Origin of the sequence: Vreelandella nanhaiensis (assembly GCF_003990185.1) — a bacterium.
Taxonomy (GTDB): Bacteria; Pseudomonadota; Gammaproteobacteria; order Pseudomonadales; family Halomonadaceae; genus Vreelandella; species Vreelandella nanhaiensis.
In genome coordinates this window covers 98-57768 of the sequence record NZ_RZHF01000022.1, presented here as the reverse complement: position 1 = coordinate 57768, position 57671 = coordinate 98, and the positions used below count along the sequence as shown (strand labels likewise).

General features: G+C 54.8%; 51 protein-coding genes and 4 tRNA genes (1 of these 55 cut by a window edge). 36 read left to right on the top strand and 19 right to left on the bottom strand.

From position 1 onward, the window contains the following. Positions 1-415 carry the end of an HTH-type transcriptional regulator CysB gene (gene cysB / locus ELY38_RS14495; protein WP_127062958.1) on the top strand. It extends 560 nt beyond the left edge of the window, so the window shows 415 of its 975 coding nt (coding positions 561-975); its start codon lies beyond the left edge, outside the window; its stop codon occupies positions 413-415. A 117-nt stretch (positions 416-532) separates the two neighbouring features. Here the strand turns inward: cysB and ELY38_RS14490 are convergent, their stop codons facing one another. Continuing rightward, complete coding sequence (locus tag ELY38_RS14490; protein ID WP_127062957.1) at positions 533-1153, bottom strand: phosphoadenosine phosphosulfate reductase domain-containing protein; 621 nt, start codon at positions 1151-1153, stop codon at positions 533-535. A gap of 117 nt (positions 1154-1270) precedes the next feature. Then, the gene (gene pabB, locus ELY38_RS14485) at positions 1271-2623 is read right to left on the bottom strand and encodes an aminodeoxychorismate synthase component I (RefSeq protein WP_127062956.1); all 1353 of its coding nucleotides are present in this window, start codon (positions 2621-2623) and stop codon (positions 1271-1273) included. Positions 2624-2856: 233 nt separating this feature from the next. Between pabB and ELY38_RS14480 the strand changes: the two genes are divergently transcribed. The 6 genes from ELY38_RS14480 (at position 2857) to prpD (ending at position 11218) form a co-directional block, all read left to right on the top strand. Then, positions 2857-3597, top strand: a complete 741-nt coding sequence (locus ELY38_RS14480; protein WP_127062955.1) for a GntR family transcriptional regulator — start codon at positions 2857-2859, stop codon at positions 3595-3597. A 35-nt stretch (positions 3598-3632) separates the two neighbouring features. Next, the gene (gene prpB / locus ELY38_RS14475) at positions 3633-4523 is read left to right on the top strand and encodes a methylisocitrate lyase (protein WP_127062954.1); all 891 of its coding nucleotides are present in this window, start codon (positions 3633-3635) and stop codon (positions 4521-4523) included. 62 nt (positions 4524-4585) lie between these two features. Beyond that, on the top strand, positions 4586-5713 hold the full coding sequence (prpC, locus tag ELY38_RS14470; RefSeq protein WP_127062953.1) for a bifunctional 2-methylcitrate synthase/citrate synthase: 1128 nt from the start codon (positions 4586-4588) through the stop codon (positions 5711-5713). A gap of 94 nt (positions 5714-5807) precedes the next feature. Next, entirely contained in the window at positions 5808-8417 is a 2610-nt protein-coding gene (acnD, locus tag ELY38_RS14465; protein ID WP_127062952.1) for a Fe/S-dependent 2-methylisocitrate dehydratase AcnD, read from the top strand. Between the two features lie 27 nt (positions 8418-8444). After that, on the top strand, positions 8445-9671 hold the full coding sequence (prpF, locus tag ELY38_RS14460; RefSeq protein ID WP_127062951.1) for a 2-methylaconitate cis-trans isomerase PrpF: 1227 nt from the start codon (positions 8445-8447) through the stop codon (positions 9669-9671). 50 nt (positions 9672-9721) lie between these two features. Then, positions 9722-11218 carry a 2-methylcitrate dehydratase gene (gene prpD / locus ELY38_RS14455; RefSeq protein ID WP_127062950.1) on the top strand — a complete coding sequence of 499 codons (1497 nt, stop codon included), beginning with the start codon at positions 9722-9724 and terminating at the stop codon, positions 11216-11218. An 88-nt stretch (positions 11219-11306) separates the two neighbouring features. On the opposite strand, the gene ELY38_RS14450 is transcribed toward prpD, so the two are convergent. After that, a complete protein-coding gene (locus ELY38_RS14450) occupies positions 11307-11585 on the bottom strand; it encodes a ComEA family DNA-binding protein (RefSeq protein ID WP_127062949.1) in 279 nt (92 codons plus the stop codon). Positions 11586-11801: 216 nt separating this feature from the next. Here ELY38_RS14450 and pyrF point away from each other — a divergent pair, with 216 nt between their 5' ends. Beyond that, on the top strand, positions 11802-12494 hold the full coding sequence (gene pyrF, locus ELY38_RS14445; RefSeq protein WP_127062948.1) for an orotidine-5'-phosphate decarboxylase: 693 nt from the start codon (positions 11802-11804) through the stop codon (positions 12492-12494). 6 nt (positions 12495-12500) lie between these two features. Here the strand turns inward: pyrF and lapB are convergent, their stop codons facing one another. From lapB to ELY38_RS14430, 3 genes are all read right to left on the bottom strand, one after another. Beyond that, complete coding sequence (lapB, locus tag ELY38_RS14440; protein ID WP_127062947.1) at positions 12501-13700, bottom strand: lipopolysaccharide assembly protein LapB; 1200 nt, start codon at positions 13698-13700, stop codon at positions 12501-12503. Next, positions 13701-14006, bottom strand: a complete 306-nt coding sequence (locus tag ELY38_RS14435) for a lipopolysaccharide assembly protein LapA domain-containing protein (RefSeq protein ID WP_127062946.1) — start codon at positions 14004-14006, stop codon at positions 13701-13703. 111 nt (positions 14007-14117) lie between these two features. Beyond that, positions 14118-14414, bottom strand: coding sequence for an integration host factor subunit beta (locus ELY38_RS14430; RefSeq protein ID WP_106376073.1), 297 nt, complete (start codon positions 14412-14414; stop codon positions 14118-14120). A gap of 204 nt (positions 14415-14618) precedes the next feature. Here ELY38_RS14430 and ELY38_RS14425 point away from each other — a divergent pair, with 204 nt between their 5' ends. Together ELY38_RS14425 and ELY38_RS14420 are read left to right on the top strand one after the other, a co-directional pair. After that, on the top strand, positions 14619-14912 hold the full coding sequence (locus tag ELY38_RS14425; protein WP_127062945.1) for an FAD assembly factor SdhE: 294 nt from the start codon (positions 14619-14621) through the stop codon (positions 14910-14912). Next, the gene (locus ELY38_RS14420) at positions 14872-15270 is read left to right on the top strand and encodes a hypothetical protein (protein ID WP_246009154.1); all 399 of its coding nucleotides are present in this window, start codon (positions 14872-14874) and stop codon (positions 15268-15270) included. Before ELY38_RS14425 ends, ELY38_RS14420 begins: the two co-directional genes overlap by 41 nt. Here the strand turns inward: ELY38_RS14420 and nadB are convergent. The 7 genes from nadB to uvrY form a co-directional block, all read right to left on the bottom strand. Next, a complete protein-coding gene (nadB, locus tag ELY38_RS14415) occupies positions 15247-16845 on the bottom strand; it encodes an L-aspartate oxidase (protein ID WP_127062944.1) in 1599 nt (532 codons plus the stop codon). The genes ELY38_RS14420 and nadB overlap by 24 nt on opposite strands. A gap of 120 nt (positions 16846-16965) precedes the next feature. Further along, a tRNA-Leu gene (locus tag ELY38_RS14410) sits at positions 16966-17052 on the bottom strand. 36 nt (positions 17053-17088) lie between these two features. Next, a tRNA-Cys gene (locus tag ELY38_RS14405) sits at positions 17089-17162 on the bottom strand. A gap of 11 nt (positions 17163-17173) precedes the next feature. Beyond that, positions 17174-17248, bottom strand: a tRNA-Gly gene (locus tag ELY38_RS14400). A gap of 83 nt (positions 17249-17331) precedes the next feature. Then, positions 17332-17880 (bottom strand): CDP-diacylglycerol--glycerol-3-phosphate 3-phosphatidyltransferase, encoded by a 549-nt coding sequence (pgsA, locus tag ELY38_RS14395; protein ID WP_127062943.1) that lies wholly within the window; start codon positions 17878-17880, stop codon positions 17332-17334. 96 nt (positions 17881-17976) lie between these two features. Then, positions 17977-19791, bottom strand: coding sequence for an excinuclease ABC subunit UvrC (gene uvrC / locus ELY38_RS14390; RefSeq protein ID WP_127062942.1), 1815 nt, complete (start codon positions 19789-19791; stop codon positions 17977-17979). 42 nt (positions 19792-19833) lie between these two features. Further along, the gene (gene uvrY / locus ELY38_RS14385) at positions 19834-20484 is read right to left on the bottom strand and encodes a UvrY/SirA/GacA family response regulator transcription factor (RefSeq protein WP_126951965.1); all 651 of its coding nucleotides are present in this window, start codon (positions 20482-20484) and stop codon (positions 19834-19836) included. Positions 20485-20658: 174 nt separating this feature from the next. On the opposite strand from uvrY, the gene ELY38_RS14380 reads away from it, so the two are divergent. After that, positions 20659-20734, top strand: a tRNA-Ala gene (locus tag ELY38_RS14380). A gap of 132 nt (positions 20735-20866) precedes the next feature. On the opposite strand, the gene argF is transcribed toward ELY38_RS14380, so the two are convergent. Beyond that, positions 20867-21790: an ornithine carbamoyltransferase gene (gene argF, locus ELY38_RS14375; RefSeq protein ID WP_127062941.1), complete on the bottom strand. Its 924-nt coding sequence runs from the start codon at positions 21788-21790 to the stop codon at positions 20867-20869. Between the two features lie 209 nt (positions 21791-21999). Between argF and grxD the strand changes: the two genes are divergently transcribed. From grxD to ELY38_RS14335, 8 genes are all read left to right on the top strand, one after another. Further along, on the top strand, positions 22000-22350 hold the full coding sequence (grxD, locus tag ELY38_RS14370) for a Grx4 family monothiol glutaredoxin (RefSeq protein WP_127062940.1): 351 nt from the start codon (positions 22000-22002) through the stop codon (positions 22348-22350). Positions 22351-22488: 138 nt separating this feature from the next. Next, complete coding sequence (gene dnaX, locus ELY38_RS14365) at positions 22489-24540, top strand: DNA polymerase III subunit gamma/tau (protein WP_127062939.1); 2052 nt, start codon at positions 22489-22491, stop codon at positions 24538-24540. A gap of 54 nt (positions 24541-24594) precedes the next feature. After that, positions 24595-24921: a YbaB/EbfC family nucleoid-associated protein gene (locus ELY38_RS14360; protein ID WP_126951969.1), complete on the top strand. Its 327-nt coding sequence runs from the start codon at positions 24595-24597 to the stop codon at positions 24919-24921. Positions 24922-24924: 3 nt separating this feature from the next. Next, on the top strand, positions 24925-25530 hold the full coding sequence (gene recR, locus ELY38_RS14355; RefSeq protein WP_127062938.1) for a recombination mediator RecR: 606 nt from the start codon (positions 24925-24927) through the stop codon (positions 25528-25530). Positions 25531-25583: 53 nt separating this feature from the next. Next, complete coding sequence (gene rnd / locus ELY38_RS14350) at positions 25584-26720, top strand: ribonuclease D (protein WP_127062937.1); 1137 nt, start codon at positions 25584-25586, stop codon at positions 26718-26720. After that, on the top strand, positions 26713-27015 hold the full coding sequence (locus ELY38_RS14345; RefSeq protein ID WP_127062936.1) for a YcgL domain-containing protein: 303 nt from the start codon (positions 26713-26715) through the stop codon (positions 27013-27015). Before rnd ends, ELY38_RS14345 begins: the two co-directional genes overlap by 8 nt. A 9-nt stretch (positions 27016-27024) precedes the next feature. Beyond that, entirely contained in the window at positions 27025-27606 is a 582-nt protein-coding gene (locus ELY38_RS14340; RefSeq protein WP_127062935.1) for an acyl carrier protein phosphodiesterase, read from the top strand. Positions 27607-27626: 20 nt separating this feature from the next. Then, positions 27627-28082, top strand: a complete 456-nt coding sequence (locus ELY38_RS14335; protein ID WP_127063049.1) for a YcgN family cysteine cluster protein — start codon at positions 27627-27629, stop codon at positions 28080-28082. A gap of 69 nt (positions 28083-28151) precedes the next feature. On the opposite strand, the gene ELY38_RS19115 is transcribed toward ELY38_RS14335, so the two are convergent. Together ELY38_RS19115 and ELY38_RS14330 are read right to left on the bottom strand one after the other, a co-directional pair. Continuing rightward, a complete protein-coding gene (locus ELY38_RS19115; protein WP_185858993.1) occupies positions 28152-28307 on the bottom strand; it encodes a hypothetical protein in 156 nt (51 codons plus the stop codon). Positions 28308-28463: 156 nt separating this feature from the next. After that, the gene (locus tag ELY38_RS14330) at positions 28464-30566 is read right to left on the bottom strand and encodes a S9 family peptidase (RefSeq protein WP_127062934.1); all 2103 of its coding nucleotides are present in this window, start codon (positions 30564-30566) and stop codon (positions 28464-28466) included. A 62-nt stretch (positions 30567-30628) separates the two neighbouring features. Between ELY38_RS14330 and ELY38_RS14325 the strand changes: the two genes are divergently transcribed. From ELY38_RS14325 to ELY38_RS14290, 8 genes are all read left to right on the top strand, one after another. After that, on the top strand, positions 30629-31054 hold the full coding sequence (locus ELY38_RS14325; RefSeq protein WP_127062933.1) for a hypothetical protein: 426 nt from the start codon (positions 30629-30631) through the stop codon (positions 31052-31054). A gap of 53 nt (positions 31055-31107) precedes the next feature. Continuing rightward, positions 31108-31887: a class II glutamine amidotransferase gene (locus tag ELY38_RS14320; protein WP_127062932.1), complete on the top strand. Its 780-nt coding sequence runs from the start codon at positions 31108-31110 to the stop codon at positions 31885-31887. 205 nt (positions 31888-32092) lie between these two features. After that, positions 32093-33775: an AMP-binding protein gene (locus ELY38_RS14315; protein WP_127062931.1), complete on the top strand. Its 1683-nt coding sequence runs from the start codon at positions 32093-32095 to the stop codon at positions 33773-33775. Between the two features lie 128 nt (positions 33776-33903). Further along, entirely contained in the window at positions 33904-37908 is a 4005-nt protein-coding gene (hrpA, locus tag ELY38_RS14310) for an ATP-dependent RNA helicase HrpA (protein ID WP_127062930.1), read from the top strand. Positions 37909-38012: 104 nt separating this feature from the next. Then, positions 38013-39137, top strand: coding sequence for a beta-ketoacyl-ACP synthase III (locus tag ELY38_RS14305; RefSeq protein ID WP_127062929.1), 1125 nt, complete (start codon positions 38013-38015; stop codon positions 39135-39137). A 27-nt stretch (positions 39138-39164) separates the two neighbouring features. Next, on the top strand, positions 39165-39962 hold the full coding sequence (locus ELY38_RS14300) for an MlaA family lipoprotein (RefSeq protein WP_127062928.1): 798 nt from the start codon (positions 39165-39167) through the stop codon (positions 39960-39962). Positions 39963-39970: 8 nt separating this feature from the next. Next, on the top strand, positions 39971-41164 hold the full coding sequence (locus ELY38_RS14295; RefSeq protein WP_127062927.1) for a PP2C family protein-serine/threonine phosphatase: 1194 nt from the start codon (positions 39971-39973) through the stop codon (positions 41162-41164). Further along, the gene (locus tag ELY38_RS14290; protein WP_127062926.1) at positions 41154-41681 is read left to right on the top strand and encodes an STAS domain-containing protein; all 528 of its coding nucleotides are present in this window, start codon (positions 41154-41156) and stop codon (positions 41679-41681) included. The genes ELY38_RS14295 and ELY38_RS14290 overlap by 11 nt, the downstream gene beginning before the upstream one ends. 50 nt (positions 41682-41731) lie before the next feature. Here ELY38_RS14290 and tal read toward each other — a convergent pair whose 3' ends face one another. Then, positions 41732-42670 (bottom strand): transaldolase, encoded by a 939-nt coding sequence (gene tal / locus ELY38_RS14285; protein ID WP_127062925.1) that lies wholly within the window; start codon positions 42668-42670, stop codon positions 41732-41734. Positions 42671-42696: 26 nt separating this feature from the next. After that, positions 42697-44355 carry a methyl-accepting chemotaxis protein gene (locus tag ELY38_RS14280; protein WP_127062924.1) on the bottom strand — a complete coding sequence of 553 codons (1659 nt, stop codon included), beginning with the start codon at positions 44353-44355 and terminating at the stop codon, positions 42697-42699. A 166-nt stretch (positions 44356-44521) separates the two neighbouring features. Between ELY38_RS14280 and ELY38_RS14275 the strand changes: the two genes are divergently transcribed. The 5 genes from ELY38_RS14275 (at position 44522) to pstB (ending at position 50709) form a co-directional block, all read left to right on the top strand. Further along, positions 44522-45709: a multidrug effflux MFS transporter gene (locus ELY38_RS14275; RefSeq protein ID WP_127062923.1), complete on the top strand. Its 1188-nt coding sequence runs from the start codon at positions 44522-44524 to the stop codon at positions 45707-45709. Positions 45710-46013: 304 nt separating this feature from the next. Beyond that, a complete protein-coding gene (locus tag ELY38_RS14270; RefSeq protein WP_246009153.1) occupies positions 46014-47024 on the top strand; it encodes a substrate-binding domain-containing protein in 1011 nt (336 codons plus the stop codon). Between the two features lie 103 nt (positions 47025-47127). Beyond that, positions 47128-48507, top strand: coding sequence for a phosphate ABC transporter permease subunit PstC (pstC, locus tag ELY38_RS14265; RefSeq protein WP_127062922.1), 1380 nt, complete (start codon positions 47128-47130; stop codon positions 48505-48507). A 6-nt stretch (positions 48508-48513) separates the two neighbouring features. Continuing rightward, positions 48514-49872, top strand: a complete 1359-nt coding sequence (gene pstA / locus ELY38_RS14260) for a phosphate ABC transporter permease PstA (RefSeq protein WP_127062921.1) — start codon at positions 48514-48516, stop codon at positions 49870-49872. A gap of 21 nt (positions 49873-49893) precedes the next feature. Then, positions 49894-50709 (top strand): phosphate ABC transporter ATP-binding protein PstB, encoded by an 816-nt coding sequence (gene pstB, locus ELY38_RS14255; protein WP_127063047.1) that lies wholly within the window; start codon positions 49894-49896, stop codon positions 50707-50709. A gap of 99 nt (positions 50710-50808) precedes the next feature. Here the strand turns inward: pstB and ELY38_RS14250 are convergent, their stop codons facing one another. Beyond that, the gene (locus ELY38_RS14250; protein ID WP_127062920.1) at positions 50809-51996 is read right to left on the bottom strand and encodes an acetyl-CoA C-acyltransferase; all 1188 of its coding nucleotides are present in this window, start codon (positions 51994-51996) and stop codon (positions 50809-50811) included. 124 nt (positions 51997-52120) lie between these two features. On the opposite strand from ELY38_RS14250, the gene ELY38_RS14245 reads away from it, so the two are divergent. The 4 genes from ELY38_RS14245 to ELY38_RS14230 all read left to right on the top strand — a co-directional run bounded on the left by ELY38_RS14245 (position 52121) and on the right by ELY38_RS14230 (position 57447). After that, positions 52121-52684, top strand: coding sequence for a TetR/AcrR family transcriptional regulator (locus ELY38_RS14245; protein ID WP_127062919.1), 564 nt, complete (start codon positions 52121-52123; stop codon positions 52682-52684). A gap of 276 nt (positions 52685-52960) precedes the next feature. Next, entirely contained in the window at positions 52961-54625 is a 1665-nt protein-coding gene (locus ELY38_RS14240; protein WP_127062918.1) for an AMP-binding protein, read from the top strand. A 20-nt stretch (positions 54626-54645) separates the two neighbouring features. Further along, entirely contained in the window at positions 54646-55413 is a 768-nt protein-coding gene (locus tag ELY38_RS14235) for an SDR family NAD(P)-dependent oxidoreductase (protein WP_127062917.1), read from the top strand. A gap of 231 nt (positions 55414-55644) precedes the next feature. Further along, complete coding sequence (locus ELY38_RS14230) at positions 55645-57447, top strand: acyl-CoA dehydrogenase C-terminal domain-containing protein (protein WP_127062916.1); 1803 nt, start codon at positions 55645-55647, stop codon at positions 57445-57447. The last annotated feature ends 224 nt before the right edge of the window (positions 57448-57671 follow it).

The following is a 57671-nucleotide window of genomic DNA, read 5'->3' as shown; positions in this document are numbered from 1 at the left end:
GCCGGCCCTGGCGGAACATCCGCTGGTGACATACGTGTTCGGTTTTACCGGCCGCTCGCAGCTTGATGATGCATTCAAGGCAGAAGGCCTGACGCCGAATGTGGTTCTGACCGCCGCCGATGCTGACGTGATTAAAACTTACGTACGTCTGGGAATGGGAGTGGGGATCGTTGCCCATATGGCGGTTGATCCAGTGCTGGATGAGGATCTGGTTACTCTGGATGCAAGCCATCTGTTTGAAAGCTCAACGACCAAGATCGGGATCCGGCGGGGCACCTTCATGCGCGGGTACATGTACGACTTCCTGACCCGGTTTGCGCCGCATCTAACGCGCGACCTTGTTGATGAAGCCCTGATCGCTGGCCCGCGCTTTGAGCAAGCTCTTTTTGAAGGTGTAGAACTGCCTAATCATTGATTCAGCCAGCAAGCTGGTGTTGCCCCATCTTATCGCCAGCCGTGTAGGCAGCAAGCTGGCGATAAAACGATCAAGAATAGATTGCCCGGAAATGAAGGTAACGCGAACGAACGATGCCTAGTGCTGCAAATGCAGACCGCATTCACGTTTTTCCTCTACTTTGGTGGGGTCAAAGTAGTCGAAATTATTGGGCAGCCCATGCGCCTGCAGGTACTGGTACATGTCCTTAGCGCTCCAGTGAAGCAGCGGAGCCACCTTCACCAAGCCATCGCTATTACGGCTAACGGGCTGCATTTTAGCGCGTTCGGGGGTATCTTCCGCCCGCAGTGCCGTAAACCAGATGTCGGGGCGCATCTCGCTTAAGGCGCGCTCGAAGGGCTCAATCTTGACCTCTTGGGTAAACGCCGCATGGCGCGGGTCGTCGATACCGGGCATGAGACCTTCCAGCGCTTCACGGTGGGCACGTGTGCGCCGGGGTACAAAGCTTGCAATGTTCAGGTTAAGTTGCTTGATCACTTCATCGGCGAATTGATAGGTCGCCTCGGTGTTGTAGCCGCTATCCATCCACACAATCGGCATATCCGGTTTCACCTGGGTCACCATGTGCAGAATAACCGCTTCAAAGGGCCGGAAGTTAGTGGTGCAAATGGGGCGCTCGCCCTGCGTTAATGCCCACTCGACTAGTGCCTGGGGGTTATTGCCTAGGTCGCGATTGATTTCATCAAGTGATGAGGACATGTTGCCTCCTTGTCATGTTAATAAACCATATGGCTAGGCTATCAAACTGCACCCGCAGTGCCCCAATACCGTTTGGTTTGGCTTTTATATTCCTTTTTGATTTAAGGGTGATCTCGCTTATTCCAGTGCCTTAATAAGATGGCGAATTTTATCCAGTGTCTCGATGTACTCTTCGTCTAGCGTTGAGTCCGCCACCAGCCCGCCACCGCCCCAGACATGCAGCTTGCCAGCACTGGCCGCAAAGGTGCGAATAGTGATGGAGGTATCCATGCTGCCGCGTACATCTACATATCCCATACTTCCGCAATAAACGCTGCGCTGGCAGGGTTCCAGCTCGGCGATGATCTGCATGGCGCGAATTTTAGGTGCGCCGGTGATAGAGCCGCCAGGAAATGCTGCTGCCAATAGTGCCAATGGTGAAGTGTCAGGGGCTAGCTGGCCTTGTACCACGCTCACCAGGTGGTGGACGTTAGGGTAGCTTTCCAGCTGACAGAGCTGGGGAACATTAATCGTTCCGGGCAGGCATACGCGACCCAGATCGTTACGCAGAAGATCAACGATCATTACGTTTTCCGCGCGATCTTTGGTGCTATTAAGGAGCTGGTCGGCCAGGGCACGGTCTTTTTCTGACGTGGCTCCCCTGGGTCTTGTTCCTTTTATCGGGCGTGTTTCCACCGCGCCATTGCGGCTTTGGATAAAACGTTCCGGTGAAACAGACAGTACGGCCTGATCTCCCCAGGCCATGAACCCTGAAAAGGGCGTAGGCGTGGCTTTTCGCAGGCGCAGATAAGCCTGCCATTCATCGCCTTCGTAGGCTGCTGAAAAGCGTTGGGCGAGGTTGATCTGATAGCAATCGCCAGCTTTTATATAGCGCTGAACGGCTGCAAAGCGCTCGGCATAATCGCGGCGCTCAAGCTCTCCTTCAAACGCCTCGGTCAGTTTGAATGCCGTGAGTTTGGTCGGTGTCGCAAGCCACTTCAAAACCTGCTCGCGGCGCTGCTCGGTGGCTACCAGCCATGCCTTGCCAGCCACATGATCAAGGGTGATGCACCAGTCATATAGACCCAGGCGCGCCTGAGGGAGCTGAGTGACATCAGGCTGATGGGTATCTGTTAGGCGTTGGCGGCCGAGATCATAGCCCCAATAGCCGATCAAGCCGCCCATAAAGGGAAGCGTGCTATCCTCAACGTGCTGATGGGGGAGCTGTTCAAGCAGCCACTGTTGCTGGGAAAAGGTGTCGCCTGGCGGCAACGGCGGAAAATCGGGCTGCGTGGAGTTCAGCATGGGCTTGCCATCGGCGTCTACTTCAAGCATGGCCAACGGGTCGCTGCTCATAATATCAAAGCGGCCATTGGCGACAGGGCGGCCGCTATCCAGCAGTACGGCGCCAGGGCGTTGACGAAGCGTAGCAAACAAATCTAGCGGGTCAGAAGAGTAGGGCAGAGTAGAGAACGACAATGCCGTGGTCATGGAGCAAACGCCTAGCCAGTGAAAGGGCCGCTTATCTTAGAGGGCGTTGAGCAGAGGCACCAGTAGCGTAATTGACGCACTTCTCACGTTTCATGAAAGATTGTTGACATTGTTTGTAGAGCTAGACTTTTTGCCTACAACGAAAGATACAGTAAACCGCCGTATAACAGGGTTGACGGTTCAAACTCGCGGGGCTAAAGTTTCACTACTTTTTTAATTGTCGACAATTTGCCATGAGCTTACCCGAATCTTCACCTTATTCCGCTGATTCGCCGCTTGAAAGGGTGGCGCCTGAAGTGCGTACGCTCGCCGAGCGCGTATTTCATCAGCTGCAAAGCGATATTGTACGCGGCGTATTGGCGCCGGGTAGCAAGATTACCGAGCCGGGGCTCTCCAAGACCTACGGTATTTCCCGTGGACCGCTGCGTGAGGCCATGCGCCGGTTGGAGTCTCACCGGCTGATTGAGCGCGTGCCTCATGTGGGCGCTCGGGTGGTCAAGCTTTCGATGAAAGAATTGATAGAGCTGTTTGATGTACGTGAAGCGTTAGAAAGCATGGCGGCCAGGCTTGCCGCCGAGCATATGTCCGCCGAGGAAATTCAGGGCCTGCGAGATGTACTGGCCTTACATGAAGGTCAGGCTGATCTGAAACGCGGAGAGGCTTATTACCAGCGCGAAGGTGATCTCGACTTTCACTACCGGATCGTTCAGGGCAGCCACAACAAGATGCTGATGAGCCTTTTGTGTAATGACCTGTACTACCTGGTGCGCCTTTATCGCACCCAGTTCAGTGCCAGCGGGACGCGCCCACAGCGCGCCTTTGTTGAGCACCATCGCATTGTCGATGCCATTGAAGCGGGTGATGCGGAGTTGGCGGAGCTCTTGATGCGCCGCCATGTCAGTGCTTCCCGGGCCAACGTTGCAGACCGCTACGCGGCCATTCTCACCCAGCAGTCTTCCTCGCAGGTCGAGTAAAACGGCCAGTCATTATCGTTCAGGAGTCAATTACCATGTCATCATTAAGCCCGGGTGCCCGTTTCAGAGCCGCGTTAGAAGCCAACCGCCCGCTGCCCATTCTAGGCACAATCAATGCGTATACCGCACTAATGGCCGAGCGGGTGGGACATCAGGCCATTTATCTATCAGGGGGCGGGGTCGCTAACGCTTCGTTCGGCTTGCCGGATCTGGGTATGACGACGATGAACGATGTTGTTGAAGACGCCCACCGTATCTGCGGCGCGACCGAACTGCCTTTGCTGGTGGATATTGATACCGGCTGGGGCGGCGCCTTCAATATTGCCCGTACGGTGAAAGAGATGCAGCGAGCAGGCGTGGCTGCGGTGCATATGGAAGACCAGGTCGCGCAGAAACGCTGCGGCCATCGCCCCAACAAGGCGATCGTCTCCCAACAGGAAATGGTTGATCGCATCAAGGCGGCAGTGGATGCCAGGATAGATCCCGAGTTCTATTTGATTGCCCGCACCGATGCGTTTCAAAAAGAGGGCCTGGATGCGGCCATTGAGCGAGCCAATGCTTGTGTGGACGCTGGCGCTGACGCTATTTTTGCTGAAGCTGTCCATACATTGGATGATTACCGGGCTTTTTCCGAGCGGGTTAACGCACCGATTCTAGCCAACATCACCGAGTTTGGCGCGACCCCACTGTTTACCCAAGCCGAGCTTGGCGATGTCGGCTGCCGCATGGTGCTGTATCCGCTCTCAGCGTTTCGCGCCATGAATGCCGCAGCGCTTCAGGTTTATCAAAGCATTCTGAATAACGGCCACCAAAAAGATGTGGTGCCGCTAATGCAGACCCGTGATGACCTCTACGACTTTTTGAACTACCACGACTTTGAGCAGAAGCTGGATGCGCTGTTTGCTGAGAAAGGCGACGACCAGTAAGCCAGACGTCCGCTTAATGAATAAAGCTACCTAAAAATAAAAGTAGTGAAAGGAGTAATACCATGGCTGATAAACCCGTTGCAGGTGCAGGACTCCGTGGCCAGAGCGCCGGTTCCACCGCGCTGTGTACGGTAGGTAAAACAGGTTCCGGCCTGACCTACCGTGGCTTTGATATCAAGGAGCTGGCTGAAAAAGCCAAGTTTGAAGAGGTCGCTTACCTGCTGTTAAAGGGCAAGCTGCCTAACCAGGCCGAGTTGGATCACTACATCAGCAAGCTGAAAAGCCTGCGAGGCCTGCCTGATGCGTTGAAAACCGTGCTTGAGCAGATTCCGAAAGATGCGCATCCGATGGATGTAATGCGTACAGGCACCTCGATGCTGGGTAATCTTGAAACCGAGGAGAGTTTTGACCAGCAGCAGGATGTTGCCGATCGTTTGTTGGCTGTTTTGCCTTCAATTATCTGCTATTGGTACCGCTTCTCTCATGATGGCGTGCGTATCGATACCGAAACCGATGATAGCTCGGTAGGTGGTCACTTTCTCAATATGCTGCGCGGCGAGCCGGCATCTGAACTGCATGCGCGGGTAATGAACGTATCGCTGATTCTTTACGCCGAACATGAGTTTAACGCCTCCACCTTTACCGCGCGGGTGTGCGCTTCAACGCTTTCGGATATGCACTCCTGTGTGACCGGAGCGATTGGCTCGTTGCGCGGCCCGCTGCATGGTGGCGCAAATGAAGCCGCCATGGCGATGATCGAGAATTGGAAATCGCCGGAAGAAGCGGAAAGCCAGATCATGGGCATGCTGGAGCGCAAGGATAAGATCATGGGCTTTGGACACGCCATTTATCGCGAGTCTGACCCACGCAACGAGATCATCAAAGAGTGGTCCAAAAAGCTCTCTGAGGATGTCGGCGACAGTGTGCTCTATCCGGTTTCCGAGCGGGTTGAAGAGGTCATGTGGCGTGAGAAGAAGCTGTTCTGCAACGCGGATTTCTTCCACGCAAGCGCGTATCACTTCATGGATATTCCCACCAAGCTGTTCACGCCGATTTTCGTCATGTCGCGGTTAACCGGCTGGGCGGCCCATGTGTTTGAACAGCGTGCCAACAACCGCATCATCCGTCCCAGTGCGGACTACATTGGTCCCGAGAAGAGCGAGTGGGTGCCGATTGAGGCACGCAGCTAATAGAATTTCCCGGCAGCCACGGCTGCCGGTATCCGCTACTTTCCTCCGCTTGGTAATAGCCTTGCAACGCGTTATTACATAGAAGGCGCCTGCTATGAATACCCACTACCGTAAACCACTGCCTGGCACCGAGCTTGAGTTCTTTGATGCTCGCGAAGCGGTGGAGGATATAAAGCCCGGTGCTTATGCACGGCTACCTTATACCTCCCGTGTCCTGGCTGAACAGCTGGTACGCCGCTGCGATCCTGAGCTGCTCACTGCTGCCTTGAAGCAGCTCATTGAACGCAGGAGTGACCTGGATTTTCCCTGGTATCCGGCGCGCGTTGTGTGCCACGACATTTTGGGCCAGACCGCGCTGGTCGATTTGGCTGGGCTGCGTGACGCGATTGCCGAAAAGGGGGGGGACCCTGCAAAGGTCAACCCCGTGGTGCCTACCCAGCTGATTGTTGATCACTCGCTGGCCGTGGAGCACCCAGGCTTTGAAGAGGGGGCCTTTGAGAAAAACCGTGTCATTGAAGATCGACGCAACGATGACCGCTTTCACTTTATCAACTGGACCAAGACGGCATTTGAGAACGTCGATGTGATTCCGCCCGGTAACGGCATCATGCACCAGATCAATCTGGAAAAGATGTCACCGGTGGTACAAAACCGCGACGGCATTGCCTACCCGGATACCTGTGTGGGCACCGATAGCCATACGCCGATGGTGGATGCTCTGGGCGTGATCTCGGTGGGCGTGGGGGGGCTTGAGGCGGAAAGCGTGATGCTGGGTCGCGCTTCCATGATGCGCCTGCCGGATATCGTTGGCGTAGAGCTGACTGGCAAGCTACAGCCGGGCATTACTGGCACGGATATGGTGCTGGCAATTACCGAATTTCTGCGCAAAGAGCGCGTTGTAGGCGCCTATCTGGAGTTTTACGGCGAAGGGGCCGATGCGCTGACTATCGGCGATCGGGCTACCATTTCCAACATGACGCCCGAATACGGCGCTACGGCGGCGATGTTCTATATCGACGGCCAAACCATTGATTACCTGAAACTCACCGGACGTGAGGATGACCAAGTAGCACTGGTCGAAACTTACGCCAAGCACACCGGCTTGTGGGCGGATAGCTTGGCTGAGGCGGACTACGAGCGTGTACTGACCTTTGATCTCTCTTCAGTGACCCGCACTCTTGCCGGGCCTTCCAATCCCCATGCGCACCTGCCTACTTCGGAGCTTGCGGAACGGGGAATCGCCGTTGGCATGGACGGTGCTCGAGCTGAAGAGCAGGCGGGTAAAATGCCCGATGGCGCGGTGATTATTGCTGCCATCACCAGCTGCACCAACACGTCCAACCCGCGCAATATGGTGGCTGCCGGGCTGATTGCACGCAATGCGAACCGCTTGGGGCTTACCCGCAAACCCTGGGTAAAGTCGTCGCTAGCGCCGGGTTCCAAAACCGTCAAGATGTATCTGGAAGAAGCCGGGCTGATGAGCGAGCTTGAACATCTCGGCTTTGGGGTGGTGGCTTACGCCTGCACGACCTGCAACGGGATGTCCGGTGCGCTGGATCCGAAAATTGAGCAGGAAATTCTTGAGCGCGACCTCTACGCTACCGCCGTGCTTTCCGGTAACCGCAATTTCGATGGCCGGATTCATCCTCACGCCCAGCAGGCCTTTTTGGCGTCACCTCCGCTGGTGGTCGCCTATGCAATTGCAGGGACTATTCGATTTGATATTGAGAAAGACATTCTAGGGGTCGACCAAGCGGGTAATCCGGTTACCCTGAAAGACATCTGGCCTGACGATGAAGAGATCGATGCGATTGTCAAAGCGTCGGTAACGCCCGAGCAGTTCCGGCAGACCTATATCCCCATGTTTGATCTGGACAAGAGCGCTCGTACCCAGGTAAGTCCGCTGTATGACTGGCGGCCACAGAGTACCTATATCCGCCGCCCGCCGTACTGGGAGGGCACGATGGCCAAGGAGCGCACCCTCAAGGGCATGCGGCCGCTGGCCATTCTGCCGGACAATATCACAACGGACCATCTGTCACCTTCCAACGCCATTCAGCGCAGCAGCGCAGCGGGCGAGTATCTTGCCAAGATGGGCCTGCCGGAAGAGGACTTCAACTCCTACGCGACGCACCGCGGCGATCACCTCACCGCGCAACGCGCTACGTTTGCCAACCCGAAGCTGTTCAATGAAATGGTCCGCGACGCCGATGGTGTCGTGAAGCAGGGGTCGCTTGCACGGATAGAACCTGAAGGCGAAGTGACTCGTATGTGGGAGGCGATCGAAACCTATATGGCACGCAAACAGCCGCTGATCATTATTGCCGGCGCCGATTACGGCCAGGGTTCGTCTCGGGACTGGGCAGCCAAAGGCGTGGCATTGGCCGGCGTGGAGGCGATTGCCGCTGAAGGCTTCGAGCGTATTCACCGCACTAATTTGATTGGCATGGGCGTGATGCCGTTGGAGTTTGAACCGGGTACTACACGCATGACGTTAGGCCTGGATGGAACCGAAACCTACGATGTTGAAGGCGCCGTTTCGCCTGGGGCAATGCTCACTCTGGTTATTCGCCGCCGAAACGGTGACAGCGAGCGCGTCGTGATGAAGTGCCGCCTGGATACCGCCGAAGAAGTCTCCATTTATACGGCTGGCGGCGTGCTGCAACGCTTCGCTCAAGATTTCCTCGAAACATCGGCAGCCTAGATCACGCAGTCTATTGGAGTAAACCGAATGACCCACACAGCGCAAGCTATCCATGCGCCGCAAATAAAAATCCCGGCGACCTATATGCGCGGCGGTACCAGTAAGGGAGTGTTCTTTAAGCTCAGCGATCTGCCCGAAGCTGCCCAGCAGCCAGGCGCTGTGCGAGACCAGCTGTTGCTGCGAATGATGGGTAGTCCTGACCCTTATGAAAAGCAGATTGATGGTATGGGAGGCGCGACCTCAAGCACCAGCAAGGCGGTGATTCTGTCAAAAAGTGTCTCAGCGGAGCATGACGTGGACTACCTGTTTGGCCAGGTCGCCATCGATAAGCCTTATGTGGACTGGAGTGGTAACTGCGGCAATCTCTCTGCCGCGGTTGGCCCTTTTGCGATTGCCAATGGCCTGGTTGATCCGGCACGCATCCCGAAAAATGGTGTGGTCGAGGTACGTATCTGGCAGGTGAATATTCAAAAAACCATCGTTTCGCAGGTGCCTATCGTCAATGGGCACGTGCAGGAAACCGGGGACTTTGAGCTTGATGGCGTCACCTTTTCTGCAGCCGAGATTCCGGTCGCCTTTATGGACCCAGCCGACGGTGAGGGAGCAATTTTCCCGACCGGTAATCTCATTGACGAGCTTGATGTGCCGGGGGTAGGCAAGCTCAGGGCTACCCTGATCAATGCAGGTATTCCCACAGTGTTCGTCAATGCCGCTGATATTGGCTACATCGGCACTGAGCTTCAGGACGCCATCAATAGCGACATCAAGGCGCTTGCTATGTTTGAGGCCATTCGCGCTCATGGTGCTATGCGGATGGGGCTGGTCAGCCATATTGACGAGGCTGCCAGCCGTCAACATACGCCCAAGGTGGCTTTTGTGGCACCACCGGCTGATTATACGGCGTCTAGCGGTCGTAAGGTGTGTGGCGCGGATATTGATCTACTGGTGCGCGCGCTCTCCATGGGCAAGCTGCATCACGCCATGATGGGAACCGCCGCGGTAGCCATTGCAGCGGCGGCAGCCATTGAAGGGACGCTTGTCAACCTGGCAGCGAGTAGTGAAAAGCCTGGTGATGAAAAACACGGGGGTGAGAAGCGTAGCGCGGTCACATTTGGACACCCTTCCGGCAGCCTGCGAGTGGGCGCGGAAGCCAATCTGGTGGAAGGGCGGTGGCATATTGAAAAGGCGATAATGAGCCGCAGCGCGCGGGTACTGATGCAAGGGGTTGTGTGTGTACCTGGCGATAGTTTCTAGAAAACCCTTTTCTGGCCATACTGAAGAGGCAGATACACAAGGAGAGCATCATGTCAGCTGAAGCGCCTGTCACATCCGACATGAATGAACGCCCAGATTACGACCCCGAGCTCCAGATCATTGCTGACTACGTCTTGAATTACCAGGTGGAGTCTGCAGAAGCGTTAACAACCGCCCGTTACTGCCTGATGGATACGCTCGGCTGCGGACTGCTGGCGCTACGTTTTCCTGAGTGCACCAAGCACCTGGGGCCCTTGGTAGAAGGTACTGTGGTGCCTTTTGGCGCGCGGGTGCCGGGTACTTCGCTGCGCCTTGATCCGGTCAAGGCGGCGTGGGATATCGGCTGTATCATCCGCTGGCTTGATTACAACGATACCTGGCTCGCCGCTGAGTGGGGGCACCCTTCTGATAATCTTGGTGCGATACTTGCCGTGGCCGATCATCTTTCTCAACGGCGGGTTGCGCAAGGGGAAGCGCCGCTTGTCATGCGAGATGTGCTCACTGCTATGGTCATGGCTCATGAGATTCAAGGGGTGCTGGCACTTGAGAACAGTTTTAATCGTGTAGGTCTTGATCACGTGATTCTGGTAAAGGTTGCTTCGACGGCTGTGGTGGCCAGGATGATGGGCGCTAATCGCGAGCAACTGCTTTCTGCACTCTCTCATGTCTGGGTGGATGGCCAGAGCCTGCGCACCTACCGCCATGCTCCCAATGCAGGGTCACGTAAAAGCTGGGCGGCTGGCGATGCCGCGTCACGTGCCGTTCGCTTGGTTGATATTGCCTTGCGCGGTGAAATGGGAATTCCCAGTGCGCTTTCGGCTCCCCAGTGGGGGTTTTACGATGTACTCTTCAGTCATGCCAATCGGGATCTGAGTCTGAAGCCTGATGCCGAACGCCGGCTGAGCTTTCAGCGTGAGCTTGGCTCGTACGTAATGCAGAATATCTTGTTTAAAGTCGCTTTTCCGGCCGAGTTTCATGCGCAAACTGCCTGCGAAGCGGCGGTGCATTTACACCCTCAGGTAAAGGGTCGTCTAGCTGATATCAAGCGTATTGTCATTACCACGCACGACTCGGCCATTCGAATCATTTCCAAAACCGGGCCGCTTAATAACCCGGCTGATCGCGATCACTGCCTTCAATATATGGTCGCGATACCTTTGATGCTGGGTACGTTAACGGCAGAGCATTACGAAGACAGCTTTCATAACGCTAACCCGTTAATTGATCAGCTTCGAGACCGTATGGTAGTGGAAGAAGACAGCCATTATTCAGCAGCGTATTATGACCCGGACAGGCGCGCCATTGCCAATGCCGTACAGGTGTTTTTTGACGACGGTACGGCCACTGACAAGGTGGCGGTGGAGTATCCGCTAGGGCATCGTCGCCGGCGTGAGGAGAGTGTTCCGCTACTGGTCGATAAGTTTAAGCGCCATCTTGCCACTCGTTTTCCGGCTCCTCGCTGCCAGAAAATTGAGCAGCTTTGCAGCGACCAAGGCGTCCTCGAAACAACACCGGTAGATAAATTCATGGCCTTGTGGGTAATCTGACGCATCTAAACAGAGAAAACGGCAATTCAAGACAATTATTGCCCGGCGCGCAGTACACAGCGCACCGGGCAATACGTAAGAGTGGCGCTTAATCTTCAACCACTACCTGGTCACGCATGCGGTCAACGGTGGCTGCGCCAATGCCGCTGACCCGCGTTAAATCATCAATACTTTCAAACTCACCGTTGCTGTCCCGCTCTTCGATAATGGCCGCTGCCCGGCTTGGGCCAATCCCCGGCAGCTCAGCCAGGAGCTCCTCGTCGGCGGTATTGATGTTGATGGGAGCTACTTCCTGTGCCAGTACGTTACATGAGAGGCTAAGGCTAAGTAACAGGGCGGCAATCAGGCTTTTTAGCGTCATATTCATCAGGTGAACTATTCCTTCTTGTATATTAAAGATAAGTAGCACTACCGAATTATTCTTAACGGCACGCCCAGTTAACTTAACGCGTTCGCCTGCGTATTGTTGTCAGTGATATACGACACAGTTTGTAAGCGTTTAGCTACCAGTGCATGGCAAATCGCTTACAAGCAAGCCGTACGAGACTGTTATAATGCGCTTAAATGAGTATGGAGTAGTGTTGTGTCTGAATCCCCGCTAATTATCGCGCTTGATTATCCGTCCCTTGACGCGGCCCTTTGCATGGCTGACCAGCTTGATCCTGCTCGATGCCGTTTGAAAGTCGGCAAGGAGCTTTACACCCGCAGCGGCCCGGCCGTGCTGGAAGCTTTGCATGGGCGCGGGTTTGAAGTGTTTCTGGATCTTAAATTTCACGACATCCCGAATACGGTGGCGGGCGCCGTTCAGGCGGCCGCTGAGCAGGGTGTGTGGATGGTGAATGTGCACGCGGGTGGTGGCCGCAAGATGATGGAGGCGGCCGCCGAGCGTTTGGAAAAAAACGGGTTGGCCACCCATCTTATTGCGGTAACCGTTTTGACCAGCCTGCAAGAGAGCGACCTGCAGGAAGTAGGCTTGAGCTGTACTCCGGCGGAACAGGTTGAGCGTCTGGCGCGACTGACTCAGCAAAGTGGCCTGCAGGGCGTTGTCTGTTCTGCCCAGGAGGCCGCTCACCTTAAAACTATATGTGGCGACAGTTTCTTAAAGGTAACGCCGGGTATTCGCCCAAGCTTTGCCGCCGTAAACGATCAGCAGCGTATCATGACACCCAGTAAAGCTATACAGGCAGGCAGTACACACCTGGTGATTGGACGTCCGGTTACCCAGGCGGCGGACCCCATGGAAGCACTCACTGCTATAGAGGCTGAACTCGCGTAAGCGGCGTTATTCCCCTTCGACACCCGTAATGGGTTTGATGGTGCCCCAGCGCCGGCAGCTGGGGCACTGCCATGCCAGCGCATCACTGGAAAAACCGCAGCGCCTGCAGCGGTGTCGCGGGCGATCTTTTAACAGGGCTTGCGTGTGATACTTGAGCAGTAATAAGCGCGTATCAGGTGATGTTCTGCCGCTTAACCGCTGGCTTTCAACATACAGGTCAAGAAGGTAGTCCAATCCCCTGAGGCTTGGGGCTTCACGCAGCCACTCGCCCGTTCGCTCGATCGCTGTATCAACACCATCCCGTTGATGCACGAGCTCTCCCAGCATGACGATAACGCTGGTATAGGGCGCCTGATTCAATAGCCGATAGAGATGTTTTTCAAGACCTGCAATGTCATCATTGCGAACATAGGCGCGCTTTAGGGCGGGCAGCATAGTGGGAATGTGAGCGGGATCCTGTGCTGGGATATGGTCAAGACGCTCAATGGCGCGATCATAATGGCCGTTATCCATCTCGAGTTCTGTCAGTAATAGCGTTGCACGAATGCAGCGCTCATCCAGCTGTAGCGCTTTTTTAAGGTGCTTTCTAGCCAAGGCGCGACTGGACTGCTGGATCTCTTCCTGCGCCAGCTCACACAACCAATGGGAAGCAGGGCGACGCATGCCTGGATGCTGTTTGAGAAGCGGTTGAATAACATCAAAGGCGTTCTGCCACTCTTTTTCTCGCTCAAGAATATCCACTAACAGTTGTTTGGCTGCGTAGCGATACTCTTCACCTGATGACTGTTCAAGCAGTGAATGCAAAAGGCGTTGAGCGCGGTCGTGAACGCCCAGCGCCATAAAATCACGCGCGAGTTCCAGTTGAACGTTCTGATTGGTGCTACGCGATAGCGCCGGGCGGGCCAGCAGATTCTGATGGATACTGACCGCCTTGTCCGCTTCACCACGCGCGCGGAAAAGCTTGCCCAGGGCAATATGTGTATCCACCGTATCGCTATTGACATCAAGGGCGTTGATGAAGGTATTGATTGCCTCATCGGGCTGCTCGTTGAGCAGGTAATTCAACCCTATAAAATACTCTTTCGATAGAGAGGAAGAAGAGGCTGTTGGCGCTTGCCGGGATCGTCGGGTGGCATGACGAATACCTAATCCAAAACCAATGGCAATGGCCGCCAACAGCAATCCTAGCAGCATGACATCATGCATTTAGGTTAGTTCCTTAAACTCCTGAGTGCGTAACCGGTCAAGCTCTTTGCGTTGCTGTTTATTGTGGCGCTCGCTGCGTGCAAGGCGTGCCTTTAACCGTGCATACACACCCAGCATGGCCAGCATGCCGAGTATCACGCCAAAAGTCAGCGTGGCCAGAAGCCAGACAGAAAACGAAATGGCGGGCAGCTCGACCCAAATCAGATTCAAGGCAATCGTTTGCTGGTTGTTGACGGCAAACAGAATACCTATAAGTAGAACAACCAGTAAAACAACGGCTAGAATCAGCCCTTTGATCCAACGCATAAGAGTTTCCTAATCAGTTACGGTCGCAGAGTGGCCCTATTGTGTATGAGTCATGGCACGACGTCATCCCACAGACACCGATTACCGTGTTAAGGCAATTCAGGCGCCGCGCTAGTAACCCAGTGCGCGGCTGGCGTCTACCTGTTCGCGTAGCTCCTTGCCCGGCTTGAAGTGGGGCACATACTTGCCATCCAGCTCGACCGGATCACCCGTTTTCGGGTTACGGCCAGTACGGGGTTCGCGAAAGTGAAGCGAGAAGCTGCCAAAGCCACGTATTTCAACGCGCCCGCCGCTGGAAAGCGCTTCGGTCATATCGTCCAGGATAATACGCACCGCCGTTTCCACTTCCTTGGCGGATAGCTCCGGTTGACGCATCGCGATTTGTTCGATTAATTCAGATTTTGTCATCGGTTGGCTCCCTGCAAACTGTGAAGGTCGTAGCTGGCTACTGATCTCGATAATTCGATTCAGCATACTGTGCAAAACGATATTAAACAATGCAGATAAAACAAGGTACTAGACTGAATAACAGCATAGGCGAAGCTTGGCGCTGGCGCGACCCTTTAGCTTAGGTATACTGGCGCTTCATTTTCATGATTAAAGAGGCTGGCCTTGAGCGACGACACATCCCCAGCAGCCATACTGCGTAAACGTCTTTACTGGCACTCGCGGCGCGGTATGTGGGAGCTGGATCTACTGTTGATCCCGTTCCTGGAAAAACGGTTTGATACCCTCGATGAAGAAGATCGGCTTGCTTATGAGCGGCTTATCAAGGAAGAAGATCAGGATTTATTTATCTGGCTGATGCATCGTGAATGGCCTGATGACCCGGCATTGCGGCGTATTGTCAAAATGATCGTTGAACATGCAGAAAACACCGATAATTCTGCCTATCGCACTCTCTAAGTATGCAAGCCTGCTCCAGGCAGGCTTGGCGCTTGGGCTCTGTTTGCTAAGTTTCTGCGTACTAGGGAGCTGGGTAGGTAGTGGCGTAAGCATTGTGGCGGCCCTGCTGCTCTGGCGTAGCATTTACGCCCAGCCTAAAGGCGTGCTTTATCTGACAAATGCTGACAACGCCATGATTGGCCGCTGGCGGCTGCCCTATGGTGAGTTGGGAGATGAGCAGCTTGTTCGCTGTGATTATCTGGGGCCTTGGTTGGTGGGTATATGGGTGGGGCCGCAACGGTTATGGCTATGGCCTGATAGCCTGCCTCGTGATAGCCACCGCTTGCTGCGCCGTTTATGTCTCCGTGCCGGGCGTTAAGTCAGCAAGGCTTAAGCGAGAGGCTGTAGCGTGGGGCTGATGTGCAGGCCAGTCGGTTGAGAAGTGCAGGCCGCGTGACTCATGCCGTCTCATGGCAGCTGTCACGGTTAGCTGGGCCAATCTGAGCATTTGGTGAAGCTGTATTCCTTCAAGCTGATTCTGGCTGCCTTCAAGGCTTTCCAGACGTGCCAATAGCTTGATTAGCTGCTGTTGAGCAATGGTTAACCCGGCGTTGCTGCGTACAATTGAAACATGTTGACTCATTATGCCACGCAGGCGATTACGTAGCTCGGCGAAAACAGCCTGTTGATCAGCCGGCGTTGGGCGGATAGGGCGTTGGGTTAATGAAAACGCCGTTTCTGACCCTTCATGAGCTATTTGTTTGCACAGCGCGCCTGCACAGCTACGCGCATATACCAGACACTCCAATAGCGAATTGCTCGCCATTCGGTTGGCGCCGTGCAAGCCAGTACAGGCGACTTCACCAATCGCATAAAGGCCCGATACGCGAGTAGCTCCCCGCTCATCCGTTGCCACACCGCCGCAGCTGTAGTGTGCGGCCGGTACCACCGGAATGGGCTGTTGCGTGATATCTATCCCTCGGGAGAGACAGTGGGCATGAATGGTTGGAAAGTGATGATGAATGGCGCACTCACCCAGATGGCGAATATCCAGCCACACATGACCCTGGTGTCCCTGCTGTATCTGAAAATCGATAGCCCGGGCAACCACATCGCGGGGAGCAAGTTCAGCCCGAGGGTCAAGTGCGAGCATAAACCGTTCGCCCGCCTCATTAAGTAAGTAACCGCCTTCGCCGCGTACTGCTTCACTGATTAAAAAGGCCGGGCCATCAGGGTCATACAGGCTGGTGGGGTGAAATTGTTGAAACTCCAGGTTCATTAATTGGGCGCCCAGCTCAGCGGCCAGCATCATGCCTTCCCCGTTGTTGGGGGAGGGTGTCGTGGTGTGCCGATAAAGGCCGCTGGCCCCGCCTGTCGCCAATACGGTGTTAAGTGCTGGCAGCGTCTGCCACTGGTGTTGCTCGTCAACCCCATAGGCACCTCGACAGCGCCCCTCGTTGTCTTGCAATAATCCGAGAATGGTAAGGTCGCTGCGCTGGCAAATATTGGGATGCAAGGCCACTTTGCGCATCAGCGTATCCACCACTGCGCGTCCGGTTGCGTCATCGGCATGAATAATACGCCGCGCGTTATGCCCCCCTTCGCGAGTCAGGTGGTAGGGGTAGCGCGCATCGGCAGCAGTATCCGGTGTGAAAGGGACGCCGTTGTCGATTAACCATTGAATAGCGGCGGGGCCGTGGTTCACGGTAAAGCGAACGGCCAGCTCATCGCACAGGCCATCGCCCGCCACCAGGGTATCTTGAACGTGCGCTTCTAGGCTGTCATCCGGGGAGAGTACGGCGGCAATACCGCCCTGGGCCCATATGCTGGCGCCCTTGTCATCTTGCAGAGGACGTACCAGTGTCACCGATAGATGATTGGCTGCTTCAAGAGCAAGGGTCAGCCCTGCGACACCGCCGCCAATAACTAGAATATCGGTTGTTGGCGTGCTCATGCGCGCTCCTTTTTCTTGTTATCAGGCAGTTAGTACTTGGTAATATACAGACGTAAGAAAGACCGCGGCGATCTAAGTGATCTCGCAGATAATAAAAAAAAGAAGAGATAATCTAAACAATGGTGCCCGGAGCCGGACTTGAACCGGCACGGAGTTACCTCCGAGAGATTTTAAGTCTCTTGCGTCTACCAATTTCGCCATCCGGGCAGTGCAGCTTGGAGGAACGTTGCACACTACATAAAATGGAGGCTGGAGTCGGAATCGAACCGGCGTACACGGAGTTGCAGTCCGCTGCATAACCACTCTGCCATCCAGCCTTAAAAGTCGTTGGAGCGGGAAAAGAGATTCGAACTCTCGACCCTCGCCTTGGCAAGGCGATGCTCTACCACTGAGCTATTCCCGCTCGACTCGAGGGCGAATTATACGCATCGTTTCGAGGTTGTCAATCAACAATGTCGTAAACATCACATCCAATTAATCAATTGCTTACATGGAGCGGCTTAGGTGCGGCCAGGCTGCCTTCAAATATTGAATCATTGACCAGAGCGTCAAGGTCGCCGCTACGTAAAGCACCACAACGCCAAGCAGCGCAATTTCGTGAGTCGGTGGCAAGGCTAAGAGAATAAGCAAGGCGATCATTTGAAGCGTGGTTTTAAGCTTGCCTATCCAGGACACCGCAACTAAACCGCGCTTGCCCATTTCGGCCATCCATTCACGCAGAGCGGAAATCACAATTTCGCGACCGATAATAACCAAGGCAGGCAAGGTTAATACCAATGTGTCGTAACGCTCGATGAGCAGGGCCAGCGCAACCGCCACCATTAGCTTGTCAGCCACCGGGTCCAAAAATGCGCCAAAGGGAGTTGACTGATTCCAGCGGCGGGCCAGGTAACCATCCAGCCAGTCGGTTACTGAAGCCAGAGCAAAAAGGGCAGCGGCAAGCGGCATGCTCCAGCTAAACGGCAGGTAAAACAGCACGACAAGCAGAGGAATAAAGGCAACTCTTGCCAGCGTAAGTAGGTTGGGTATATTCATCGCGAGCGGCGATCCTTACCGGAGAGTCATAAGATTCGAAATGTAGTGGGGTTATTCTATCCCCCTTGGCGAGCAGCATCCATGCCCAAAGCGGGTTTATCCGTTAAGGGCCAGGTAAATACTCTCTGCAAGCGCAGCGTTGATGCCTGGCACACGCTCCAGTTCCGCGCGGCTTGCCTTTTGTACCCCCTGCAGGCCGCCAAAAAAGCGTAAGAGTTCACGGCGCCGTTTAGGGCCGATGCCGGGAATTTCCTGTAGGGTGGAAGTGCGTCTGGCTTTATCACGCTGCGCCCGGTGGCCGGCAATGGCAAAGCGGTGTGATTCATCTCGAATGTGTTGAATTAGGTGCAGGGCGGGGGAGGCCGGGTCTAATGGCAGCGGGTTGTCGGAAGTTTCCAGAAATAACGTTTCAAGGCCTGCCTTGCGTGTTGTGCCTTTGGCGACGCCCAGCAGCAGAATGCCGGTAATCGCCAATTCATTAAGTACCTCGCGAGCCATGTTGAGTTGGCCCTTGCCACCGTCAACAATCAAGATGTCGGGCGCAATCGCCTCACCGCTCTTGACGCGTTTTAGCCTTCGCATAAGCGCTTGCTGCATGGCCGCATAATCATCACCCGCAGCCACCCCTTCGATACGAAAATGCCGATAGTCACTTTTTCGAGGACCCTGATGGTCAAACACAACGCATGAAGCGACCGTGGCCTCGCCGTGGCTGTGGCTAATGTCAAAACACTCAAGCCGCTCAGGGATCGTCTCAAGGCCCAACGCTTTTTGAAGCGCTACAAAGCGTTGGTTAAGCTGGGTATGATTGGCCAACTGAGAAGCCAGCTGTTGCTCGGCATTGGTCATGGCAAGCTGCTGCCACTGAGCGCGATAGCCTCGCACCTGGCTGGTAACCCGGATACGCTTGCCCGCCTGTTCAGTCAGAGCGTCGGCAATCAGCTCGCTGTCATCCAGCGTGTGACTGGTGATCACTTCGCTTGGAATGTTATGCGGCTGGCCAAAATAGTATTGGCTGACGACTTCTGTCAGCAGGGCTTCCGGCGTCAAATCCAGACCGTTTTTAGGTGCGTGGTGTCGGGCACCCAGCATGCGGCCATCGCGAACGCTTAATATCGAAACGCCCATGGCGCCGGGGCGCTGGGCCAGGGCGAAAATGTCGGCATCACCACTGTCATTATCCACGAACTGGCGCTGCTGGAGTTGGCGCAACTGCTGTATCTGGTCGCGAAGGCGGGCGGCTTCTTCAAAATCCAGATTCTGGCTTGCCGCTTCCATCGCCTCAGTGAGCGCTTGGGTAACATGCTCGCTCTTGCCTTCCAGGCACATTACCGCATGCTCTACGTCGAGCCGGTAATCCTCCTCGGTAATATAATCCACACAAGGAGCGCTGCAGCGCTGAATCTGGTGCTGCAAGCATGGCCGTGAACGGTGGGAAAACACGCTATCTTCGCAGTTGCGGATACGAAAGATCTTCTGCATGAGCGAGAGGCTTTCGCGCACTGCGCCACTGCTTGGATAAGGCCCCAGGTAGCGGCCGTCATCGCGGCGCTGTCGGGCGCGCTTGTACTCAAGCTTGGGGTAGGGGTGCCGGTCAGTCACGAAGACAAACGGGTAAGACTTGTCGTCTCGTAACAGGATGTTGTAGGGCGGGCGTAATTCCTTGATAAGCGTCTGCTCAAGCAGAAGCGCTTCGGTTTCGCTGCGGGTTACTGTGATCTGTATATCCGCAATCCGCGCTACCATGGCTTGTGTCTTGGTATTCAACTGGCCACGAAAATAGCTGGCAAGGCGTGCTTTCAGGCGCTTCGCTTTGCCCACATAAAGGGTGTTGCTATGTTCATCAAGCATCCGGTAAACACCGGGGGAGGTGCTTACCGTGCTTAAAAACTGCTTTGCATTAAATGTCATTGCACCGTATCAAGCGCCGTGGAGTGGCTAAGGATGTTAGGTTCAACCCTGGCTGCCGTCAAAGCCTTCGACCAGCCCGTGACGCAGCGCCAGATGAGTAAGTTCGACATCGGTCGCTACCTGAAGTTTATCAAACAACCGATAACGATAGGTGTTAACAGTTTTAGGGCTCAAATGCAGGCGGTCAGAAATATCCTGAACGCGTTGGCAGTTGACGATCATCAGGGCAATTTGCAGTTCACGATGAGAAAGATGGCTAAACGGGTTATCTTCATTGGTGAAATGGGCCAGTGCCAGGCGCTGGGCGATTTCCTGGCTAACATAACGTCGGCCGTGGAAAACCTGGCGAATTGCTTCGGTCATTTCAGCTGCATTAGCACCTTTACTCAAAAAGCCTGAGGCACCCGCCTCTAGCATACGTCGCAGCACGCTATCTTCCATGTGCGCAGTTAAAATCAGTACTTTAATATCTACCATGGTGCGGTGAATGCGACGGGTGGCTTCCAACCCGCCAATGCCCGGCATTCGGATGTCCATCAGCACAATATCAGGCTTTAAATGACGGCACTGGGTAACAGCGCTTTCGCCGTCGTCGACCTCGCCGATGATTTTTATATCACTTTCTTCGTTTAGCAGGTGAGCAATACTGGTTCTCACCAGGTGGTGATCATCGGCGATTAGAACGTTGATCAATGGACTGGCTCCTGCGTGAAAACATAATGGGCTCAGGCGATTGCCGTTGGCGCTAACCCATAGAGTGCCACAACTGACAATAAAGGAGAATTAGTAAACACTTATTTGGATAGAACATTGACCACAGGTCAAATTCATAATAGTATTCGCCTCGCTGTCGACAAAGACAGGCAAGGGGCCTTAGCTCAGCTGGGAGAGCGCAACACTGGCAGTGTTGAGGTCAGCGGTTCGATCCCGCTAGGCTCCACCAAGTTTAAACGAAAAGCCTCGCTACAAGTAGCGAGGCTTTTTTGTGCCTGTATCTTTCGGGTTGAATCGTTGAGTTTAGCCGCCAGTCAGGTTTGCCTGGCGGCTAAAAGGTCAACCAAGCCGTATGCGTAGGCTATTTCTCATTGATGCGGCCAAGCAGGAGAAACTCGATCAGCGCCTTTTGAGCGTGCAGGCGGTTGCCAGCTTCCTGCCATACGACGGCGCGCGGGTCGTCGAGCAGGGTATGGCTGATTTCTTCACCGCGGTGGGCAGGCAGGCAGTGCAGGAACAGTACATCGCTTTTTGCCTTATCCAGCATGGCTTCGCTTACCTGGAAGCCTGCAAAGTCCGCTTCGCGCTTAGCCTGCTCCTCTTCTTGGCCCATGGAGGCCCAGACATCCGTTGTAATCAGGTCAACATCCTGCACGGCGGCCTGCGGGTCGTGAAGCAGCGTCACGCGGTCGCCGGCGGCGGCCAGAATATCTTCACGTGGCTCGTATCCTTTGGGGCAGCAGATACGCAAATTAAAATCAAACTGGCGTGCGGCGTTGATCCAGGAGTGACACATGTTATTGCCATCGCCAATCCAGACCGCCGTGCGACCTTTTACGCTACCACGCAGCTCAGTCCATGTCATGACATCGGCTAGCAACTGGCAGGGGTGGTAGTCATCGCTCAAGGCGTTGATCACAGGGACGCTGCTGGCGCTTGCATAGGTCTCGAGCCCGGCGTGCGAAAACGTGCGGATCATGACCGCATCAACCATCTCGGAAAGCACACGTGCGGTGTCTTCGATAGGCTCGCCACGGCCCAGTTGGGTATCTCGCGGAGATAGGAACAGGGCGTGCCCGCCAAATTGAGCCATGCCGGTTTCAAAGGAGACGCGGGTACGTGTGGATGACTTTTCAAAAATCATGGCCAGCGTGCGGTTGGGCAGCGGTGTGTAAACCGGACCCTGAGCTTTCAGGTCCGTTTTGATTTTAATGGCACGCTGAATCAGATAATCCAGTTCATCGGGCGTCAAATCCAGCAGGGTAAGGAAATGGCGTGTCGCCATGGTTGCTTCTCTCCGCACAAAAACACCATCCTAGCGAGGCAGCGGGGGATGCGCAACGCAAGCTGCATGCGTAGAATGGCGTTTAAAGATGAAGGCCGAGTAGCGCACTCAGGTATTGGTGGCGAGATAATCGGCCCGGGTAAGCGGTCGTTCAGATCGGGCGTATACTCTTCTTTATCGTATTAATTCTTTACTCAAGGAGTACTCACATGAGCACAACAGCCGAAAACATTCAGCGTCAAATTGGCGAAAACCCCATTTTGATTTACATGAAAGGCACGCCTCAGCTGCCTCAGTGCGGCTTCTCAGCCCAGACGGTCCAGGCCCTGATGAGCTGTGGTGAGCGTTTTGCCTTCGTCAACGTTCTGGACAATCCTGATATTCGCGCTGAACTGCCCAAAATTGCTAACTGGCCGACCTTCCCACAGCTGTGGGTGGAAGGTGAACTGGTCGGCGGCTGCGATATCGTCATGGAAATGCACCAAAATGGCGAACTTGAGAAGCTGGTTAAAGAAGCCGCTCAGCGTGCCAGTGCAGAACAGGGCGACGATAACGCCTGACAGCAGTGCCCGGGCTTTCGGTCCGGGCGGTTGGCGGGCTGCAGCGTAACCGCTAGAATGGTGTTTTATCATGCATTGCGGGCACTTGGTGTTGAAGTAATGCACTACCACGCAGCCCGCTGAAGGAAACATTGCTCAATGAGCTATCAGGTTCTGGCCCGCAAATGGCGGCCACGTACATTCCACGAGCTCGTGGGCCAGGCCCATGTTCAGCGTGCCCTGGTGAATGCACTTGATCAGGGTCGCCTTCACCACGCTTATCTGTTTACCGGAACTCGTGGGGTAGGTAAAACCACGCTGGCGCGGATACTCGCTAAGTGCTTGAACTGCACGGCTAACGGTCGCGGTGATGAGGGGATTACCTCAACCCCATGCGGCCAGTGCGATAGCTGCCAGGCGATTGATGAAGGGCGTTTTGTTGACTTGATCGAAGTCGACGCGGCCTCTCGCACCAAGGTGGAAGATACCCGCGAGCTGCTGGATAACGTTCAGTATGCGCCCACCCAGGGGCGTTATAAGGTGTACCTGATCGATGAGGTGCACATGTTGTCTACCAGCAGTTTCAACGCGCTGTTGAAAACGCTGGAAGAGCCGCCTCCCCATGTCAAATTCTTGCTTGCCACAACCGACCCGCAAAAGCTGCCAGCAACGGTGCTTTCGCGTTGCCTGCAGTTTACGCTTAAACATATGCCGCCTGAGCGTGTCGTCGAACATCTGACCTACGTATTGGGTGAAGAGGGCGTGGCATTTGATGAAAGTGCACTATGGCTATTAGGCAAGGCCGCTGAAGGCTCAATGCGAGATGCCATGAGCCTGACCGATCAGGCAATTGCCTTTGGGCAGGGCGCGGTACGTCACGCGGATGTGGCCGCCATGCTAGGGACGCTGGATCACCGGCATATTCTGGCCCTGGTGGAAGCCCTGGCCGATGTGGATGTCCAGCGCCTGCTGGCCGAAGTGAGCCAATTGGCCGAACAGGGACCTGACTTTGCTGCCGTGCTGGATGAGCTATCGGCGATTCTACACCGCTTGGCCGTGGCGCAAATGGTGCCAGATGCGGTGGATAACAGCCACGGCGACCGAGAAGCCATTGTGCAATTGGCCAGCCGTTTTACTGCAGAAGATATACAGCTCTACTACCAGATTGGCATTCAAGGGCGGGGCGATATGGTTCACGCGCCTGATTTGCGCAGCGCCTTGGAAATGACCCTGTTACGCATGCTGGCGTTTCGCCCTCAAGGTGTGCCCAAGCCGCCGCGCACGCCGCTACCGCTTCGCGCCGAGCCCTCCGCTCCTAGTAGCGATGAACAGAGCAGTAATGAGCTGCGTAGTGTTGCTCAAGCCAGCACTGCTCAATCAAGCACTGCTCAAGCCGGTGCAGATCAGCCTGCTGTGGCATCAGCAGTGTCTAGTATGCCCCAGGCAGAAGTTGAACATAGCGCCATCCAGGAGCTGGATGCTCAGCCGAGTGTTCACGGGGAGCCCGGGCCAAGTGAGCCTGAAAGCCCCAAGGCTAGCAATCCAGCCTTCGATGCGCCGCGCCATAACGCGCCGGTGGCATCAGCAACAGCCAATGATAGCCAAATGCCGCCGCCCTGGTCGCTTGATGAGATAGCGCAAGCAGCGCCGACAGCAGAATCTCTGCCAGAGCCAGAGCCAGAGCCAGAGCCAGAGCCAGAGCCAGAGCCAGCACGTGTGCCGGATTCAGGTTCAGCGCCAGTACCCAAAGTGCTAGAGGTACCAGCGCCGTCGGCAACGCCGCCACAAACGTTGGCGGGTGCGGTCGATGGATTGCTCGATCATGCTCAATGGCTGCTATGCTTTGACTCTTTAGGCCTTGGTGGTTTGACGCGCAGCCTGGCAGCCAACTGTTTGCTGGAGAGCGACGATGGCAAGATCCTGACGCTACGCCTGGATCCCAGTCAGGCAGCCATGCAGGCTGAAGTGCACCAAACGCGGATTGAGCGAGCATTAAGCGAGCAAGGGCTGCCGCGCCGGGTCGTGTTTGTGGTAGCGGAGCTTTCAACCGAGAGCGAAACGCCTCGCCAACGCGAAGCGCGGCTGAATCAGGAGCGTCACGTACAGGCTGTTGATCTCTTGAATCACGATCCCAATATACAGAAGCTACAGCAGGCCTTTGGCGCGACGCTGATTGAATCTACCGTCAAGCCCGCCACTGCAAAGCGTTAGCATCTATGATGACTGTTTTAACCAGCCAGTTTTAACCCGCTAGGAGAGCACGCCATGTTTAAAGGTGGAATGGGCAACTTGATGAAGCAAGCCCAAGAGATGCAGGAAAAAATGCAGCGCGTTCAGGAAGAGGTCGCTCAGTCTGAAGTCTATGGCGAAGCAGGCGCGGGCATGGTCAAGATCACCATGAACGGTCGCCATGACGTAAGCCAGGTGACTATCGACCCAAGCGTGATGGAAGAAGATAAGGAACTGCTGGAAGATCTGCTGGCAGCGGCTGTTAACGATGCCGTGCGTAAGGTGGAAGCCAATTCCAAGGCCAAGATGGAAGAAGCGACGGCAGGTCTGAACCTACCGCCTGGCTTTAAGATGCCGTTCTAAATAATGAGATTTTCTCCTCTTATTGAGCAGTTGATGGATGCATTTCGCGTGCTACCCGGCGTTGGGCCTAAAACGGCCCAGCGCATGGCCATGCACTTGCTTGAGCGTGAACGGGCGGGCGGTGAGCGGCTCGCCTCTGTTATCCAGAAAGCGATCGACGAAGTGGGTTATTGCCAGCGCTGCCGTACGCTGACGGAAGCCGATATCTGCGCCATATGTGAAACGCCGCGTCGTGATGATGCGCTGCTATGCGTGGTAGAGTCTCCGGCAGATCAGCTGGCCATCGAAGAAGCAGGTGGCTTTCAGGGGCGCTATTTCGTACTGCATGGGCATTTGTCGCCCTTGGATGGCATCGGCCCTGATGCGATTGGTGTTGACCAGTTGGAAGCGCGGGTGGCGGAAGGGCATATTGAAGAAATTGTTCTGGCTACCAACCCGACCGTCGAAGGCGAGGCAACGGCGCACTATATCGCCGCCCAGCTTGCTCGCTACGGGGTCAGGTTTTCGCGCCTGGCCTATGGCGTCCCCATGGGGGGGGAGCTTGAATATGTTGATGGCGGTACATTAAGCCGCGCGTTTAGCGGCCGTCAGCCCTTCTCCAGCGATTAAACACACTCTATATTGCAAGCGCGATCGCGGTTGTAACAACCTGGAAGTATACTTTGTCTTCTCTAGCCTCCCCCGTATATCAATGGATTGACAGCCCGGAAGCGCTTGATGCCGCTTGCGAAAGCGTGGCTGGCGCTGATGTTATCGCGCTGGATACCGAATTTTTTCGTGAAAATACATTCTTCCCGGTGCCAGCGCTGATTCAGTTTGCCGCCGGTGATCTGGCCTATTTAATTGACCCGCTGGCCACGCCCTGCACGTCTGCCTTTCGTCAACTGCTTCAGAGTCGGGCGATCAAGCTGTTGCATGCCTGCAGCGAAGACTTGGAGGTGTTGCAGCACTGGGCTGGAGTGCTGCCTACGCCACTGGTCGATACGCAGGTTGCCCAGGGGCTGCTTGGGGAGACGCCATCCATGGGCTATCAGAAACTGGTCGAGTTCTGGATGGGGGAAACACTGCCAAAAGAGGAGACACGTTCCAACTGGCTGGAGCGACCGTTAACGCCTTCGCAGCGTGATTACGCGGCGCTGGATGTCATCTACCTGTTGAAAGTATGGACTCTGCAGGCAGAGCGATTGTCTGATCTGGGACGCTGTGAATGGCTGATACAAGAGTGTGCTGGCCTGATCGAGCAAGCCGGGCGCAGCGTTGAAGCTGACGGCCAGTGGTTTGCTCGCCAACGCCAATTATGGCGGCTCAATCCTCGCCAGCTAGAGGCGTATAGGCTGATGACGATCTGGCGGGAAGGGGAGACCCGGCGGCGCAATCTGCCGCGCAACTGGTTGATTAGCGATAAGCTGCTGTTTGCCGCCGCTGAAGCCATGCCCAAAAACCGCTATGAGCTATCGGAAGTGGAAGGTTTCAAGCCAGCGCTGATCAAAAAGGAAGGCGATACCCTGCTGGCACTTATCAGGCAGGCGCAGCATGCCGATGAAGGTGAGTTGCCCGTTTGCTGGCCTGATCCGATGCAGCCTGCTTTTAAGCGCCGTTTTAAAGCACTCAAGCACGTGGTAACTGAAAAGGCGGGCGAACTGGGAATTGCGTCCGAGGTATTAATGCGGCGTCGTGATATCGAAGAGCTGGTTATGCAGGACATGGCGGATAAGCCCCTGACGCTGCCCGAAGGATGGCGCGGTGATTGTTTATCCGCTGGGTTCATTCAGGCGCTGGAGGAGTTTCAAAATGAGTGACAAGCTGCTTTGCGAGATATTTAAAAGCTCGCGCAAGGAAGAGATGTACCTGTACGTTGATAAGCGCCAAGGTTTTAAAAGCGTTCCCGAACCTTTGATGGCAACCTTCGGCAAGCCCATTGCGGTGTTGACAATGATCCTTACCGCCGATAAAAAGCTGGCACGGGTTAACGCTGAAGACGTTATCAAAGGTATTGAGGAGCAGGGCTTTTACCTGCAGATGCCGCCTGCCAAAGAAGATTATTTACTTGATGTTCACCGGGCGCAGTTAAACGCGCGCGACGCTGCAGAGTAGCGGCTGGCCATGAACTTTCTGGCCCATGCCTGGCTTGTCTGTGATGGAAGCGACGATTTCCTTTATGGCAACCTGATTGCCGATGGCATTAAGGGAAGTGACTTAAGCGCTTGGCCAGATAGCGTCGCTGCAGGCGTTCGCCATCATCGCAAGGTGGATGCCTGGGTGGATCATCACCCTAGCGTACTGGAAGCGAAAAGCCGCGCGCCTCGTGACAAGCGCCGCTATGCCGGTATCGCGCTAGATATCGTCTGGGATCACTTTCTAGCGCGTGAGAAAGCCGACCATCGGGAACAGCAGCAGTTGGTAGCGCGCTGTTACCGCCTTTTAACGGTGAGGCCTGCGCCTGACCGGCTAGCCACGATGATGCCGCACCTGATCGAGCACGACTGGCTAAGAAACTACGCTGATTTCGATTTCACTTGTCAGGCTGTGGCAGGTATTGGTCGACGGCTGACTGGGCCTAACCGTTTGGCAGAGCTTATCCCCTGGCTGCACAGCGACTATCCGCGATTAGAAGCGGATTTTCAGACCTTATGGCCCGAGCTAAACGCTGCCTTAAGCAGTTCAGGCGTTGAGGCCGCTAAATAGCGATGATAAGAGAGAAAATGATGGATACCGGAATGCGCGAGCGCTTTTGGGAGCGTTACCCACTGGAAGAGCTGACTTCTGAAGAGTGGGAAGCGCTATGCGATGGCTGTGGGCAGTGTTGTCTGCTCAAGTTGCATGATGATGATACCCAAGAGCTTGCGATATTAAACGTAGCCTGTCGGCTATTGGATATTAAAAGCTGCCAGTGCAGCGATTATGCTAATCGGTTTGATAGCGTGCCGGACTGCACCCAGCTGACCCCAGCGCTGGTAAAAGAGTTTACTTGGCTGCCGCCTACATGTGGCTATCGTCGAGTGGCGGAAGGGCGCAAACTGGCGGGCTGGCATCCGCTGCTAAGCAACGACGCTGAACGCGTACACCGTAAGGGCATTAGCGTGCGAAATTTTGCAGTATCTGAAGATGACGTGCCTGAACGGACGTTAGAATCCCACATCATTGCCGTACTGCCCATGTAGGGGCTACTGCTTCTTGTTTGTAGAGCCAATTGCTTACCTTTTAAAAACAGGCCCTCCCTGGCGTAATGGTTAGGCAGCGGGCTTGCGCTTTGCGTTATCCCAAATAGTCAAAAACGCTTCCTTGATTAGAATGGGCTTTTGGGCGCTCGCCTTGGGGACAGGTTTGCTGGCAGATTGTTTAAGCGGCGTATCCCAAATGGTCGGGAAGTGATCCTGATATTTCATAGAATGCTCCATCAAGTGGACGTAAGTTTATGCGACTAACGTCTAGTATGGCGCAAATGAATTTTTGTGAAAAGTATTTTCAAAGAAAATAGGCAGCGCCTGGCGCTGCCTGAAGGAATGCTTGATAGCGTACGAGCCGGAAAGCCCAGACAGTTTTCAACCGGCACTTCCCGATGAGGCAGCCGCCAGACCCAGCGCCCAAAGGATAAAAGCATCCTGACGGGCAGTATCCCGCCAGGCCTTGAATCGTCCAGACGCGCCGCCGTGGCCACTGCTCATGTCGGTATGCAGGAGAACAGGGGCGTCACCTTGCTGGTGCTGGGTAACCTGGGCGTAATATTTAGCTGGCTCCCAGTAACTTACTCGGGTATCAAACCAGCTGCCCTCAATCCACAGTGCCGGGTAGGATTGTGCGGTAATGTTATCCATGGGCGAGTAGCCGCGAATCCGCTCAGCGACCTCGGGCGTTTCAGGGTTGCCCCACTCGCTATATTCAGCGGTTGTAAGCGGCAGGTCGGGGTTCTGCATGGTGCGCAGGACATCTAGAAAGGGTACGTCCAGCAAGGCTGCACAAAAGGCCTCGGGCGCCCGGTTAACACAGGTGCCTACCAGCAACCCGCCTGCGCTGGCCCCGTAAGCGGCAATTCGCTGGGGATGGCTGATACCGCTTTCCACCAAGGCATCACGCGCGGCCAGGAAGTCGTGAAAACTGTTTTCTTTATGAGCCATCTTGCCCTGCAGGTACCAGGGCTCACCGCGCTCGCCGCCACCACGCACATGGGCAACGGCAAAGGCCGCGCCACGCTCTAGTAGCTCCAGGCGGGAAATCGAGAACCAAGGGTCGAGTGCTTCGCCGTAAGCGCCATACCCATACAGCAGCGTCGGCAGAGGCTGGTGAGCCAGGTCGGCACGCATCACGACTGATACCGGCACCTGCTCGCCATCCTGGCTGGTGGCCCATAGGCGACGGCTCACCAGCTGTTCAGGGGTTAAGCTGCCATACACCGGCGCACGCTTGAGCAACGTGCGCTCACCTGTTGCAAGATCAAGCGCAAACCAGCTGGGCGGCTGGGTAAATGACTCTTCGCGTAAACGCAGCACCCGGGTATCAAAATGGGCCGCATCTTCAAGCAACTGCGAGCAAGGCTGTTCGGGCAGTACCAGATATTCATCAAGGGAGCGTTGGTGCTGGTGATTCAGCTCCCAGCGACGCAGTGTTACCTGTGCCTGGGTATGGTCTCTCTCGGCAATCACAAGTCCCCAGGAGAAGGCGTCGATTCCTTCCAGGGTAACGTCTTCACGCGGGGCGATAAGCGGCTGCCACTGGGACTCTGGATTGCCTAGGGCTGCCTCGTCCAGGTAATCCAGCTGGAAATGTGCGCTCGTCTGGTTATGCAGGCGATAGAAAGCTCCCGGACGATGATCGATGCTGTATTCAACGCCTGGCTGGCGAGGCTGAATGCACAGCGTTCTAGCCGCTGGTTGGTGTGCTGGCAGTACGTGAATTTCGCTGGTGTCTTTAGATCCGCTTTCAATCAGCAACCACTCACGCGAGCGTGTTTTACCAATCCCAAGCCAGAATTCAGGGTCTTCTTCACGAAATACCAGAGTAGGTGCAGCGTGCTGATCGGGCGCTTCAAAAGGTAGCGATACGCGCCACAAGCTGTCGGGGCGCTGAGTATCATCAAATCGAGTGAAAAACAGCGTGGCAGAGGCCGCGGTTTGATCCTCGGCCCAGCACAGGCCAGCACCGATATCGCTGATTAATGCCAGCGGCTCGCCGTTTGGCAACGACTTGATCCATAGCGTATAGCGTTCGTCGCCCTGGGTATCTTCGGTCCAGGCCAGCCACTGCTCATCAGGCGAGAGCGCCATGTCACCCATGTCATAAAAGGCTTCATCAGCCGCACGGGCCTGAACATCGAAAAAGCACTCACGCAGGTTCGGCTGACCGTTAGGGTAGCGCCACCAGCGCGGGTAGTCGTCCTCAGCGCCGGTTTCACTCCAGAACGTAAAGTGGTCAAGCGGTGTCTCAAGGCTGGTAATGGCAAGTTCGCGGCGTGCCAGATGACTTTCGTATAATGTCTCGGCCAGCGGCGTAAGCGGCGCAAACCACTGCGCCTGCTGTTGATTGGCGGCTTCCAGGAATTCGCTGACCTCGGGCGCTTCGCGCGTTTCCAACCAGTGCCATTTGGGATCATTAGCGCGATAATAGCGCGCGACGGGAGAGCCTGGGCGCGTATCTGGCTGTGCTTTCATAAATTGATAGGTACCATAACGGGAAATCAACGTCGGGTGCTTAGACCCACATGAGAGGTATTATGCTGTTTGCAAATTCAATGTCACTGCTGTGGCTAACTTATTACGGTATTTCACTGCTAGTAGTGGTAGCTATCTATTTTGGACTAACGTTTCTACCGCGGTTGCCACGCCTGGTCGTGACCTGGGGAATGGCGGGCGCTATGTGGGCACCTGCTATGTTCCGCCTGCCCCTGATAGAAGAAGGTGAATTCTATACCGGATGGGCACCGGCGGCGATGGTTGCCGCCGTAGGCTTTCTTGAACATGACGTTAATGCCTTGCGCGCTAGCCTGCTGTGCTTGGTGGCGGGTATCGCGATTGGTACTGTGATTGGCGTTGCGTTGTGGTGGTGGCGTCGGCCGATAAGTGCACCGCCAGCTAAACGCGCGAAAGAGGTTGAAGAGGATCCGCAGCCGACACGCCGCCGTGAACCGATTATCAATTAATGGTTAGAATCGAAAAGGGGCGTTGCTATGGGTGACTTGCATGTGTGAACAGTATGTGTGAATTGCTCGGTATGAGTGCCAATGTCCCGACCGATATCTGCTTTAGCTTTTCAGGTTTTTTACATCGCGGGGGTGGTACCGGCCCACACCGCGATGGTTGGGGAATCGCCTTTTACGAAGAGGGCGGCTACCGTGAATTTCGCGACCCGCATCCCTCGGTTGATTCGCCTATTGCTCGGCTGATATGCGACTACCCGATTAAGTCCAATGTGGTGATCAGCCATATTCGCCAGGCAAACGTTGGCGGTGTGCGTCTGGCCAATACACATCCCTTTACTCGGGAGATGTGGGGGCGACCTTGGTGCTATGCACATAACGGCCAGCTCAGTGATTGGAAGAGTCTGCCCCTTGGGGTATATACGCCGGTGGGTAACACCGACAGCGAGCACGCATTTTGCTGGCTAATGGATGAGCTTCGCCAGGCGTTTCCCGTGCCACCTGAAGCGCCGGACGCGCTTTGGACGAAGCTTCATGCTCTTTGTGAAAGCCTACGCGCATTGGGGGTATTCAACCTGCTGTTGTCGGATGGCCAGTATCTGTATACCTACTGTTCGACAAAGCTTGCCCATATTACCCGGCGTGCGCCGTTTGGTGACGCCGAGCTTTCTGATGCAGAAATAACGGTTAATTTTGCCGAGCACACCACGCCTGACGATGTGGTATCGGTTATCGCCACCGAGCCGCTAACCCATAACGAGGCGTGGTACACGATGGTGCCAGGAGAGCTTATCGTCTGGTGTGCTGGAGAAATTCAGGCGCGTTACTGTCCATAAGGCTGAGAGTCGCTACATTATGAATAGTAGGAGGTTAAGTAGAGTGAACCGGGGTATGTGCTAAAAACGGCTATGGCCTAAAGTTGAAACACAAGTTTCAATCGATCGTTTTACAGCACGTGATGTGTCGTATATCGTTGGTTCTCTTGCCTCGCGACAATAACAAGGTCGGTAATATCATCGACATGGATAGCGGAGATTGCCCATGAGCGAACACGCCACAGCTTCTATTCTACGCGGCCCGGCGCTTGAAGGACTGGACCAGTATGAGGCGGTCACAGAAGTTTTTCATAGCGCCGTCACTCGATATAAGGAGAGACCCGCTTTTAGCTGTATGGGCAAAACCCTTACCTTTGCCGACCTGGATCGCCTTTCAGCCGATTTTGCAGCCTGGTTACAGCATGAAACCGATCTTCAGCCCGGAGATCGCATAGCCATTCAACTGCCTAACGTTTTGCAGTTTCCGGTCGCTGTGTTTGGCGCCCTGCGCGCAGGCCTGGTGGTCGTTAATACCAACCCGCTTTATACCGAGCGGGAAATGACCCACCAGTTCAAGGATTCAGGTGCCAAGGCCATTCTGATTTTGGCTAACATGGCCAAAAAGCTGGAAAACGTACTGGGCAAAACCGATATCCAGCACGTGCTGGTAACCGAGCTTGGCGATCTGCATGGGCTACCCAAGCGATGGCTAATTAACGCTGTGGTCAAGCACGTGAAAAAGATGGTGCCCGACTACTCGCTGCCTGGGGCAGTAAGCTTTGTTGAGGCAATGAAGAAGGGTGCCTCTATGACGCACTCCGAGGTCAGGCGCCGTCAGGATGATTTAGCTGCGCTTCAGTACACCGGCGGTACCACGGGTATGCCCAAAGGAGCCATGCTGACGCACTGCAATCTAATCGCCAATATGCTGCAAGCGCGCGTGGCGATTGGAACACACCTCAAAGAGGGCCAGGAGGTAGTGGTGGCCCCGCTACCGGTTTATCACATTTATACGTTTACGGTTAACTGTCTGTTCTTGATGGAGTCGGGAAACCACTCGCTGCTGATTACCAACCCACGTGACCTGAATAGCTTTATCAAGGAGCTTAAAAAGGTAAAATTTACCGCATTCATAGGCCTGAATACCCTATTCAATGCGCTATGTAATCGCGATGATTTCAAGCAGCTTGATTTTTCCTGTCTCAAACTCACCATTTCAGGCGGTATGGCGCTTACCAAGGCGGCTGCCCAGCGCTGGGAGCAGACCACCGGCTGCCCGATTGCCGAAGGCTATGGGTTAACGGAAACGTCCCCCATTGTGAGCTTTAACCCGACCGATGCCATCCAGCTGGGCACGATTGGCAAGCCGGTGGCGGGCACGGCTGTTAAAGTGGTCGATGCCGATGGTAATGACGTGGCCCTGGGGGAGCCGGGCGAGATGTGTGTGCAAGGCCCTCAGGTGATGAAAGGCTACTGGCAGCGTGACGATGAGACGCGTAACTCCATCGATAGCGAAGGCTGGTTTCATACCGGTGATATCGCTGTGCTCCAGGAAGATGGCTATATCCGTATCGTCGATCGCAAGAAGGATATGATCCTGGTCTCGGGCTTCAACGTTTATCCCAATGAAGTCGAAGATGTGGTAGCGGCGCACCCGGATATCATCGAGGCTGCGGTGGTGGGTGTGCCCGATGAAGATGCAGGCGAGGTCATCAAGCTGTTTGTTGTTTCCAAAAACAGTCAACTGGATGCTGAAACTCTGCGCAGCTGGTGCAAGAAAGAGCTGACCGGTTACAAGGTGCCCAAGTACATCGAGTTTCGCGATGAGCTGCCCAAAACCAACGTGGGCAAGGTTTTACGCCGCGAACTGCGTGATGAGAAAAGGCCCTCACAGGATAGCCATGTCTAGCGAGCTCATCGCTGGTTAGGCGTCGCGTTAATGAAAGCGTTATAATATTCGGCCCGCTCACGTAGCGGGCCGAATATTTATGGGGTCTGCTGTTCTGCGATTGGCATCCCTGCTTTTTTAAATAACCAATGGAAACCGAGCCTAACGTGACCACTGATACGCCTTCTGATCTCAACGACCGCCAACGCCTTGCTTCCCTAAAAGAAGCATTGGGCAATGTCATGCTGCGCGACGCTCAAAGGTTGGAGCGGCGTGTAGCAGGGCTTGCGCGGCGCGTGCGCGATGCAAAGCCTATTGATCATGGTGTCAACGAGGTGCAGCGCGAGATCCAGCGGGCTCAACAGGTGTTCAATCAGCGTGAAGCGCTGAAGGTCACGTTCAACTACCCAGCTGAGCTGCCGGTGGTCGAACGCCGGGAAGACATTCTTGCTGCCATTCGTGATCATCAAGTGGTGGTGATTGCCGGCGAAACCGGTTCGGGGAAAACTACCCAGCTACCCAAGATGTGCCTGGAGCTGGGCCGAGGAAGAAAAGGCCTCATTGGCCATACTCAGCCCCGCCGGCTTGCCGCGCGCAGTGTGGCTTCGCGGTTGGCCGAAGAGCTTGAAGTGCCGCTGGGTGATCAGGTGGGCTATCAGGTGCGTTTTACTGACCAGAGCAGCCCTACCACGCTGGTCAAGTTGATGACCGATGGGATTTTACTTGCTGAAACCCAGCACGATCCTTTGCTGCTGCGCTATGACACGATCATTATTGATGAGGCACACGAGCGCAGCCTGAATATTGACTTTCTGCTGGGCTACCTTAAGCGGCTGCTGCCTCAGCGCCCTGATCTCAAAGTCATTATCACGTCGGCGACGATTGATGTTGAGCGCTTTGCTGCGCATTTTGGTATGCCAGGTGCGCCCGCCCCGGTTGTAGAGGTGTCAGGGCGCACGTATCCGGTGGAGGTGCACTATCGCCCCCTGGTGCGTGATGAAGACGACGAAGAGGACCGCACGCTACAAGAGGGGATCCTGCATGCGGTTCACGAGATCGAAACCATCGAGCGTGAAAAGGGCTGGCTGCATGGCCCGCGTGACGTGCTGGTGTTTCTACCCGGCGAGCGCGAGATTCGGGAAACGGCCGATACCCTGCGCCGGGCGGACTTGAAGGGCACGGAAATTCTGCCGCTTTACGCGCGACTCTCCAATGAGGAGCAGAACCGGGTATTCACTGCCCATCGCGGTCGGCGTATTGTGCTGGCCACTAACGTTGCGGAAACCTCGCTGACGGTACCGGGCATTCGCTATGTGATTGACCCAGGCCTGGTGCGTATCAGCCGTTACAGTTACCGGGCCAAGATTCAGCGTCTGCCTATCGAGCCGGTTAGCCAGGCGAGCGCCAACCAGCGTAAGGGGCGTTGTGGCCGGGTGGCGGAAGGCGTCTGTATTCGCCTTTATGATGAAGAGGACTTTCTTTCCCGGCCTGGATTTACCGACCCCGAAATTCAGCGCACCAACTTGGCGTCGGTCATCCTCTCCATGCTGGCGCTCAAGCTTGGCGATATCGATGCGTTTCCGTTTGTCGATCCGCCGGACAGCCGGTTTGTAAAAGATGGCTTCCGGCTGCTGTTTGAACTGGGGGCGGTGGATGAAAGTCATCGCCTGAGCCCGCTTGGCCGCAAGCTGGCCAAGCTGCCCATTGACCCGCGTTTGGCGCGCATGGTACTGGCCGGTGCCGAGCGCGGTAGCCTGCGTGATGTACTGGTAGTGGTTTCAGCACTTGCCATTCAGGACCCGCGTGACCGTCCGGCGGATAAACGCCAGGCTGCCGATCAGGCGCACCAGCGCTGGCATGACCCCGATTCTGATTTTGTTGCGTTACTCAATTTGTGGCACGGCATCGAGAATGCCCGTGAAGTGCTATCGGGCAACCAGCTGCGCCGCTGGTGCCGCGAGCACTATATTAACTACCTGCGCATGCGCGAGTGGCACGATACCTTCCGTCAGCTCAGACAGTTGCTACGTGAAATGGACATAGAAGTTCCTGCGCCGCTGCCGAAAGATGATGAGCAGAGCGAGGAACAAGCGCGCCAAGCGCGGCGCAAAATCTCTGGAAAGTTACATCAGGCGCTGCTTTCAGGATTGTTATCCAACCTTGGCACGCTGCTGGAAAACCGCGAGTATCTGGGCGCGCGCAATCGCAAGTTCATGATTCACCCAGGCTCGGGGCTTGCCAAGAAATCCCCCAAGTGGATCATGGCGTTTGAGCTGATCGAGACCACCAAACTTTATGCGCGCACTGTGGCCAAGATCGACCCGCAATGGATAGAACCCCAGGCCCAGCATCTGGTTAAACGTAGCTATAGCGAACCCCACTGGGAGCAAAAGCGTGCGCAAGTAGTGGCTTTTGAACAGGTGACGCTGTTTGGGCTACCCATTGTCGCGCGTCGCCGCGTGCACTACGGACCGATTGCCCCGGAGGAGTCACGCGAGCTGTTTATTCGCCGCGCTCTGGTGGAGGGCGAATTTACGACTCAGGGCACTTTCTTCGCCCATAACCGTGCGCTGATTGATGAAGTCGAGGCCTTGGAAGATCGTGCCCGTCGGCGCGATATTCTGGTCGATGAAGAAACCCTGTATGCGTTTTACGATGAGCGGGTTCCTCACGATATTGTCAACGGCAAAGGTTTCGAGCACTGGCGCAAACTGGCGGAGCGTCAAACGCCCACGCTTTTGCACTTCGATATTGAAGCGCTCAAAGCACGCGATGCCGCCGACGTTACCCAGGCTCAATATCCTGACCATCTCACGCTTGCTGGCGTCGCGTATCCGGTGAGCTATCATTTTGATCCCAACGCGGAAGATGATGGCGTGACACTGACCGTGCCAGCGGCCATGCTGTCACAACTGCCGGTGCATGCCCTGGAATGGGTGGTGCCAGGGCTTTTACGAGAAAAGTGTATTGCGCTATTAAAATCGTTGCCTAAAAGCATTCGTCGTCAGGTGGTCCCCATCCCCGACTGGGTGGACGCTGCGCTGGAAACGTTGGTACCTGACCAGCGGCCGTTAACCGAAGCGCTTGGCGAGTTCATTCGCCGACGAACCGGCACGCGGGTACACCCCGATGATTGGCGACTGGATTTGCTTGAACCGCATCTGACAATGAACGTTCGTGTGGTTGACCATGCTGGAAAACTACTTGGTCAAGGGCGTGATGTAAGAGCCCTTGAAAAACGCTTTGAAGCCGCCGCCAGCGCCGGCGCCCAGGCATTGGCCGAGCAGGCAAGCCAGGCGCCGGCGCTTGAAGGCTTGCCTGATGAGCCGCTGCCGGAATCTCGTGTGACTACCCAGGCTGGGATTCGTGTCGAGGCGTATCCGGCCCTGGTGGCTGATGCCAATGAGTTCAAGGTAGCGCTGTTTGATCATCCTGCGAAAGCCTTGGCGGCGCACCAGGAGGGCGTTGCCCGCCTGGCTATCGCCAAACAGCCGGACCAGGTGAAGCTGATCAAGCGCTTGCCTGGGGTGGAGAAGTGCGCACTGCTGTTTGCCAAGGTAGGTAGCAAGCAGGAGCTGGTAGATGACCTGCTGCTGGCCGTATTTACCCAGGTAGCGGCCCAGCATCCGCTGCCGCGTTCGTCTGCTGAGCTTGCCATGCGTCTGGAAACCACTAAAGCAGAGCTTATTGAACATGCCACGACACTTTTAAAACAAGTTGAAGCGGCATTAAAAGGGCATCTGGCAGTCAGCAAGGTACTTAAAGGCAAGCTCAACTTTGCGCTTGCTTTGGCCTATAGCGACATCAGCACACAGATGCAGCGGTTGGTTTATCCTGGCTTCATTCGCGATGCCGGGAAATGGCTGACGGAGTATCCCCGTTACACGGAAGCCGCGCTTATTCGACTTGAAAAAGCCGCCCGAGAGCGCGGGCGTGACCAAATGATGATGCATGACGTTCAAGCGCTTGAAGCGCGCTTTGATGCAAGGCGTAAAAGCGAACGACGCGGCCACGTAGAAGACCCCGAGCTGGTGGAATTTGGCTGGTGGTTGCAGGAGCTTCGTGTATCGCTGTTTGCTCAACAGTTGGGCACGCTGATGCCGGTATCGGTTAAACGCCTTGAAAAACGTTGGCAAGAGATAATTAGCGTTTAGATGTCGACTGGTAAAACGATCCAATAACGCACACAGTAACCATAAGCCGGGTCCTGGGTCCCAATAGCGAATAATGGGCAGTAAGCCGCTTGGAGGAGATAGGCATGAATGATGTGGTGATAACCGGCACGGGGCTTTATACGCCGGAACATGCCGTTGATAATGCGGCGCTGGTCGACGCATTCAATACGTGGGTGGATAACCAGAATGTGCTTTATAAAGATGAAATCGCCAGAGGCGAGCGTGAGCCATTAGCCCATTCAAGCAGCGAGTTCATCGAAAAAGCCTCTGGTATTAAAAGCCGTTATGTATTAGACGCTAAAGGGATTCTCGACCCCGAGCGTATGCGTCCCCGGCTACCTCAGCGGCAAAATGACGAGCCTTCCATTCAGTGTGACATGGCCACGGCTGCAGCTCGTCAGGCGTTGGATAATGCCCAGGTCGCGGCTGAAGATATTGACCTGGTGATTGTGGCCTGTTCGAACCTGGAAAGGGCTTACCCGGCGGTGGCCGTGGAAGTGCAGCGGGCGCTGGGCACGAGCGGCTACGGGTTTGATATGAACGTTGCCTGCAGCTCCGCCACCTTTGCCCTGGAAACCGCTGCCAATGCTATTGCCGCAGGACGTATTAAACGCGCGCTGGTGGTCAATCCCGAGATCTGTTCGGCACATTTAAATTTTCAAGACCGTGACAGCCACTTTATTTTCGGCGATGCTTGTACTGCAGTGGTATTAGAAAATGGTGCAGATGCCGTTAGCGATGAGCGCTTTGAAATTCTAGGCACGCGCCTGATTACCCAGTTTTCCAATGCCATTCGTAATAACGCCGGTTTTTTAAACCGCGTGACGGACAGTGATCCGTTGGCAATAGACAAGCTGTTTGTGCAGGAAGGGCGTCGGGTTTTCAAGGAAGTATGTCCCTTGGTCGCCAAGCTGATCGTGGAGCATCTGGCATCGCTTGAGCTATCGGGAAGCGATCTCAAGACAATGTGGCTGCATCAGGCAAATCGTCATATGAACGATCTTATCGCACGCAAGGTACTGGGCTTTGAGCCGAGTGAAGCGCAGGCGCCCATTATTCTGGACCGCTACGCTAATACCAGTTCAGCAGGTTCCATTATTGCCTTTCATCTGCACCGCAGTGGGTTGGAGAAGGGGGATATCGGCGTGATCTGTTCTTTCGGCGCAGGTTACAGCGCTGGTAGCGTCGTGGTTCGGCGCCAGTCATAGCATTCAGGTTTTACAAGAGGAAAGATCATGCTGCGGTTATTAGCCAGGCAGAAGCCCACTATCTCCATGCCCAAGGCAGTGCTGCCTGTCTTGCTGCTTACCACGCTGGCAGTCAGCGGCTGTGCCAGTTCGCAAGTAGCGCAAGAGGCGTACAGTCCGGAAGATCCTTGGGAAGGCTTTAACCGCCGGGTGTTTGTATTTAACGATGTGCTGGACCGTTATGCATTAAAGCCAGTGGCAAAAGGCTATCGCACTGTGACGCCTGACCCCGTGCAAACCGGTATCGGCAATTTCTTTTCCAACCTGGGAGAAATACGCACGGTCATCAATAGCCTGCTTCAGGGAAAACCTGCCAATGCGGGGCTAGCCACCTCCCGGTTCTTGATCAACACAACGGTGGGTATTGGCGGGCTGCTCGATTACGCAACGCTGATGGAAATCACCGCAGACGATGAAGATTTCGGGCAAACGCTGGCCGCTTGGGGATGGCAGGACTCGCGTTACCTGGTTTTGCCATTGCTAGGGCCCAGCACGTTGCGCGATACCACCGGGCTGCCCGCGGATATGGCTTCTTATCCAACGTTTTATATTGAAGATGACCCTACTCGGCTAGGGCTGATGGCACTCAATATCGTTGATATTCGCGCGGGGCTGCTCGACCAGGAAGACTTGATTCAAGGCGATCGGTACCGGTTTATACGCGATGCCTTCCTGCAGCGCCGCCAGTTTGAAATTAACGATGGCCAGTTAGGCGATGACCCGTTTGCAATGGACAGCTTTGAATTTGACGATAGCGACTTTAGTGACGACGATTTTGCCGATTGAGGCGTAACATGGATCATTCCAAGCAGCTGATTGCGGTGATCGACGAGCCGGGTCCGGAGCGTAACGCGTTGGCAGAAGCGATCACCTGTGACGACATGTGGGTGTTCGCGGCGGCAGATATCGACCACCTGCCTGTAGAGACCGCTCTGATTGTGGCCCATGCGCATTCTGTACCGCGTCAGCAGTGGTCACAGTTGGCTGGCCGCCTACCTACCCTGGTGGTCAGCGATTCCCGTGAGGATGCAGATCTGATCAAAGCGATTGATGTAGGCCTTGTCGACTACATTGTGCACCCTCTGCGCCATGCTGAACTGCTGCGGCGTATGATCCGTAAAGCTATTGAGTTAAATGCACTTGCAATTGAGCGCGACCGTGACCGTGAACGGCTTGCGGAGTTGAATGAGAGCCTGGAGACGCATCTTGCGCTATTGCGCATGGATCAGCAGAGTGGAGGGCATATTCAACGTCGACTGTTGCCAGCACGCCCCAAGGTAATCAATAGCGTCTATTATGATTACTGGTTTGCGCCCTCGCTCTATCTATCCGGTGATTTTCTCGATTACCAGCGTTATAACGAGCGCTACAGTGTTTTCTACTTTGCCGATGTTTCAGGGCATGGCGCGTCTTCAGCCTTTGTGACGGTGCTTTTGAAGTATCTGTGTAATCGCTGGCTTCATGAGTGGGATGGCCAGCAGCCAGAGCAGCTGGCGCCTAACTGGCTGGCCTCCATGAACCGCGAATTGCAGGGGACTGACATCGGTAAACATGCAACCCTGTTTGTCGGGGTTATTGACCATCAGGCGCATACCCTTCACTATTCGCTCGGCGCACAGCTGCCCATGCCTTTATTGGCCGCCAACGGTAGGCTCGTTCGGCTTGAAGGAGAGGGAATGCCGGTAGGTCTTTTTCCGGATATAGAGTATCCTTCGCTCAGCTGTGCTTTACCGGCTGAATTTCGTTTATGGCTGTGTTCAGACGGTGTATTGGAATGCTTGCCGGGTAAAACGCTCGACACGCGGCTCAAGGAACTTGAGCAATTAGTAAGCGAAAGTGTCACGCTTGAGCAGTTGCGCGACCGGCTAGCCAAAACAAATGCGCTCCTGGCAGAAGGAGGCGCAATTGATGAGGCGAACCAAGACCGCGATGCTTTACCCGATGATCTGACAATCATGATGGTGAGCGGATTTGGTCATGCTGATTGAAGAAGGCCGTATCAAGGCGGCGTTCGACTCTGGTGTTTTTGTCTTAAAACTGTGCGGTGATGTGCGTCTAACGCTTTGCGCCACGCTTGATACTCAGGCACAGCGCCTTGCTGAAACGCCGGGGCTGCGTGCAGTCATGATTGACCTGCGGGAGGCAACGAACGTTGACTCAACCGCGCTGGGCTTTCTGGCCAAGGTCGCTATGGCGGTGAAAGGGCAGCTGGTACATCCACCTACAATTATTGCCGATAACCCCGATGTTCGAAAAATGCTCGACGTGATGGGCTTTGCGCGTTTTTTTACGCTGATGGAGGCACCGCTTCAGCAAAGCTCTGCGCTCAATGACGCACTAATTGAGTTACCCGAGGAGCCTGCGGACGAAGTAGGGCTGCGCGAGCGTATTCTTGAAGCGCATCGTATCCTAATGCATATGAACGAGCATAACCGCGAGCAGTTTCAGCCGCTGGTGGAAATGCTGGAAGCCCAAAACACCGAGCCTCAACACGAAAGCCCTTGATAGGGCTTTCGTATCTTCGCGCTTTCGTACTCATATCCTTTGATAACACATCACGCCTTTCGTAACGTCTCCAGAAGCGTTTCCAACTGACGCTGATCTGCCATGAACTTGCGGATACCTTCCGCCAGCTTGTCAGATGCCATTTCATCTTCGTTCATTGCCCAGCGAAAATCACCCTGCGTCAGCGTTTCGGCTTTTGAGCTGCTAGCGCCCATAGGGGTCAGCTTACGTGGCAGTTCGCCTTGCTGCTCATCAAGCTCGTTAAGCAGTGCCGGAGAAATGGTTAGCCTGTCACAACCGGCCAGGGCCTGAATTTCGCCAATATTGCGAAAGCTTGCGCCCATCACGATAGTGGCGTAGCCATGTCCCTTATAATAGTTGTAGATCTGCTTAACCGACTGCACGCCCGGATCGTTGTCACCGGCAAAGTCGGCATCGGGTTTGCGCGCCTTATACCAATCCAAAATGCGGCCGACAAAGGGAGAGATAAGTGTTACCCCAGCATCGGCACACGCCTGCGCCTGGGCAAAGCCGAACAGCAGGGTAAGATTGGTGCGAATGCCTTCACGCTCAAGCTGTTGAGCTGCCTGAATACCTTCCCAGGTGGACGCCATCTTGATCAGAATGCGTTCTGCACCAACGCCTTTCTGGGCATAGCGTTCAATCAGTGAGTGCGCACGCGCAATGGTGGCATCACGATCAAAAGAGAGGCGGGCGCTGACTTCCGTTGAAACATAGCCTGGGACCAGTTCACTAATTTCACTACCGATCTCAACGGCCACCCGGTCAGCTGCATCATCAATATCGGTGCTTTCCTTGGCAATAACGGCAAGACGTGCCCGGCGCTGCTCCTGTTGGGCCGCCTGGAGTATCAGTGAAGGGTTGGTGGTTGCATCCTGGGGCGTAAAACGACGAATGGCTTCAAGGTCGCCGGTGTCAGCGACAACCGACGTCATTTCTCTAAGTTGGGTCAGTAAGCTAGTGGCCATGCAGTGCTCCTTGCGTAAATGATCCCTTACTGTAGCAAGGCTTGAGCGCGCTGAATATTATCCGATGGATGTTCCGCCGGTACCGCTTGCGATGCCTGCCAAACAAAATCGTCGCAGGCCATATTGTTGGCGACTTTAAAGCGAGCTGCCTGTTCACGCATCCGCTCCGCGGCAGCCTCAAGCGACATCGCATCTTTTGCTGTCGTTTCGACCTGACGAGTATTGGCCCGGTTCACCTGTGTCTGTTCGTGCAGGGTCGCGTTCAGTTGCTCTATATGCTGATGCTGCTCACTGGCAGCATCGGCAATCTGCAGCATGAGGCTATTGGCCTGTTCGGTTGACGCCACAATGGCTTGCATGCCCTGGCTTGCCTGGGTCGACAGCGCGTGGCCACGTTCAATACTGCTGGCTGAAGTGGCCAGAAGTGCTTGAATCTGACGAGCAGCTTCTGCGCTTCGTGAGGCGAGCCCGCGCACTTCACCGGCTACTACAGCAAAGCCCTTACCTTGTTCGCCCGCGCGTGCGGCCTCAACGGAGGCATTCAAGGCCAAAATATTGGTTTGAAACGCGATAGCATCGATAACGTTGACAATTTCGTCGACTTTTTTGGACCGCGTATGGATTTCTTGCATGGTCGTAAGAAATTCGGTCATGGTCTGGCTGCCTTCCTGCGACTGCGCGGCGGCCGTAGAGGTCAGCTGAGTGGCGTCTGCAGCGTAACCTGCCGTGGTGGCCACGTTCTCGGTTAATTCATCTAGGTTGGCTGCGGTCGCTTCGTGGGAGGCATTCTGCTGGCGGGTACGAATGGCCAAATCTTCATTGCCTAGCGCCAGACGTTGAGCGCTATCGAAGATATGGCGGCTATTACCGTGCAGCTCTGAAACGGTGTCAATCAATGCCCGCTGCATATGATCAAGCGCTTGGTAGAGCTGGCCTATCTCGTTATTTCCCTGCTGTGGGACCGCAACGCTTAAATCGCCCCCGGCCATGGTGCGAAAATGGCTGATCAAACGATTAATAGGCAGCAAAATATGGCGCTGGCCTATCCAGGCCATCAAGCCAAGTAACCCAAAAGCCAGGCCAATCCCCAACAACAGCAATTGCCCGATAGATTGCGCACGGTTTTCGGCCTGAGTCATTAGATCGATACCTTGGCGATCGGCCAGTTGATAAAAAGTACGGGCTTCCTCGCTAAATGCTTGGCTATGCGCCAAGGCATCCAGCGTTAACTGTCGATACCCGCCGCGATCACCCATCTGTACGGCATTTAGCTGTTCATACATGATGGCGATAAGTGATCGTGCCTGCTGTTCAATAGCGTCGCGCCGCGTTTCATAGGAAGTATTGGCAGTTGCCTCCAGGAAACTGGTCAGTGACACCGTCATTTCAGAAAGCTCGTTTTCAACCGCCTGAAGCGCCTCAGCAGGGTCGCCTAGAGAAGGACGTAACTGACGCTCCAGCGCGCGGTCCAGGCGATGTAACCCTTCAAGCCCTGCAATATGCAGCCGGTTGAGCGATGATGACTGTTGAACGTTAACCTGCTCAAGGGCGGCCAAGCCGTGTTGGCTTTGTTGCATTACTTTCCAGGTTAATAATGCAAACATCAATACGCAGAACGCGACCAACACGAGTGCCGATAGACTTAACCAGCGTAATGAGAAATTTTTCAATGCGTTAACGTTCATAATATTCCCAAGAATAAGTATTGGTAAGGGCTTATGAAGCAAAGGCTAAGCAGGTTATGTTGCAGTTTTTAGCGCGTGCGGTGCTAAATTTATGAGGTAACTGTATCATTAGCGGTCTATCTATCATCGGCCTTGCATGATGGTGTCGAATATCTAAAGGAGCCTCATGGAACTCAACCCACGACGGGTCGCCTTGTTGGTTGCAGCCAACACAGCGCTTGCCCCGTTTGCGATTGATGCCTATTTGCCAGCCATTGGCGTGCTTGCTGAATCCATTAATGCCAGCATTCACCATACCGAGCTTTCCATCAGCGTGTTTTTGCTGGGCTTCGCGATTGGCCAGCTCTGTTTTGGCCCGCTTTCTGATCGGGTAGGGCGCAAGCCGGTACTGCTGGGTGGGTTAGCGGTATTTATGCTGACCAGCCTGATGATCACGACCGCCGATAGCTTGACTACGCTGTTGGCCTGGCGCTTTCTTCAGGCTCTCGGGGGCGGCGCCTGCGTGGTTAACTCTGCCGCTATCGTGCGCGACTGCTTTAGTGGCCGTGAAGCTGCCAAGGTCATGTCCACCATGGCGATGATCATGATGCTGGCGCCGCTGGTGGCCCCGGCGGTGGGAAGTGTGCTGCTGCATATCGCCGGCTGGTGGCTGATTTTTGTGTTCCTTGCCGTGTATGCCGGGTTTTTATTCTGGCTCCTGGGCACGCGACTACCAGAAACCCGTGATATGACGCTGCCCGCGGCTTCCCCCCGGCAGGTAGTCAGAAACTACGCCAGCGTACTGAGCCATCGGGAGGGGATGGGGTATATCTGCGCTGTTGCCGCTTCTTTCGCGGGGCTTTTCGCTTTTGTGACGGCGTCACCCTTTATTTATCTGGATTACTTCGCGCTATCTCCCAGTATTTATCCGTTGGTTTTCGGCATCAACGTAGTTGTCATCGCGCTCTCCAATCGCATCAATATTCACCTGTTGCGCAAGCGTACGCCTCAACAGAATCTGCGCTTGGGGTTAGCGGTGCAGCTAGTGGCCGCGCTTAGCTTGGTGCTGGCCACGTTACTCAATATCGCCACGCTATATACAGTGGTTCCTTTGGTCATGCTGTTTACGGGTATGATTGGTCTGATTACCCCCAATGCGATCTCCTCGCTGCTTGACCACTTCGGGCATATCAGTGCTACCGCAACGGCGCTGTTGGGAGGAGTTCAATTCAGCTGTGGGGCGTTGGCAGGGTTTCTAGTCGGCGCATTTGAAGTGGCGCACCTGTGGCCCATGGTGCTGACCATGCTGGGAGCATCCGTGCTGGGGAATATCGGTGTGCGTATGCTGACGGTGAAACCTACAGGCTATGCCTAGCGTTTTGCCTGGCTACCTAAGCGAGGTATGTGGCTGTGCTGGCGTTGCCCCCTGTGTTGCTAGGCAACCTGATTGCTAAAGGTTGCCCATCACCTTGGGCGCTTGCTTCCATATACTTCCTTTGTTCTATGTACCGAAGCAGCTATTAGGTTATTGCTGTAAATCGGTGAGACCCTCCGCCAAGATTTTTTAACTGTCATATTTCTGCAATCAATTGTGTGCAAACTCCTCTTTGTGAAAGGCCAGAAGGCCAACTTTCGGTAAGCAGTAGCTGACCGGATATCAAACCAAAGGGGAACACGACGTGAAAAAGCAGATGCTAAGTGTTGCAGTAGTAGCCGGTCTAGCCGCCAGTGTCTCAACCGCCGCCATGGCTCGTGACACCATCCAGATTGCTGGCTCCTCTACCGTGCTGCCGTTTGCAAGTATCGTAGCGGAAGAGTTCGGTAATACTTACTCTGAGTTCAACACGCCGGTCGTTGGTTCTGGTGGTTCAAGCGGCGGTCTTCGTCAGTTCTGTCAAGGTGTTGGCGAAAACACTATTGATATTGCTAATGCTTCTCGTCAGATCCGCAGCGGTGAGATCGAAAGCTGTGGTGAGAACGGTGTTAACGAAATTCTTGAAGTGAAGTTTGGCTATGATGGCATTGTGTTTGCCTCGCGTCTTGACCGTTCCGAGTTTGCCTTGAAGCCAGAGCACGTGTTCAAGGCAGCCGCTGCCCAGTTACCGCAGGATGGTGAGCTGGTTGATAACCCCTACACCCGTTGGTCTGAAATCGACAGCAGCTTGCCCGACCAGGAAATCGTATTGGTCATCCCGGCTTCCAACCACGGTACCCGTGAAGTTTTCGAAGAGAAGGTGATTCACCCGGGTTGTGAAACCGTTGCTGAAGTTGAAGACGACGCCTGTAACAATCTACGTGGCGATGGCCGTATCGTAGAAATCGCTGGCGACTACACTGAAACGCTGGCCCGCCTGGACGCTCAGGAAGACGCGGTCGGTGTTTTCGGTCTGAGCTTCTACGACCAGAACCGTGACCGCCTGCAGGTTGCAACCGTTGATGGCGTAACCCCGAGCCTGGAAACCATTGGTTCTGGTGAATATCCGGTTTCTCGCCCGTTGTTCTTCTACGTGAAGGGCGAGCACCTGGATGTGATTCCTGGCCTGGCTGAATACACTGAATTCTTCCTGAATGAAATGATCTCTGGCTACGGCAGCCCGCTGGAAGATGCTGGCTTGATCCCCATGGATGAAGAAGAGCGCGCCGAAGCGCTGGAGCAGTTCCAGTCACGTACGGTAGCCACTGCCGAGTAAGCTAGACGGTTCAGGTTTTTAAAGTTAATCAAGTCTGTTTTTGCGCCAGCATCGCATAGTTGATGCTGGCGTTTAGACGTAGGAAGTCAAAGGCGGAGAAATAATGAGCAACCTTGCCTTGATAGCCACGCTGCTGGTAATGATGGCCTTGGCATACCACTTGGGCTTAACTCGCAGTCGCGCGGTTGCGGCAGAGCACGATGTACGGATGCATTCTCGGCCCGGTTATTATGGCGTGCTGGTAGCCCTTTGGTGTGGACTGCCTGCGCTTGCCATCTTCTTGTTGTGGTCTTTTTTGGCACCGCAGTTAATCGATATGCTGGTCACTCAGCAGCTGCCAGCCGATATGGTGGCGGGGCTTAGTGATCGTGAGTTACAAACCTTGTTGCGTCGTGTAACCGCATTGGCCAACGGCCAGGGAGTAGCCGGTGGTGGAAGCCCTGAAGAGCTAGCCGCAGCGGGGCACATGGCAAGGCTTCAGACCATTGAGAATTTTAGTCTGGTCGCCTTGATGGCTGTACTGGTAGTGGTGGGCCTGATTTTCGCCCGGCGTCGCATCTCACCAAACTGGCGCGCCCGTAACCAGGTAGAGCGCGTTATCATGTTTGCTTTGGCGGCGAGCTCTGCCGTGGCCATCTTTACCACCATAGGCATCGTGCTTTCCATGCTGGGTGAAGCGCTACGCTTTTTTAGCTTTATCAGTCCTGCGGAGTTCTTTTTTGGCACTGTCTGGAACCCCAGGTTCAGCACAGCGGGTTCTGCAAGCCAGGGGGAATTTGGTTTACTGCCGCTTTTATGGGGAACGATGATGGTTAGTACCATCGCGCTCCTGGTTGCCATTCCTGTGGGCCTGATGACCGCCATTTACATGGCAGAGTATGCGCCCCCTTGGTTGCGTAACGTGGCCAAGCCCGTGATCGAAATTCTGGCAGGCATACCGACAATCGTTTACGGCTTTTTTGCGCTGATCGTGGTGGGGCCGTTCCTGTCTAGCGCTGGCGATCTGATCGGTATCAATATTCGCACGACCAGCGCGCTTACGGCGGGGCTGGTAATGGGGATCATGATTATTCCGTTCGTCTCCTCTCTGTCTGACGACATTATTACTCAGGTGCCTAAATCACTGCGCGACGGCGCGCTTGGCCTGGGGGCAACCAAATCGGAAACGATTCGTCAGGTAGTGCTGCCTGCCGCGCTCCCTGGCATCGTGGGCGCATTTTTGCTGGCAGCGAGCCGGGCGATTGGTGAAACCATGATTGTGGTGCTGGCTGCCGGTAATAATCCCGTATTGCATGCCAATCCCTTTGAGGCCGTTTCGACCATTACCGTCACGATCGTCAACCAATTGACAGGGGATATGGACTTTGCGAGCCCGCAGTCGCTGGTTGCGTTTGCCCTCGGTCTAACCCTTTTTGTCATCACGTTAGGGTTAAACGTCATCGCACTGGTAGTAGTGCGCAAATATCGCCAGCAATACGAGTAAGTGACCATGTCCATATCGATTGAGCAGCGTCGTCAGCATCGGCTTATGACGATTGAAAAATCGCTGGCGAAGCGGCATCGCAAGGAAAATGCCTTCCGGCGAATGGGATTGCTGGCGGTTGTTACCGGCATGACGCTGGTAGCTATTCTGTTTATAAGCATTCTAATGCGCGGGGTGCCCGCATTCTGGCAAGCAACGTTCTACATGGATGTCTATTTTGATCCTGAGGTGGTTCAGTTAGAGCCAAAGCCTGAACGTGAAAGCGGCGAGAGTCAGTTTGCCTTTAACGAACGCTACTCTCAGTGGCTGACCCGTGCCGGACTGGTCAATTGGCAAACGCTGATTGATAACGCGTTGGAAGAGGCCCTGGGTGAAGAGGTTGAGCCGCGGCAGTTAAGAGATTTGCGAGCGCTGGTAACGTCAGGTGAGCGCTATGCGTTGCGCGATCGATTTGTCGAAGACCCTTCGCTACTTGGTCAAACTGTCGAACTCAAGATGCTAGCCAGTGCCAACGTAGACGTATGGATCAAGGGTAATATTGACCGCGACCTGCCGGATGCCCGCCAGCAGTTAAGCGCGCAAACGCGTACCTGGGCAGACCAACTTGAAGAGCAGGGCGTTATCCGTAACGCGTTCAGCACCTCACTGTTTTTAAACACCGACTCGCGCAGCTCGCTGGCATCAGCCGGTCTTGCCGGGGCGTTTATGGGGTCGCTGTTCATGATGGTGGTGGTGATTGGGCTATCAGTGCCGCTGGGTGTCTCAAGTGCGATTTACCTGGAGGAGTTTGCGCCTAAAAATCGCCTGACCGACCTGATTGAAATCAACATCAACAACCTGGCGGCAGTACCTTCTATCGTGTTTGGCTTGCTGGGCGCATCGATCTTTATCGGCTATTTACGGCTGCCCCTATCGGCGCCGTTGGTAGGTGGCCTGGTGCTGACGCTGATGACCTTGCCGACCATTATCATTGCCACCCGCGCTTCGCTGCGCTCAATCCCACCATCTATTCGTCAAGCGGCGTTGGGAATAGGGGCATCTCGGGTGCAAACGGTGTTCCATCATGTGCTGCCCTTGGCGCTGCCGGGTATTTTAACTGGCTCCATTTTAGGCGTTGCTCAGGCGCTGGGTGAAACGGCACCGCTACTGCTGATCGGTATGAACGCGTTTGTAGCTAACGTACCGGGCACACCGTTAGATCAATCAACCGCCTTGCCGGTACAGATTTACCTGTGGCAGGGCAATGAGCTACGCAATTTCTTTGAAGCGCGCACGTCGGCAGCTATTATTGTTTTGCTAGGGTTAATGCTGAGCTTGAATGCGTTGGCGATTTGGTTGCGTAAAAAATTCGAGACGAGGTGGTAAGTGAATATTCCTGCACAACCCATGGCAACATCTTCAGTAAGCGTTGGCAGCGGCGAGAGCCGTGTAAGTAAAGCCAAGGACAAGGTGAAGATGAATGCCCAGGACGTCAAAGTCTTCTACGGTGATGCGCAAGCCATCAACGGCATTGATCTGGATATTTATGAAAATGAGGTGCTGGCGTTTATCGGCCCTTCGGGCTGCGGTAAGTCGACCTTTCTACGTTGCCTTAACCGGATGAATGACACGATTGATATCTGCCGGGTAGAAGGCAAGATCACGCTGGATCAAAACGATATCTATGCACCTGATCGCGACGTGGTACTGCTTCGTGCCCAGGTAGGCATCGTGTTCCAGAAGCCTAACCCGTTCCCCAAATCAATCTACGAAAATATTGCCTACGGACCGCGTCTGCATGGTTTGGCGCGCCGTAAGGCAGAGCTTGATGATATTGTAGAGAGCAGCCTGCGCCGCGCAGGGCTTTGGGAGGAGGTAAAAGATCGCCTAGATCAGCCCGGTACGGGGCTTTCCGGTGGTCAGCAGCAGCGCCTGTGCATTGCGCGTACTGTAGCGGTAAGCCCGGATATTATCCTGATGGATGAGCCGTGCTCGGCGCTTGATCCCATTGCCACCGCCAAGGTAGAGCAGCTGATTGATGAGCTGAGCGAGAGCTATACTATCGTGATGGTCACCCACAACATGCAGCAGGCCGCCCGGGTGGCAGACCGCACCGCGTTCTTCCATATGGGGGATCTGGTAGAGGTAGATACAACCGATCAAATATTTACCAACCCTCAGGATCAGCGAACCCACGACTACATTACCGGCCGCTTTGGCTAAGAAGTGGCTTTGCCCCTTGCACTTGGACTTCAAAGGTAGGGGAGACTAGCTGGGGCCAACGCCTTCTTAATAAAAAGGCGTTGGCTAACGCTTGGCGCATCAGTCTATCAGTTCAACCGCGACCGCCGTCGCTTCCCCTCCGCCAATGCATAAACTCGCAATACCTCGTCTGCCGCCTTTTGTGCGCAAGGCATGAATAAGCGTAGCGATGATACGCGAGCCGGTTGAGCCAATCGGGTGGCCCTGAGCACAGGCGCCACCAAATATATTTACCTTTTCATGCGGTAAGCCTAAATCGTCCATTGCCATCAACGTGACAATGGCAAAAGCTTCGTTGATTTCGAATAAGTCGACATCGCTAACGTTCCAATCGAGCTTATTCATCAGCTTTTCAATGGCGCCAACCGGGGCAATGGTAAATTCGCTGGGATGGCGTGAGTGGGTGGCATGCCCCAGCATTCTGGCCAACGGTTTTACGCCATGTCGTTCTGCCGCTGCCTGGCTTGCCAGGATAAGCGCCGAGGCACCATCGGAAATCGAGCTGGCATTGGCGGCTGTAATAGTGCCGTCTTTCGCGAAGGCCGGGCGCAGCTGGCGGATTTTGTCCGGTTTTGCCTGAAACGGCTGCTCGTCGTGTTCAACCAGCGTGTCGCCTTGGCGCGTGGATACCGTGACAGGGGCCATTTCCTCCGCCAGATAGCCGGCATTAGTCGCCGCCATGGCGCGCTCAAGCGAGGCAATCGCGAAATCATCCAGTCGTTCGCGGGTGTAGTTGCGCTGGGTTGCAATATCCTGAGCAAATACGCCCATCAGCTTGCCTGTTTCAGCGTCTTCCAGGCCATCCAGAAACATATGATCCTTGAGTTCGCCATGCCCCAGCCGATAGCCGCCACGTGCCTTGGTGAGTACATGGGGCGCATTCGACATCGACTCCATGCCGCCAGCCAGAAGAATCTCACCGCTACCTGCTTTAATCAGGTCATGGGCGAGCATGGCTGCTTTCATGCCTGAACCGCATAGCTTGTTGATAGTGGTGGCGCCGCACGCATCCGGAATGCCCGCTTGACGCATGGCTTGGCGAGCAGGCCCCTGTTTGGCGCCGGCTGGTAGAACGCAGCCCATTATGCCTTCATCAATAATGCCGGGTTCGATGCCCGCTCGCTTAATGGCTTCTTTAATGGCAACCGCACCAAGCTCAGGGGCGCTCATGGTGGATAGGCTGCCCATCATGCCCCCCATTGGTGTACGCGTGGCGGCAAGAAACACGATATCGGTTGCGGTGCTCATGGCTAACTCCTCAGATTTATTGTGATTATCGTTTGAAGTGACCAGCGATGCGTTGACCCACTGCCAGGGCTGTGGTTCTCTCCTGAGTAACCAAGCAAGCGCTAGTGTGAATGATATGAATGTAATGAATGAATCACCTCGCCGCAAGGAGCTGATACGACTGGCTGCTCAGCTATTCGTTCAGGAAGGTTTTGATCGCACTACCGTGCGCATGCTGGCGCAAGAGATGGGGATCAAGTCAGGCAGCCTGTTTCATCATTTTAAAGATAAACAGGAAATTCTTGCGGCCGTCATTGAAGAGGGCACACAGAATGCCCTGATCATCGCCCATCAATCGATTGAGCAATACCCTGCCGAGCCAGAGGCGCGATTGCGGGCAATGGCTCGTGCCCATCTGGAAACCCTGTTTGCTGATCGTAACGCTCATGTGGTGGCCCTTTTTGAATGGCGCCGCCTGGACCCCGCTGCCAGCGCGCACCTAAGCCACTTGCGCGATGCCTATGAGGCTTTATGGGTAGAAGTTATTGATGATGCACTACAGGCCGGGCTGATTCACGGTGATCGCTTTCTCGTCTCGCGATTTATTCTGGGCGCTCTGAACTGGACCGTACGCTGGTATGACCCTAACGGGCCGCGCACCCCTGATGACTTGGCTGATGAGCTGGTTGGAATGATCATGGCGCGCTAAGCGCTGTTTTTTTAAGCAACCTGCTAGACGCCCTCCATGCTTTTTTCTAGCAGTAGTAAATAGACACTTGCTGCCAGCGACTTGCCTGTGTGTTTCCTCGACCAACGTATAACCCTTTAACGCGTTAGATAGCTTGCGCTTCCTGCGGATTGCTTTTAGCGTTGAGATTACCTGTGGGGTTCCGTTAACGTAAACTGAAAGCAATGCACGCATGACTTAAAACTTTACCCCGCCTGTTGCAAGACTGCTCATTACCAACAACATAAGAGAGCCATCATGACAGCGACACCACTCCCCGATTATTCGGGTTATCTTGAGCATTTCTCAATCGGCCAGATGGTTGCCCGTCTGGATGAGCATCAGGACGGCCAGCTCAATGCTTTTGAAGCGTGCTGCGGGCGCCATGTGCGAGCAGGGCGCGGAGAAGTGCTGGCGCTGATTCATGAGGATACCCAAGGTGTAACGCACACCCTGACGTATGCCGAGCTGGACGAGCAGAGTGGCAAACTGGCGGGTTGGTTGGTGGCGCAAGGCCTAAAAGAGGGAGACCGGATTGCCTGCATGCTGCCTCGGTCAGAGGCATTACTGATCGCTGTGCTGGCTACCTGGCGGATAGGTGGTGTGTATCAGCCGCTATTTACAGCTTTTGGGCCTGATGCGGTGGATTACCGTTTGGGCCGGGCAGATACCAAGCTGGTGATTACCGATCACGCCAACCGCTATAAGTTTGACGACTTGAGTCAGTGCCCGCCAATACTTATGGTGGGAGGGGCGAGCCGTGAACATCAAAATGATCTGGATTGGCAGGCTGCCTTGTCACACGCCTCGATGACGGCCCAGCCGCCTCGCCTTGATCCTACCCAGCCTTTTTTGCAAATGTTCACCTCGGGTACCGTGGGCAAGCCCAAGGGAGTGGCCGTGCCGCTTTCGGCAATGACCGCCTTTGCGCTGTATATGGAACTTGCCGTTGACCTGCGTGATGATGACCGCTTCTGGAATATGGCGGACCCTGGGTGGGCGTATGGCCTTTACTACGCCATTACCGGACCGCTGCTGTTAGGTGTGACCACGCATTTCTGCGAAGCCGGGTTTAGTGCCGAAGGGGCGCTTGACTTCATGAAACGTCACCGGATCACCAATTTTGCGGCAGCCCCCACGGCCTACCGCTTAATGAAGGCGTCAGGGTTGTTCGATAATGCCTATCAAACGTTATCGCTGCGCGTTGCCAGCTCGGCAGGCGAGCCGTTAAATACTGAAGTGGTCAACTGGGTCGAAAAATCGCTTGGCTGTTCAGTGATGGACCACTACGGGCAAACCGAAACGGGCATGACCTGCAACAATCATCACACCCTTGATCACCCCAAGCATATAGGTGGCATGGGCGTACCTTTGCCGGGCTATCGGCTGGCCATTCTGGATGCGGAGTATAACGAGTTGCCAGCGGGAGAGCCGGGTGTACTGGCCGTGGATATTGAACATTCTCCGGCGCACTTTTTCCAGGGGTATACCTGGCAAGAGAAAAATCCTTTTGTTAAAGGCTATTATCTGACCGGCGATGTAGTGATCCGTAATGAGGATGGTTCGTTCCAGTTTGCAGGCCGCGATGATGACATCATTACCACCGCTGGCTACCGGGTAGGCCCTACCGATGTGGAGAATAGCGTCATGATGCATCCTGCCGTGGCGGAATCTGCGGCGGTCGGGCAGCCTGATGAGCTTCGCGGCGAGGTGATCAAGTCCTATATTGTGCTTCGCGAAGGTTACGAGCCAAGCAATGAGCTGGCCGAGGCGATTCGCCAGCAGGTGCGCGAGCGTCTATCCGCTCATGCGTTCCCTCGGGTCATCGAGTTCGTTGATGAGTTGCCTAAAACGCCTAGCGGCAAGATCCAACGCTTCAAACTGCGCGCTCAAGCGGCTGAAAAAGCCGGCCATAACAAATAATCAATCAAGGGAGAGTCATTATGCAGGTAAAGGAGCGTACGTTTTTGATTACTGGCGCCGCCTCGGGGCTTGGCGCCGCTACCGCTGAGCGGTTGGCTGCAGCAGGTGCCAAGGTTGTGCTGTGTGACTTAAATGATGGGGTAACTGCCCTTGCTGCTCGGCTGGGGGAGGGGGCGAAAGCCTGTCTGGTTGATATTACGTCAGCAGAACAGATGCAGCAGGCGTTTGATACCGCTGTTGCACTGGGAGGCGAGCGAGGGCTTTCCGGCGTTATTCATTGTGCGGGTGTGGTGAGCGTGGCCAAGCTGGTGGATCGTGATGGAAATCCAGCTGACTTGGTGAGCTACGCTAGAACGGTCAATATCAATCTTGTAGGCACCTTTAACGTCATGCGCCTGGCGGCCGCCGCCATGGCTAAAAATTCGCCGGATGATAGTGGCGAGCGCGGGGTGATTATTAATACGGCTTCTATCGCCGCCTTTGACGGGCAGGTAGGTCAGTGTGCTTATAGTGCGTCCAAGGCGGGAGTGGTGGGTATGAGCCTTCCCGCTGCACGAGAGCTTTCCAGGCACGCAATTCGCGTGATGGCCATTGCGCCAGGCGTTTTTGAAACGCCCATGATGAGTGAAATTCCTGAGGACGCCGTTCAAGCGCTCGCCGCTAACGTGCCGTTTCCCAAGCGGCTGGGCAAGGCAGAGGAATTCGCTCAATTAGCTGAGCAGATTATTGTTAACCCGATGCTTAATGGCGAGGTGATTCGGCTGGATGGCGGTATTCGCATGCAGTAATACGTTGACAAAGCGTTACTTGAAACTCGCCTGCGTAAAGCAAGCGAGTTTTTTTGTTTCTTAAGCCAGGGACGCGGGCCACTTCGACTAAAGAACTGCCTTGTGAAATGGTTAAATTCAAACGCTCGCTTGACGCAATGAAAAGGTCACGTTAACTTTCAAACACGTGTTTGAAAGCCATTTTTTAAAAGTATCGTCAGGTTTTCAGTCCCCCAGTTTAGGAGAAGTGTAATGCCCAGCTATCAGGCCCCTTTGCGCGATATGCGCTTCGTTATGGATGAAATGCTTGATTACCCTGCTCACTATGCGGCGTTGTCCAAGGACGATGCTTCGCCTGACATTGTCAGCGCCATTTTGGAGGAGGGGGGGCGCTTTGCGCGCGAAGTGTTGCTACCTATTAATCAAAGCGGTGATGAAGAGGGCTGTCGGCTAGAAGGCGGTGAAGTTAAAGCGCCCAAGGGTTTTAAAGAAGCCTATCACCAGTATGTAGAAGGCGGCTGGCCAAGCTTAGCTGCAGACCCCGAGTATGGCGGGCAGGGCTTGCCGCACTCGCTGGCCATGATGCTCTCAGAAATGATCTGTGCAACCAATCTGGCTTGGGGGATGTATCCGGGACTTTCCCACGGTGCTGCCGATGCGTTACGCCATCACGGCACTGAAGAGCAAAAGGCGACTTATTTAACCAAGCTTATCGAGGGCGTATGGACTGGCACTATGTGCCTGACCGAGCCACATTGCGGTACTGACCTCGGTTTGATCAAGACGCGGGCGGTGCCTGCGAATACCGATGTGTACTCTATTACGGGTACCAAAATATTTATCTCGGCAGGGGAGCATGATCTGGCCGAGAACATTGTGCACTTGGTACTGGCAAAGCTGCCTGATGCCCCGGAAGGTTCCAAAGGAATTTCGTTGTTTGTCGTGCCCAAGTTCCTGCCCGACGCCCAGGGGAATCCAGGTGAGCGCAACGGTGTTACCTGCGGCTCGCTGGAGCACAAGATGGGGATCCATGGTAACGCTACCTGCGTAATGAACTTTGATGGCGCTATCGGATATTTAGTAGGGCCGCCCAATAAAGGGCTAGCGTGCATGTTCACCATGATGAACGCCGCCCGCCTGGGGGTGGGCATTCAAGGGTTGGGGCTGATCGAAGCCAGTTTCCAGAACTCGCTCAGTTACGCCCGTGATCGTCTGCAGATGCGTGGTTTATCCGGCAAGCAGGCGCCAGACAAACCTGCCGACCCGATTATTGTTCACCCCGACGTACGCCGCATGCTACTTACTCAAAAAGCTTTTGCTGAAGGTGGGCGCATGCTGGTGCTGTACGCTGCTCAAATGCTGGATGTTGTGGAGCATGGTCAGCCCGGTGAAGAGCAGGAGCGTGCCGAAACACTGCTAGGGCTATTAACGCCTATTGTGAAAGCATTTTTGACTGAAGTGGGTTTCGAGAGCACTAATGAGGGCGTACAGATTTTTGGCGGTCACGGCTTTATTAAAGAGTGGGGTATGGAGCAGCTGGTGCGAGATGCGCGCATAACCCGACTCTATGAGGGCACCACAGGTATTCAGGCGCTAGACCTGCTGGGTCGTAAAGTGCTTATGAGCCAGGGTGAGTCGCTTAAGGTGTTTACCAAGGAGATTCATAAATTCTGTAAAGCCGAGGCTGACGATCCTGCGCTTAAGGAGTTTATTGATCCGCTGGCCAAGCTCAATGCCGAATGGGGTGAGCTGACCATGGAAATAGGCATGAAAGCTATGCAGGACCGTGAGGAAGTAGGCGCAGCCAGTGTCGACTATCTAATGTATTCCGGTTATGTAGCACTTGCTTACCTGTTCGCTCGCGCGGCCAAGCAGGCAGCCACCTCGCTTGACGGGGATGACAAGCCGTTTTATGCCGCTAAGCTCAATACAGCACGCTTTTACTATCAGCGGCTATTACCGCGTACCAAGGCGCATGCCCAAATGATCCGGTCTGGAGCAGAAAGCCTTATGTCAATTTCCAGCGAAGATTTCGGTTTGGGTTTTGAAATCTGATGAATTGTTAATCAGGTAAGTACTCTGTTCGGTGGTTTTCGGCAGGCTTATGCTGTGGGGTGTGCCTATAAAGTGAGTCCTGCCGCTTTTTTTATCATTTAGTTTGAACTTTTTGAACATAGTGCTTGCCAAAGGCCGTGGGAGTCCGTAAAGTACGCATCCGCTGCCGGGGACGCCAAGCGTTACCAGCGGTGAATGAAGGTGAAAACCTTCGGGTTATCAAG

Bases quoted from the DNA above. Each gene is read 5' to 3' on its own strand.
- recR (WP_127062938.1), top strand. From the start codon at position 24,925: ATGAGATTTTCTCCTCTTATTGAGCAGTTGATGGATGCATTTCGCGTG.
- ELY38_RS14430 (WP_106376073.1), bottom strand. From the start codon at position 14,414: ATGACAAAATCTGAATTAATCGAACAAATCGCGATGCGTCAACCGGAG.
- ELY38_RS14325 (WP_127062933.1), top strand. From the start codon at position 30,629: ATGCTGTTTGCAAATTCAATGTCACTGCTGTGGCTAACTTATTACGGT.
- prpC (WP_127062953.1), top strand. From the start codon at position 4,586: ATGGCTGATAAACCCGTTGCAGGTGCAGGACTCCGTGGCCAGAGCGCC.
- ELY38_RS14335 (WP_127063049.1), top strand. From the start codon at position 27,627: ATGGATACCGGAATGCGCGAGCGCTTTTGGGAGCGTTACCCACTGGAA.
- ELY38_RS14340 (WP_127062935.1), top strand. From the start codon at position 27,025: ATGAACTTTCTGGCCCATGCCTGGCTTGTCTGTGATGGAAGCGACGAT.
- acnD (WP_127062952.1), top strand. From the start codon at position 5,808: ATGAATACCCACTACCGTAAACCACTGCCTGGCACCGAGCTTGAGTTC.
- pabB (WP_127062956.1), bottom strand. From the start codon at position 2,623: ATGACCACGGCATTGTCGTTCTCTACTCTGCCCTACTCTTCTGACCCG.
- pstB (WP_127063047.1), top strand. From the start codon at position 49,894: ATGGCAACATCTTCAGTAAGCGTTGGCAGCGGCGAGAGCCGTGTAAGT.
- ELY38_RS14280 (WP_127062924.1), bottom strand. From the start codon at position 44,355: ATGAACGTTAACGCATTGAAAAATTTCTCATTACGCTGGTTAAGTCTA.
- ELY38_RS14275 (WP_127062923.1), top strand. From the start codon at position 44,522: ATGGAACTCAACCCACGACGGGTCGCCTTGTTGGTTGCAGCCAACACA.
- uvrC (WP_127062942.1), bottom strand. From the start codon at position 19,791: ATGACATTTAATGCAAAGCAGTTTTTAAGCACGGTAAGCACCTCCCCC.
- ELY38_RS14360 (WP_126951969.1), top strand. From the start codon at position 24,595: ATGTTTAAAGGTGGAATGGGCAACTTGATGAAGCAAGCCCAAGAGATG.
- ELY38_RS14230 (WP_127062916.1), top strand. From the start codon at position 55,645: ATGCCCAGCTATCAGGCCCCTTTGCGCGATATGCGCTTCGTTATGGAT.
- ELY38_RS14240 (WP_127062918.1), top strand. From the start codon at position 52,961: ATGACAGCGACACCACTCCCCGATTATTCGGGTTATCTTGAGCATTTC.
- ELY38_RS14305 (WP_127062929.1), top strand. From the start codon at position 38,013: ATGAATGATGTGGTGATAACCGGCACGGGGCTTTATACGCCGGAACAT.
- ELY38_RS14435 (WP_127062946.1), bottom strand. From the start codon at position 14,006: ATGCGTTGGATCAAAGGGCTGATTCTAGCCGTTGTTTTACTGGTTGTT.
- prpF (WP_127062951.1), top strand. From the start codon at position 8,445: ATGACCCACACAGCGCAAGCTATCCATGCGCCGCAAATAAAAATCCCG.
- ELY38_RS14300 (WP_127062928.1), top strand. From the start codon at position 39,165: ATGCTGCGGTTATTAGCCAGGCAGAAGCCCACTATCTCCATGCCCAAG.
- ELY38_RS14490 (WP_127062957.1), bottom strand. From the start codon at position 1,153: ATGTCCTCATCACTTGATGAAATCAATCGCGACCTAGGCAATAACCCC.
- ELY38_RS14330 (WP_127062934.1), bottom strand. From the start codon at position 30,566: ATGAAAGCACAGCCAGATACGCGCCCAGGCTCTCCCGTCGCGCGCTAT.
- tal (WP_127062925.1), bottom strand. From the start codon at position 42,670: ATGGCCACTAGCTTACTGACCCAACTTAGAGAAATGACGTCGGTTGTC.
- ELY38_RS14250 (WP_127062920.1), bottom strand. From the start codon at position 51,996: ATGAGCACCGCAACCGATATCGTGTTTCTTGCCGCCACGCGTACACCA.
- pstC (WP_127062922.1), top strand. From the start codon at position 47,128: ATGAGCAACCTTGCCTTGATAGCCACGCTGCTGGTAATGATGGCCTTG.
- ELY38_RS14290 (WP_127062926.1), top strand. From the start codon at position 41,154: ATGCTGATTGAAGAAGGCCGTATCAAGGCGGCGTTCGACTCTGGTGTT.
- ELY38_RS14420 (WP_246009154.1), top strand. From the start codon at position 14,872: ATGCAGAAAACACCGATAATTCTGCCTATCGCACTCTCTAAGTATGCA.
- pstA (WP_127062921.1), top strand. From the start codon at position 48,514: ATGTCCATATCGATTGAGCAGCGTCGTCAGCATCGGCTTATGACGATT.
- pgsA (WP_127062943.1), bottom strand. From the start codon at position 17,880: ATGAATATACCCAACCTACTTACGCTGGCAAGAGTTGCCTTTATTCCT.
- hrpA (WP_127062930.1), top strand. From the start codon at position 33,904: ATGGAAACCGAGCCTAACGTGACCACTGATACGCCTTCTGATCTCAAC.
- prpB (WP_127062954.1), top strand. From the start codon at position 3,633: ATGTCATCATTAAGCCCGGGTGCCCGTTTCAGAGCCGCGTTAGAAGCC.
- ELY38_RS14245 (WP_127062919.1), top strand. From the start codon at position 52,121: ATGAATGAATCACCTCGCCGCAAGGAGCTGATACGACTGGCTGCTCAG.
- ELY38_RS14345 (WP_127062936.1), top strand. From the start codon at position 26,713: ATGAGTGACAAGCTGCTTTGCGAGATATTTAAAAGCTCGCGCAAGGAA.
- grxD (WP_127062940.1), top strand. From the start codon at position 22,000: ATGAGCACAACAGCCGAAAACATTCAGCGTCAAATTGGCGAAAACCCC.
- ELY38_RS14295 (WP_127062927.1), top strand. From the start codon at position 39,971: ATGGATCATTCCAAGCAGCTGATTGCGGTGATCGACGAGCCGGGTCCG.
- ELY38_RS14450 (WP_127062949.1), bottom strand. From the start codon at position 11,585: ATGAATATGACGCTAAAAAGCCTGATTGCCGCCCTGTTACTTAGCCTT.
- ELY38_RS14235 (WP_127062917.1), top strand. From the start codon at position 54,646: ATGCAGGTAAAGGAGCGTACGTTTTTGATTACTGGCGCCGCCTCGGGG.
- nadB (WP_127062944.1), bottom strand. From the start codon at position 16,845: ATGAGCACGCCAACAACCGATATTCTAGTTATTGGCGGCGGTGTCGCA.
- lapB (WP_127062947.1), bottom strand. From the start codon at position 13,700: ATGCATGATGTCATGCTGCTAGGATTGCTGTTGGCGGCCATTGCCATT.
- ELY38_RS14315 (WP_127062931.1), top strand. From the start codon at position 32,093: ATGAGCGAACACGCCACAGCTTCTATTCTACGCGGCCCGGCGCTTGAA.
- ELY38_RS14480 (WP_127062955.1), top strand. From the start codon at position 2,857: ATGAGCTTACCCGAATCTTCACCTTATTCCGCTGATTCGCCGCTTGAA.
- ELY38_RS19115 (WP_185858993.1), bottom strand. From the start codon at position 28,307: ATGAAATATCAGGATCACTTCCCGACCATTTGGGATACGCCGCTTAAA.
- prpD (WP_127062950.1), top strand. From the start codon at position 9,722: ATGTCAGCTGAAGCGCCTGTCACATCCGACATGAATGAACGCCCAGAT.
- ELY38_RS14320 (WP_127062932.1), top strand. From the start codon at position 31,108: ATGTGTGAATTGCTCGGTATGAGTGCCAATGTCCCGACCGATATCTGC.
- argF (WP_127062941.1), bottom strand. From the start codon at position 21,790: ATGGCGACACGCCATTTCCTTACCCTGCTGGATTTGACGCCCGATGAA.
- dnaX (WP_127062939.1), top strand. From the start codon at position 22,489: ATGAGCTATCAGGTTCTGGCCCGCAAATGGCGGCCACGTACATTCCAC.